Genomic DNA, 54,388 nt, shown 5'->3' on the forward strand with positions numbered 1-54,388 from the left:
GATGACGAGGGAGGTGAAGAAGAGCTTGTTCATGGTCGTCGTCTCCGTGTGGGGCTGCCGTGAGCGGGAGCCGTGGTGGAGAGACTGGGACTGCGGCGTCTACGCCGCTTTGCCGGGTGGAAACGACTGTTATGGCTTTGTCGGCGCCGTGTAACACTATGTAACAACGCCTGTGCTGCCCTTGCGCAGTGCGTGCCATCGGCCACAATGCGGCCATGAGCGCGCAAGCAGCCACGATTCTCATGGTGGAGGACGATCTCGAGATCAGCCGCCTCGTCGCCGATTTCATGCGGCGCGAGGGCTTCGAGGTCGCCTGCGTCGCGGACGGCAAGGCGATGGATGCGATGCTCCAGCGCCTGCGGCCCGATCTCGTGATCCTCGATCTGATGCTGCCGGGCGAGGATGGGCTGTCGATCTGTCGCCGCTTGCGCGCCGACGACTCCCTGCCGATCCTGATGCTTACCGCCAAGAGCGATGAGATCGATCGCGTGGTCGGCCTCGAGATGGGGGCTGACGATTATCTCGCAAAACCGTTCGGGCCCCGCGAACTGCTGGCCCGCGTTCGCGCCATCCTGCGCCGTGCCAACGGCACGCCGGCAAAGCCGCTGGTCCGGCGCTTCGCCTTCGATCGCTTTGTCATCGACCTCGATGCGCGCAGCGTCGAGACGATCGAGGCCGAGACACCGGAGCTGCAATTGACCAGTGCCGAGTTCGACCTGCTCGGCTGCTTCGTGCAGCGGCCGCGCCGCGTGCTGACGCGCGACCAGATCCTCGATTGGACGCGTGGTCGCTCGGCCGAGCCGTTCGACCGCACGGTGGACATGCTGATCTCGCGGCTGCGCCGCAAGCTCGACGGTGCCAGCCCGGGCTCCAATCTGATCACGACGGTGCGCAATGGCGGTTATCTGTTCACCGCGACCGTCAAGCAGGTGTCGTGATGCTGCGCGTGACGCTCGCCGCCCGGCTGGCGCTGATCGGACTGGCCGGATTTGCAGTGGGGATCACCGTCGTCCTGGCGGTCTTCTACCGCACCACGGTGCACGAGAACGAGCTGACGCGGCCCTCGCCTGCGCGGCTCGAGGCCCTGGCAACGCTGCTCGAGCGCACGAGAGGTGACTCGCGGCAGGCTGTGCTCGACGCGGTGTCGTCGCCGCAATTCATGGCTCGGATCGTGCCCGGAGCCGCGCCGGCCAGCGGCGAGACGCCGCCGCAGCAGGCGCAGTTGCGCGAGATCTATGCGGCCGGCCTTGCCGGCCGCCCCGTGGAGATCGTGCCGCCGCCGGATCATCGCGCCAGCCGGCTGTTTCCTCGTATCGCGCGCCTGATGGCCAACGCTGCCGAATTCCGCATCGGTCTGCGCGGCGGCGAACTGTTGGTCATCGACGCCTATACCCGTCTGCCGGTGACCCCGTTCGGCCTGCCCGTCGGCTTCGGTGCCGGCTTGTTCGGTTCGATCGTGGCGCTGCTGGCGCTGCTCGTCATGCAGCGCGAGACGCGGCCATTGGCACAGCTCGCCGCCGCGGTCGATCGCGTCGACCTGTCGGCCGATCCGCCGAAACTGCCGGACGCCCGCCGCAGCGCGCCGGAAATCCGCGCCGTTATCGCCGCCTTCAACCGCCTGCAGGAGCGGCTTGCCGAGATGCTGCGCGCACGCATGACGCTGGTCGGCGGCATCGCCCATGACGTCAGGACCTTTGCGACCCGGCTGCGGCTGCGGGTCGAGCACATCCCCGACGATGCCGAACGGCAGCGGGCGGTGGCCGATATCGACGACATGATCCGGCTGCTCGACGACGCGCTGCTGTCGGCACGGGCGGGCGCCGGCGGCCTGTCGCAGGAAATGGTCGAACTGACCGTGCTGATTGCCGTCGAGGTGCACGACCGCCACGCTCAGGGCAAGCCGGTCGATCTGATCACGGATGAGCGTGCGCGCAACGTGGTCGTGCTCGGCGACCGGCTGGCGCTACGGCGGATCCTCGCCAACATCATCGACAACGCACTCGCCTATGGCCACGCCGCGCATGTGCGCGCATCGCTGAAGGATGGCGCGGTGATCGTGGCGATCGACGATGATGGGCCGGGCATTCCCGCCGACCAGCGGCAGGCCGTGCTGGAGCCATTCCATCGCCTGGAGCAATCGCGCAATCGCGCCACCGGCGGCGCCGGTCTCGGCCTTGCCGTGGTGCGCAGCCTGGTCGAGGCCCATGGTGGAACGATCGACATCGCCGCCGCTCCCGGCGGAGGCACGCGGGTCAATGTCGTGCTGCCGGTGTTTCGGCCGGCGTGAAGCGTCAGGCCGCGACCACGGCCGGGATCGGCAGCGCGGTGACCGACTTGATCTTCTCCATCGCGAAGCGCGAGGTGACGTTCTTCAGCGGCACGGCGGCAATCAGCTTCTTGTAGAACACGTCGTAGGCCTGCATGTCGGCGACGACGACACGCAGCATGTAATCGACATCGCCGGCCATGCGGTAGAATTCCATCACCTCGGGCATGGCGCTGACCGCCTCGGCGAATTTCTTCAGCCAGGCGTCGGAGTGGTCGGAACTCTCCACCGAGACGAATACGGAGATGCCGAGCCCGATCTTGTTCTGATCGACCAGCGCCACCCGCTTCAGGATCACGCCGTCAGCCTCCAGGCGCTGGATGCGCTTCCAGCAAGGGGTCGAGGACAGCCCGACGCGGTCGCCGATTTCGGCGACGGAGAGGGAGGCGTCCTCCTGCAGTACCATCAGGATCTTGCGGTCGATGGCGTCGAGGCGGCGGCTGGTCTCGGGGATCTGGACTGCGGCGTCGGTCATTTAAAGAACTTTGTTCCATTTCATGGGCTGATTTCCCTGATATAGAGAAAATCATTCTATAGCAAGACCATAATCTCAGCGTCCCCTCGGAATGGCTCTAACGCCTGTTCTGCAAAAACGCTTCAACTTCAATACGTTGCGGCGCGGCCAAGCCGCCGCCATGGCGGGTGCATTTCAAAGCCGCGGCCGCGGCGGCGAATCGCAGCGCCTCGCGTAGGCCTCCGCCTTCGGCGAGCCGAAGCGTGAAGGCGCCATGGAAGACGTCGCCGGCGCCCAGCGTATCCGCAGCCTCGACCGGAAAGGCCGGCGTCTCCTCCAGCCGGCCCGCCTCGTTCAACCATATCGTGCCCTCAGGGCCGCGCGTGGCGGCGAGGAAAGCCGGCGTGAGTTTGGCGAGCCGCCTCAAGGCCTCGCCGTCCTCAGTGATGCCAGCGGTCTCCTGCACCTGCTCGCTGGCAAACAGCAGATGCGAGGCTGAAGTGAGCAGGTCGTCGGTCAGCGCCATCGCGCGATCGACGCCGACGATGACAGGAATGCCGCGCCGGCGCGCCTCGGTGCAAAGATCGATGCAAAAGGCGCCGCAGCGGCTCTCGACGAGGACAGCCTGGCAATCGGCGAGCAGCTCATCTGCATCTGATAGCTTCACGCTCCACAGCGCAGGATCGCGATAAATGGTCAGCGTTCGTTCGCCCGTGGCGTCGATGATGATCGCTGAGACGGGGGTGGCCGCGCCCGGTATGCGCACGATGTGCGACGTCTCGATGCCCTCGGCAGCCATCCGTTCGAGGATGAAGCCGCTCGATGTCTCCAGTACATCGCCCAACGGCCCCGCAAATGCGACGCGGCCGCCGAGTCGTGCCATCGCGATCGCGGCATTGAGCGCGTTGCCGCCGCAGATCTCGGCGAGATGCGTGGCGTTGGCCTTGCTGCCGCGCTCCGGCACGGTCTCCACCCGGAAGGTGAGGTCGCGCACGGGGATGCCGATGCACAGGATGCGCGGCGCGATCGCAGGGTGCGCCATCGGCCGCCTCAGCTCTTGTCGTGCACCCAGCGGCCAAGCAGGTGATGGGCGATCGCAAACGGATGAGGTCCGGCTAACCCGTCCGGATGGGTCCGTTTCAGCATCAACGCCGCCTCATCGCGCGTGAACCAGCGTGCGTCCTCCAGCTCGGAATGGTCGACCACGATGTCCTCGTTCAGCGCCCGCGCGCTGCAGCCGATCATCAGCGACGACGGATAGGGCCAGGGCTGCGTCATGTAGTACCGCACGTCAGTGCAGCGAATGCCCGATTCCTCCAGGATTTCGCGGCGTACCGCGTCCTCGATGGTCTCGGCGGCCTCGACGAAGCCGGCCAGGCACGAAAACATGCCCGGCGGAAATTGCTTCTGTCGGCCGAGCAGGCATTTTTCGCCCGATGCCACCAGCATGATCACGACGGGATCGGTGCGCGGAAAGTGCTCGGCCTTGCAGGCCGGGCAGTCGCGCTTCCAGCCGCCTTCCTTCATCGCGCTGCGGGTGCCGCAATTGGCACAATAGCCGTGGCGCTGGTGCCAGCCGACCATCGACTTCGCCATCGCGATTGCCGAGAGCTCCTCGGGCGGAATCGCGCCCTGCATTGCCATGCCGCGCAGTTCGGTGACGGTGTAGTCCTCGCGTCCAACAAGCTTTTCGGCCGCAGCCTGTGCGAGACCCATGCCGAAGATCGCCGCGCCGTCGCGCAGGCCCAGAAAGATGGTTCCGGGATTGGCGCCGCATTTCAGCGCTTCGTCGATCGAGAGCAGGGCGCGCACCTTGTCGCCGTCGCGCTTCACCAGCAGGGAATCGCGGTAGACCACATAGGCGCGCGACGACGATTTCTGCTCCATCGCGAACAGTTTTTCGTCGTCACGGCGCAGATGCGCGGCGCGGTCGAGGATGTTGGTGACGAAGGCCGGTTGTCCCAGTGGAAACGAGTCGAATGCTGACATTTCTTGTTCTTTCAACCCAACCAGATCTTTCGGCGAAGCGCGCTGATGAAATTCTGAACCTCGGCTGCGTCATGCGCCAAGGGCGGCATGACGCCCCAGACCGGCCGCGGCCAGGCGGCGTCACTGGTACGGCGTGCGATGATGTGAACGTGAAGCTGCGGCACGAGATTGCCGAGCGCTGCGACATTGAGCTTGTCGCATTTGGTGATCTCCTTCAGCGCGCGTGAGACGCGGGAGATCTCGGTCATCAATTGCGCCTGCTGCACCTCGTCGAGATCGATGATCTCGACCGCATCAGGGCGCCGCGGCACCAGCAGCAGCCAAGGATAATGCGCATCCTTGATGACCAGCACCTTCGACAGGGGCAGATCGCCGATATCGATGGTGTCCTCTTTCAGGCGGGAGTGCAGCGACCAGGCGGGTTCGGGCATGGAGGTTTCCGGATGGCCCGGCGGGGCGGGCGTGATTGGCGCCGACCATACGATAGGGAGTCCCTGAGGGGAAGGATGGCGCCCCCGCTGTCATCGCATACGCGGTCGTCGTCCCGGACAAGCGCGCCCCAAGCGCGCGCCGATCCGGGACCCATAGCCACAGGGAGTAGTTATGGCGTGAGCTGCCAACTCCGAATCTTCGCCAAACTCAATCCTGTGGCTATGGGTCCCGGGTCTGCGCTGTCGCTTGCCCGGGACGACAGCTGAGTTTGTCGCACCGGCCGGTGACTACGCCTCCGCCAGCACCCGCGCATTGGCGCGGATCGAGGCTTCGCTGACGCGGATTCCGAGGCCCGGACCATCGGGCACGACAACGTGACCCGCACGATTCGCCACGCGCTCTTCCAGCACGTCCTCGGTCAGCACGTGGTGCGGCATGTAGAATTCACAGCCGAGCGAGATGCCGGGCGTCGCCGCGATCAGCTGCGTTCCCGCGGCTAGCCCAATGCCGCCCTCCCACAGCGTGCCGCCATAGCCGGGCAGGCCGGCGATGTCGGCGATCGCCATGATCGCCTGCGCCTCGAACAGGCCGCCGGCCTTCATCAGCTTGATCGAAACCGCGTCCGCCGCCTCGCGACGCACCACCTCCATCATGTCGCGGCGGTCGAAGCAGCTTTCGTCGGCAAGCACAGGCGTTTCCAGCGCCGCGGTGAGCTGCGCCATCACGTCGAGGAACTTGCGGGGCACCGGCTGCTCGATGAAGGTCGGCGCAAATTCTTCGACATCGCGCAGGATCTTGATCGCGCCGAACGGCGCCAGCGCCTGGTTGTAGTCGACGCGCAGATCGACCTTGTCGCTGAACTCCTTCCGGATCGCTTCGAGATGATCGAGATCCTCGCGATGCGGCTTCACGCCGGTCTTGACCTTGTAGATGGCGTTGCCTTCCGGAACCATCTTTCGCATGCGCTCGAGATCGGCGGCGAAATCGGGATCGGCAATCGAGAAGGAAAGGGGGATGGTGTCGCGCACGCGGCCACCGAGCAGGTCGGCGACCGAGAGCCCTGATGCTTTGCCGACGATGTCGAGCAGCGCCATCTCGATCGCGACTTTTGCTTCGGCGTGCCCGACCAGCGCGCGCTCGAGCTCCGCCATCAGCGCGCGGATACGGCGCACGGATTTGCCGAGCAGGATCGGCCTTAAGTAAATATCGAGCGCGGCGAACGCGGCCTCAGGCGTGCCCGTGAACACCTCCCACGGCGCCGCCTCGCCCCAGCCGACGATGCCGTCACTCGAGGTGAGTTCGAGCAGCACGCGCTTCACCGTGCCCTTGACGTTGCCGACGCCCTGCAGGCGCGCCATCTTGATCGGGCTCTCGATCAGGAACAGCCTGATGCGTGCGATGGTTGCTTCGCTCATGTCAGGCCTCCATTGACGTGCCAGACCTGGCCGGTGACGTAGGATGCTTTGGGAGATGCCAGGAAGGCAATGATCTCGGCAACTTCCTCCGGCCGTCCGCGGCGGCGCATCGGGATCAGCGCTTCGGTTGCGGCGATTTGCTCGGGAGACAGCCGGCTCTCGCTCGGCTTGTCCTTGACGATGAGGCCCGGTGCCACCGCGTTGACGGTGATGCCGTCCGTCGCGAGCTCGACTGCGGTGAGCCGCACCAGCGTTTCGAGCGCGGAGCGGCTTGCGGCCGTGGCTGCGAACGGTGCGAATTCGGGCCGGATTGCGTGCGCCACGAAAGAAGACACCGCGACGATCCGCGCATCCTGTCCGGCCCGCAGCAGCGGCAGCGCGGCCGCGACCATCCGCGTGAACGCGAGCGCCGATTCGTCCATCGCCTGCCGGAACTGATCCGCCGGCGTGCCGATCGCGCTGCCGCGGCGGGCGTGGCCGCCGACGAGAACCAGTCCATCGAGTCGACCGAAGGCCGATTGCACGGCGGCGATCGCGTCGGCGACGGCCGCTTCCTCAGCGAGGTCGCCGCGGCATTGCCCGACATAGGCGCCGCGTTCCTCCGCTTCCTCCATTGCCTCATCGAGGCCCACCCAGTTCGACCGCGTGTGCAGCAGGAGACCTACGCCAGGTGCCGCTAGTCGTCTCGCTGTGGCGCGACCGATGCCGCTGGCGGCGCCCGTCACGAGATAGACGCGATCGATAGGAGTTTGTCCTGCTTCGGGAAGAAGTACCTGGCTCATCACGATGCCGGTGTGGCCGGCGGCAGCGCGCCGGTGCGGTGGAAATGGCTGAGGAAGGCGCGCGTCGCGGCTTCCCCGGGATTGTCGATCACCTGCCGCGCCGGACCTTCCTCGACGACGACGCCGTCGCGCATGAAGATCAGGCGGTCGGCGACCTCGCGGGCAAAGGCGATCTCATGGGTGACGATCACCATGGTCATGCCTTCGGACGCCAGGCGTTGCATGACGTTGAGCACTTCACCGACGAGCTCGGGATCGAGCGCAGAGGTCGCCTCGTCGAACAGCATCACGTCAGGCTCCATCGCGAGCGCACGCGCGATCGCGACGCGCTGCTTCTGGCCGCCGGAGAGCGTTGCCGGATATTGATCGGCCTTTTCGGCGAGCCCGACCTTGGCGAGCTGCGCGCGCGCGAGCTTTTCGGCGTCCGCCTTGGTCATGCGCCGCACGGTGACCGGCCCCTCCATGACGTTCTGCAGCGTCGTCATGTGCGGGAACAGATTGAAGTGCTGGAACACCATTCCGGTGGTGGCGCGGAACTTTGCGAGTGTCTTCACATCAGGCAGTTTTGAGCCCTCGTCGAACGCAAAGCGCGTGTCGCCGACGCGCACGCTACCACCGTCGGGTACGACCAGGAGGTTGATGCAGCGAAGCAGCGTCGACTTGCCCGAGCCCGACGGGCCGATCAGTGCCACGACGCCGCCCTTGGCGACGTCGAGATTGATGTTCTTGAGGACCTCGTTGCTGCCAAAGCTCTTGCGCAGGCTGCGGATCTCGATTTTTGACGTCTCGCTCATTCGCTCACCGCCAGTCGCTTCTCGCCGCGCCGGACGAGGATGGTGAGCGGAATCAGGATCGCCGCATAGGCGACCGCAACCGCGGTGTAGGTCTCCAGCGGCCGGTAGCTGTCATGCGCCGCGACCTGGCTTTGATAGACGAGATCAGGCACCGCCAGCACCGAGACCAGCGAGGTGTTCTTGAACTGGATGATCGACTGGTTCATCAGCGCCGGGATCATGCGCTTGATCGCCTGCGGCAGCACGATGCGCCGCATGCTCTGGCCTGGTGTCATGCCGAGCGCGGCGCCGGCTTCGGACTGACCCTTGTCGATCGAGATGATGCCGCCGCGGATGATCTCCGAATAGAACGAGCCGCCATAGAGCGAGAGCGCCAGCGCGGACGCCGTGATCGGCGTCATCTCGACGCCGGCGAGGATCGGCAGCGCATAATAGAACCAGATCAGCTGCACCAGGATCGGCGTGCAGCGGAATGCCTCGATGAAGGTGAGGGCGAGGAGCCGCACCGGCTTGAAGCGCGACAGGCTGCCGAACGCCCCGAACAGGCCGAACACGAGGCCGAGCGCCACGATCACGACGGTGAAGCCGACGGTGACGCCGAGCCCGTTGAGAAAGAGCCAGCGATAGCTCCAGAGGATGCCGAAGTCCCACTGATACATGCGTGTTCTACTCGTACCCCACGTCGAAACTTGTCATCATGCCCGGGCTTGTCCCCTGCATCCACGTTCTTGGAGCCGCGGGTCAGGCGTGGATGGCCGGGGCAAGCCCGGCCATGACGTTGCGGATGCTGAGGTGCTCACCACACCTTACAACGAAACGCCCGGCGGAATGTCCGCCTCCGTCACGCCCACCAGCTCCATGTTGGTGATGATGGCGTTGCGGATGAAGCCGAGGCCCTTGTTGAAGTCGATCCAGGTGTTGACGTAGTCGCGAAAGGTCTTGTCGGTCTCGCGGCGGAAGCCGGCATTCGAGGTCGTCGCGAAAATCGGCGTCGGCAGCACGAACTGGCCGAGCGAGGGGTTCTTCTTCAGCACGGTCAGCGACAGCATGGTGATCAGGCACTGCGCGTCGACGCGGCCGGTCTGGAGCGCGGCGGTGGCATCATCAGCGGTCTTCAGCCGGGTGATCTGCGCCTTCGGCGTCAGGCGGCTGACGACCTGGTCGTGCGAGGAGCCCTGGTCGACCGCAATCTTGATGTCGGGCGAGTTCAGCTCGGCCCAGCTCTTCGGCTTGAAGTCCTTCTTGCAGAGGATGCCGAAGGCGTTGTTGAAGACCGGCACCGAGAAGTCGATCACCAGCGCGCGCTTCGGGGTCGGATTCAGGCCGAAGAAGATGTCGATCTTGTTGGATTGCAGGTCGAGCACCGAATTGCCCCAGGTGGTTTCGGTGATCTCCAGCTCGGCCTCCATGTCGTCGGCGAGGCCTTTCGCAATGTCGATGTAAAAGCCCTTCCATTGGCCGCTGGCGAGATCCTTCATGTAATAGGGCGCGCCGCCGCCGACCGCGCCGATCCGCATCTTCTTGGTGCGGCGGATGCGGGCAAAGGTCGATTCGTTGGGATCGGCAGCCTGGGCCACGGCCGGGGAGGCCAGCGCGCCCGCGGCGGCTGCGCTGATGGCGCCAAGCCCGACAATCGATGCAACATCACGACGTGTAACCATTGGGATCAATCGCTTTTCTGGTTGGAAGGGTTCCGGCAGCGTTCTTATCAAGGCAGCCCGGACGACGAAAGCACAGCCTATCGGCTGGGCAGGCCCGGAATTGCCCGGATGCTGGGCAAGATCAAGCTCTTCAAGCCGATACCCGCTTGCTTTCCGCTCCCTTTGGCCCCAAATAGGGACCGGGAGATTGGCGGTGGACGAGCCACTCGCCAACCGGGTCAGGTCCGGAAGGAAGCAGCCCTAACGAGGTCCGGATCGGGTCGCTCGTCAGTCTCCTACCTGTTTTTTCGAGCGAATTGCGCCGGCGGGCTTCCCGCCAGCGCGCTCCTGTCCGCAAAAGCCAGCCGAGAGACATTCCATTGCGGATTGACCGATGACCGACGCTGGCGCCCCTCAAAATCCTGACAGCGCCGGCCCGGCCGGCAACGCGCCCTACCGGGTGCTGGCGCGCAAATACCGCCCCTCGAGCTTCGACGATCTGATCGGCCAGGAGGCCGTGGTCCGCACCGTCTCCAATGCGTTCGAGACCGGGCGTATTCCGCAGGCCTGGATCCTCACCGGCGTCCGTGGTGTCGGCAAGACCACCACTGCGCGCATCCTCGCCCGGGCGCTCAACTACGAGATGCCGGACGGCTCGGTGAAAGGCCCGACCATCCACATGCCGACCTTGGGCGTGCATTGCCAGGCGATCATGGAAAGCCGGCACATGGACGTGCTGGAGATGGACGCGGCCTCGCATACCGGCGTCGACGACGTCCGCCAGATCAACGACAGCGTGCGCTATGCGCCGGCCAGCGCTCGCTACAAGGTCTACATCATCGACGAAGTCCACATGCTGTCGACGGCGGCGTTCAACGCCTTCCTGAAGACGCTGGAGGAGCCGCCGGAGCACGCCAAGTTCGTGTTCGCGACGACCGAGATCCGCAAGGTTCCGGTCACGGTGTTGTCGCGCTGCCAGCGATTTGACCTGCGCCGCGTCGAGGCCGACGTCCTGATGAAGCACCTCGCCAATATCGCGGCCAAGGAGAGCGTCGAGATCGAGCCCGAGGCGCTCGGCATTATCGCCCGCGCCGCGGAAGGCTCGGTGCGCGATTCGCTGTCGCTGCTGGACCAGGCGATCGCGCATGCGGCGGGCCAGGTGAAGGCGGATGCGGTCAGGCAGATGCTCGGCCTTGCTGACCGGACCCGCGTCATTGATCTGTTCGATTCGCTGGCGCGCGGTGACATTGCAGCGGCCTTCAAGGAGTTCCGCGACCAGTACGATGTCGGAGCCGATCCCATCGTCGTGCTCTCGGACCTTGCGGAGTTCGTCAATTTCGTCACCCGCGTGAAGATCGTACCGGCGACCGCCGACAATGTCGCCTATGGCGAGACCGAGCGCGTCCGCGCGAAGGAGTTCGCCTCGAAGATCTCGATGCGCGTGCTGTCGCGGATGTGGCAGATGCTGCTCAAGGGCATCACCGAGGTGCAGGCGGCGACGCGGCCCGCGGCAGCTGCCGAGATGGTGCTGGTGCGCATCGCCTATGTCGCCGATTTGCCGACGCCGGACGAAGCCATCCGGATGCTGGAGCAGAACGGCGGCGGCTCGCCGGTCGTGAGTAGCGGAAGTAGCGCCCGCAGCAGCGCGCCGGCTGCGCCGACGGCGTCCGCGGTGCCGGTCGCGTCAGCCGCGCCCGTTCGCATGCCGACCTCATCGCCCTCAGCGTTTGGCGGCGGTGCCCGGCCGCAGATGGCGGCGCCCGCGCCGGATCCGCAAGGGGCTGCGCCCCAGCTGCGCGTCACCAGCTTCACCCAGCTCGTTGCGCTCGCCGGGCAGAAGCGCGACCTCATGACCAAGAGCGCGCTCGAAGGCGACATGCGGCTCGTCCGTTTCGAGGAGGGCCGGCTCGAAATCGCGCTCGAGCCGAACGCCGCCAAGACCATGATCACCGAGCTCGCGAAAAAATTCGAGCTGTGGACCGGCCGGCGCTGGACCGTGATCGTTTCCAACGAGCAGGGCCAGCCGACGCTGCGCTCGATGAATCAGGCCGCCAAGCAGGAACATGCGCGCACGGCGGAAGCTGATCCGCGCGTGCAGGAGGTGCTGGCGCGCTTCCCCGGTGCGAAGGTCGTCGAGGTCCGCAAGCTTGCCCCCGAGACGCCGGAATCCGATATTAACGCCGACTATGGCTCTGATGATCCGATCGACGGTTCCGAAGCCGACGACGATCTCTGAGCCACTCTTTCCAAGGACGAACACCCATGGCTGATTTTCTCGGCATGATGAAGCAGGCAGCGCAGCTGCAATCCAAGATGCAGGAGATGCAGGAGCAGCTCGGCAATGTGGAGGTCGAGGGCATCTCCGGCGGCGGTCTCGTCGCCGTGCGCATGACCGCGAAGATGGACGTCAAGGGCGTCAAGATCGATCCCTCGCTGATGAAGGCCGAAGAGCGCGAGGTGCTGGAAGACCTGCTCGTCACCGCGCTCAGTGATGCCCGCCGCAAGGCGGAGGCCGCAATGCAGGAGAAGATGCAGTCGCTGACCGGCGGACTCGGCCTGCCGCCGGGGCTGTTCGGCCAGTAAGATGGGCGCGGTTGCAGGTCCCGAAATCGAGCGGCTGGTCCAGCTTCTCGCACGGCTGCCGGGTTTGGGCCCGCGCTCCGCGCGGCGCGCGGCGCTGCATCTGATCAAGAAGCGCGAAGCGCTGATGATGCCGCTGTCGTCGGCCTTGCAGGTCGCGCTGGACAAGGTCCAGGTCTGCAAGACCTGCGGCAATATCGACACGCAAAATCCCTGCACCGTCTGCACCGATCCGAAGCGCGACCCCGCGATCATCGTCGTCGTCGCCGACGTCGCCGATCTCTGGGCGCTGGAGCGGGCCAACGCGACGCAAGGCCGCTATCACGTGCTCGGCGCGACATTGTCGCCGCTCGACGGCGTCGGTCCGCAGGACCTCACCATCGACGCACTGGTCGCCCGTGCCCATGCACCCGAGGTGCACGAGATCATCCTGGCGCTGAATGCCACAGTCGACGGCCAGACCACGGCGCATTACATCACCGACCTGCTTCAGGACGCCAACGTCAAGGTCACCCGGCTCGCGCACGGTGTGCCTGTCGGCGGTGAGCTTGATTATCTCGACGAGGGCACGCTATCGGCCGCGATGCGGCAGCGGACCCTGTTCTAGAGCGTTTTCGAGCGAAGTGGATACCGGTTCGCGTGAAGAAAACGCGTCAAAACAAGAACTTCCATCCAGACTTCACGGAACGGACGACATGACGAAACTTTTCGCCACACGCTTCGCTTTGGTCGCGACGATGCTGCTGCTGGTGACGCCGGCCATCGCCGCGCAGCAGGACGACGAGGCGCCGCCGCCCGCGAAGCCCGGCAAGCCGATCAGCGCCGGCGAGGTGCTCTCGGGCGAGCTGAACGCCATGAAGATCCGCGACGTCAAGAACGCCGGCAAGCGTGTTGCGATGTACCAGATCACCTCCGAGCCGCGCCGCCTGCCGGCGCCGAACGGGCTGTGCGATCTCGAGACCGGACCCGAGACCTTCCAGCTCGTCACCTCCAGCGACGCGCAGGCCTCGCAGCTGAAATCGTTCGTCGGCAAGGAGATCTCGGTGAAGGTGGACGAGATCGCCTGCGCCAGCGATCCCGGCCAGATGAGCGAGGCCGTGGTAACGAAGTGGAGCTTGGTGAAGAAGTAAGGGGCGGCAGGCGAGGTGCCGTAGGGAAAGCGAAGCGTGCCCACGCACTGTTGACGACCGGGAGAAATGGTGGGCACGGCGCGTCGCGCCTTTGCCCACCCTACGGCATTGCGGCTGCGGCGCGTGCTCGCCCTAAACTCGCACCGGCCCCAGCGCCTCGAAATGTCCGCGCTTCTGCAGCCAGGTCAGCAGCACCAGGCTCGGGATCGCCACCAGCACGCAGATCACGAAGAACAGCGGCCAGCCGGTCGCGTGTGCGACATAGCCTGCGCCGGCCGAAAGATAGGTCCGCCCCACCGCGGCGAGCGCGGTCAGCAGCGCGTATTGCGTCGCGGTGTGCAGCGGGTTCTGGCACAGCGCGGAGAGATAGGCGACGAAGATCACAGTGCCGATGGCGCTGGTAAAATTCTCGGCGCAGATCGCGAGCGCCAGCGCCCATTGATTGGTGCCGACCACAGCGAGCCAGGAGAAGGTGAGATTCGCCAGCGCCTGCGCCATGCCGCCGATCCAGAGCGATGCCGCCAGCGAATAACGCCGCGCGACAAAGCCGCCGGCAAAGCCGCCGATCAGCGTCGCAGCGAGGCCAACGCCCTTCACGATCGCCGCATAGTCATTACGGGTGAAGCCGAGGTCGATCACGAACGGTGCCGTCATCGTGCCGGAGAACGCGTCGGTGAACTTGAACAGCACGACGAAGGCAAGCGCGGCAATCGCGTCCTTGCGCGACAGGAATTCCGAGAAGGCGCCGATCGTCGCCTGCAGCACGCGCGTGAACGCGGTCTCGTCGTGCGTCGCTGCTTCCGCCCGTACGGACTGCTCGGGCTCGGTCGCGACCAGTGCCGTAATGGTCCCGATCAGGACCATCGCCGCCATCACCACATAGCCCCACATCCAGGCCGACGGGCGGGCAATGCCGCTGCTCTCGAAGCCGGAGACGATGAACAGCGCGCCCGCGGTCGAAACCAGCATGCCGATGCGATAGGCCGCGACATAGGAGGCCATGCCAGCCGCCTGCTCGCTTTCCGGCAGGCTCTCGACGCGGAAGGCGTCGACCACGATGTCCTGCGTCGACGACGTCATGGCGACGAGGAGAGCGGCAAGAGCCACGAAGAAGATCGAGCGTCCCGGATCGGTAACCGCGAGCAGCAGGATGGCAACGATCAGCAGCAGTTGCGAGAACAACAGCCAGCCACGGCGGCGGCCGAAGGCACGGGTGAACGCCGGCACGTGCAGTGCGTCGACGAGCGGCGCCCAGAGGAATTTCAGCGTGTAGGGCGTACCGACCAGCGCGAACTTTCCAATGGTCTCGAGATCAACGCCGGCCTCCCGCAGCCACACCAGCAGCGTCGAGCCCGACAGCGCCAGAGGCAGCCCGGAGGAGAAGCCGAGGAACAGCACGATCAGCACCCGCGGCTGCAGGTAGACAGCGAGACTGTCACGCCAGGAGGTCGAAGGGGCCTCGGGGGCGCCGGAAGAAGTCGCGTCGGGTGCGGTCATGGGGAGGTGTTAGCAGATTCTGGCCGTGATGCCTCGGCCACAAATACCGTCATGCCCGGGCTTGTCCCGGGCATCCACGTTCCTCGTGCCGTTGAAAAGACCGTGGATGGCCGGGACAAGCCCGGCCATGACGGCTGAGAACTACTCCCCCGCCTGGAGCTTCCGCGGAAACAGCTCGCCCGCACCCGTCGCCACCAGCCGCGGGCCCTCGGGCGCATCGGTCTTGCTGAAATCGAGCTCCTCGATCCGGCCCGCCCGCTTCTCGATCTTGTCGGCGGAGATCAGGATCTGGCGGACGTCCTCGTTGGCGTCGGCGAAGTGCTTCTGCAATTTCAGCACGCGGTCGCGCAGACGGCCGAGATCGTCGCCAAGCTTGATCACTTCGGTCTGGATCTGGTCGGCGGCATCGCGCATGCGCGCGTCCTTCATGATCTGCTGCATCACCTGGATCGCCAGCATCAGAAGCGAGGGTGATACCAGCACGACGCGGGCCCGATAGGCCTTCTGGATCACGTCGTCGAAACCGTCATGGATCTCGGCGTAGACCGATTCCGATGGCACGAACATCAGCGCCATCTCCTGGGTCTCGCCGGTGACGAGGTATTTTTCCGCGATGTCGCTGACATGCTTCATCACGTCGCCGCGTAGCCGCTGCGTGGCGAGGCGCTTCTCTTCGTCGGTGCGGGCATCGTGCAGCGCGGTCATCGCCTCCAGCGGGAATTTCGCGTCGATGCAGAGCGGGCGCTGGTCGGGCAGGAACACCACGCAATCGGGCCGCTTGCCGGTCGAAAGCGTGAACTGGAATTCGTAGGACCCCTTCGGCAGGCCGTCCTGGACGATCGCCTCCATCCGCGCTTGTCCAAACGCGCCGCGCGACTGCTTGTTGGCGAGCACGTCGCGCAAGGTCGTCACCTGCGTGGTGAGGTCAGTCAGGTTCTTGTGCGCGCTGTCGATGATGCCGAGCCGCTCGTGCAGCGCGCGCAGGCTCTCCATGGTGTTGCGGGTCGAATGTTCCATGGACTGGCCGACCCGGTGGGTCACCGAATCCAGCCGCTCGTTCACCGCCCGCGCCATCTCGGCCTGGCGCCCGGCGAGCGTCTGGGTCATGGCGTCGACCCGGCCGGAGGCCTCGCTCTGCGCGTGCAGCACCTGGGCGAGGCGCTCTTCCAGCTCGTCGGCCCGGATCGCGCTCGCCATCGCGAGTTCCGCGCCCCGCCGCCCGGACCTGGCGATCACCACGGCAATCACCACCAGCAGGATGAGTACGAGGGCGCCGAAGCCGATCAGCACATCGATTCCGCGCACCGGCCAGTCGCCCAGCATGAAAATGATCTCGTTCATGGCTGCCCTTCTAGCCGATTCGCAGCCCAGAGCGAACGAAGAGAGAACGGTGGGGCTAACGGCCCCCTCATTTTTATGGTTAACGAAAGCTGAAGTTTTATGGTTAGCGAACCGTTAACGTGTTCCCGGCCGCATTGACCGCTTGTCGCGCGCGGCTTAAATCGCCCGCCATGGCCCTCAGAGAAATCATCATCCTGCCCGACAAGCAGCTGCGCCTCGTCTCCAAGCCGATCGAGAAGGTCACGTCGGAGATCCGCAAGCTTGCCGACGACATGTTCGAAACCATGTACGACGCGCCCGGCATTGGCCTCGCTGCGATCCAGATCGCGCAGCCGCTGCGGCTGATCACCATGGACCTCGCCAAGCCCAACCAGGACGGCGAGACCAAGCCGGAGCCGCGTGTTTTCATCAACCCCGAGATCCTCAGCTCGTCCGAAGAGCTTTCGGTCTACGAGGAAGGTTGCCTCTCGATCCCCGAATATTACGAGGAGGTCGAGCGCCCGGCGAAGGTGCGGGTGCGCTTCACCGATCTCGACGGCAAGGTGCACGAGGAGGACGCCGAAGGCCTCTACGCCACCTGCATCCAGCACGAGATCGACCATCTCAACGGCGTGCTGTTCGTCGACTATCTCTCAAAGCTCAAGCGCGACCGCGTCATCAAGAAGTTCGAGAAAGCCGCCAAGCGCGCGGGGGAGTAGAGCCCGGCTCTCACACGTCGTCATGGCCGGGCTTGACCCGGCCATCCACGCCTTGCTTGCTTTGTCACCAAGACCGTGGATGCCCGGGACAAGCCCGGGCATGACGGAGAACCAGAACTCTCACCGAACGCAGCCACATGCCCCTCCGCCTGATCTTCATGGGCACGCCCGATTTCTCCGTGCCGACGCTGCTCGAGCTCGTCGCGCATGGCCACGAGATCGTGGCCGTCTACACCCGCGCGCCGAAGCCGGGCGGCCGGCGCGGGCTGCAGATGCAGCCGACCCCGGTCGAGGAAGCTGCGCGAAAACTCGGCGTGCCTGTGCTGACGCCGAAGACGCTGAAGACGCAGGAAGCGCTTGCCGAATTCGGTGCCTTTGAGGCCGATGCCGCAGTCGTCGTCGCCTATGGCATGATCCTGCCGCAGGCGATCCTCGATGCGCCGAAGCTCGGCTGCTACAACCTTCACGCTTCGCTGCTGCCGCGCTGGCGCGGTGCCGCGCCGATCAACCGCGCGATCATGGCCGGCGATGCCGAGAGCGGCGTCATGGTGATGAAGATGGATGTCGGCCTGGATACCGGCGACGTCGCCATGGCCGAGCGTCTTGCCATCACGGACAACATGACCGCGGCCGATCTGCACGATCGCCTCTCCCGTCTCGGTGCCGACCTGATGGTGCGCGCGATGGCGGCGCTCGACCGCGGCGGGCTGCAGCTGAAGAAGCAGAGCGAGGACGGCGTCACCTACGCTGCCAAGATCGACAAGGCCGAGGCGCGGATCGACTGGAGCAAGCCTGCGCACGCGGTGCTGCGCCATATCCACGGTCTTTCGCCGTTTCCCGGTGCCTGGACCGAACTCTCAGGCGTCAACGAAAATGCGCGCGTCAAAATCCTGCGCTGTGAGCTTGCGAAGGGATCGGGAGAGCCGGGCACGGTGCTGGATCATCAGCTCACTATCGCGTGCGGCGAGGGCGCCATACGCATTCTCGAGCTTCAGCGCGAAGGCAAGGCGCGGATGCCGGCCACTGACTTCCTGCGCGGCGTGAAGGTTGAGCCGCCGATGCGGCTGGTCTGATGCCCCGCTACAAGCTCACCATCGAATATGACGGCGCGCCGTTCTTCGGCTGGCAGATCCAGGACACGCTGCCGTCGGTGCAGGGCGCGTTGGAAGCAGCCGTGAAGGCGATGACCGGTGCCGATTTGCGCGTGCACGGCGCCGGCCGCACCGATGCCGGTGTGCATGCGCGCGGCCAGGTCGCGCATGTCGATGTCGAGAAGCAGTTTCCACCTGGACGCTTTCGCGATGGGTTGAACGCGCATCTGCGCCCGCATCCGATCGCGGTGCTCGAGGCCGAGATCGTGCCCGATACGTTCGAGGCGCGCTTCTCGGCGGTGAAACGCCACTACCGCTACCGCGTCATCAACACCCGCGCCAATCTCGCGCTCGACGTCGGCCACGCCTGGCGCGTGCCGCGCCGGCTCGATGCCGACGCCATGCATGCCGCCGCTCAGCGCCTGCTCGGCAAGCATGATTTCACGACCTTTCGCGACACCGAGTGCCAGGCCAAGTCGCCGGAGAAGACGCTCGATCAGCTCGACGTCACGCGCGACGGCCGCGAGATCATCATCGTCACCTCGGCGCGCTCGTTCCTGCACAGCCAGGTGCGCTCGATGGTGGGATCGCTGGTCTGGGTCGGCGAGGGACGCTGGACCGCGGACGATCTCTCCGCAGCGCTCGCCGCCCGCAACCGCGCCGCCTGCGGCATCGTCGCGCCGCCGGAAGGGCTGTATCTGATAAAGGTGGATTATTGAGGTACGTGTGCGCGTCGAAAGCGCGCTCTCGCCACACACTTGGTGTCATGCCCCGGCTTGACCGGGGCATCCAGTACGCCGCGGCCTCTCGGTTCTATCACAATCGTTTCGGAGTACTGGATCGCCCGGTCAAGCCGGGCGATGACAGCGGAATGCTTGGCGAAGACTGCGCCCTACCCAAAATACCGCGTCAGTATCCCGCGATACACCTTGGTCAGCTTCTCCAGATCCGTCACCGGCACGCGCTCGTTGATCTGGTGCATGGTCTGGCCGACCAGGCCGAATTCGATCACTGGGCAATAGCTCGAGATGAAACGGGCATCCGAGGTGCCGCCTGAGGTCGACAGCTCAGGCTTGCGGCCCGTCACCTCTTCGATCGCCGACACCGCAAGGTCAGTGAACGGGCCCGGCTTGGTCACGAATACGTTGGAGTTCGATGGCTCCCAGACGATGCGGGCCTTGATGCGGTTGCCGCAGGCTTTGGCGAGGCGCGCCTCGACCAGCTCGCGCAAGGATGCTTGCGTATGGTTGTCGTTGTAGCGGATGTTGAATCTGGCGCGGGCCTCGCCGGGGATGACGTTGAACGCCTTGTTGCCGACGTCGACCGAGACGAATTCCAGATTGGAGGCCTGGAACTGCGCGCTGCCGTTGTCGAGCGGCTCGTCCGAGATCGCCACGATCAACCGCGAAATATCCGGCACGGGGTTGGCCGCGCGGTGCGGATAGGCCACATGGCCTTGCACGCCGTCGACGACGAGCGTGCCCGATTGCGAGCCGCGGCGGCCGACCTTGATGGTGTCGCCGAGGGTCTCGACATTGGAGGGCTCGCCGAGAACGCAATGGTCGAACTGCTCGCCGCGCTCCGCGGCCCATTTCAACAGCTTGATGGTGCCGTTGATCGAGACGTCTTCCTCGTCACCGGTGATCAGGAACGAGATCGAGCCGGTCCCGTCCGCGCGCGGTTTGCCGCCGTTGGCGGCGAGATGCTCCAGCACGGCGGCGACCGAGCAGGCGATGCCGCCCTTCATGTCGACCGCGCCGCGGCCGTGCAGGAAGCCGTCCTTGACCTCGCCCGAGAACGCGCCGACGCTCCAGGCGCTCTCGTCGCCGGGCGGCACCACGTCGGTGTGGCCGGCAAAGGTGATGTGCGGGCCGTCGGTGCCGATCCGCGCATAGAGATTGTCGACGTCGGCGGTGCCGTCCTCGCTGAAGGTCACGCGGTGGCAAGTGAAGCCGGCCGCGCTCAGCGCCTTCTCGAGCACGCCGAGCGCACCGGCGTCTTCAGGGGTTACTGACGGGCAGCGGATGAGGTCGCGGGCAATGGAGAGAGCATCGGTCATGAGCCCCGCTTAACATGCATGCCGCCGGGTGGGCTAGCGCTGGGCGGCACGAATTCGAGCTCGCGGCTCTAGTCCCAACTTTTCGCAGGAGGCGTGGCCGATGCCGAACTGTCCTCGATCTCGAGGAGCGGATCAGGACCGAACCGGTTGTGGCCCGAGGTGCCGGGCCGGCAGAACATTTCGACGAGGCCCCATAGCCACAGGAGCGCGGCGGTCAGGGTGAAGGGAAGCATCCAGGAGGAGTTAGGCAGCAGGTCCGAGAACTGGCTGAACAGGCCGGGCATGAAGAAGAACGGAACGATCCACCAGCCGCTCCTGTCGCGATCATGCAATCGTTTGATCGCCGTCGCGAGATAGATCCAGAAGAACAACGCCATGCCCGACGCTTTGAGGATCGAGGTCGCCAGATCGGCGGCCAGCGAGTGGGAGGCGCGGGGATCGACCAGTTTGAAGAGGTCGTCGAGACCGAAGTCGAAATCGAGCTCGATGCCGAGCTTTAAGGTGGACCTCGTCCCTCCGAGAATTCCGATGATCTGACCGGCGATCTCCAGCAAGCCCGCCAGCAGCGCGACGATCAACAGCGCCTGCCACAGCAAAGCGCGGTTGATGCGGCCGTCGAAACGGAAGAGATACCAGGTCCAGTCCATGCGAAAGGCTCCGGGCGGGAGGCGCCGCCCGAAGATTGGTCGCGATGGAGGGAGGGTGGGTTCGATCGGGCTATCCGACCGACCCGTCATCCTGAGGCGCGCGCTCGGCGGCGCGTCTGCGCCGTCGAGCAAGCCTCGAAGGATGAGCGGCCGAGATGCAGCCGCAGCCGGGCCGTCGCCCTTCGAGGGCCGCCGAAGAGGCGGCCACCTCAGGGTGACGGTGAGGACGTCTGGTTCGTGGTCTTAATCCCGCAGCAGCTCGTTGATGCTGGTCTTCGACCGCGTGCGCTCGTCGACGCGCTTGACGATCACGGCGCAGGCGGTGCTCGGGCCGATCTGGCCGTTCTTCATCGGCTTGCCGGGCAGCGCGCCGGGCACCACCACCGAATATTCCGGCACCTCGCCCATGAAGATTTCGCCGGTCTCGCGGTCGACGATCTTGGTCGAGGCGCCCAGGAACACGCCCATCGCCAGCACCGCGCCCTTGCGCACGATGACACCTTCGGCGACCTCGGAACGTGCGCCGATGAAGCAATCGTCCTCGATGATCACGGGCTCGGCCTGCAGCGGCTCGAGCACGCCGCCGATGCCGGCGCCGCCGGAGATGTGGACGCGCTTGCCAATCTGCGCGCAGGAGCCGACGGTGGCCCAGGTGTCGACCATGGTGCTTTCATCGACATAGGCGCCGAGATTGACGAAGGACGGCATCAGCACGACGTTCTTGGCGATGAAGGCCGAGCGGCGCACCACGGCGCCCGGCACGGCGCGGAAGCCGGCGTCGCGAAAACGGTTCGGGCCCCAGCCTTCGAATTTCGAGGGCACCTTGTCCCACCAGTTGGCCTGGCCAGGTCCGCCGGGAATGACGTCCATGTCGTTGAGGCGGAAGGAGAGCAGCACGGCCTTCTTCAGCCACTGATTGACCTTCCACTTGCCGTCAGCGCCGCGCTCGGCAACGCGCGCCTCGCCCTTGTCCAGAATCTCCAGCGACTGGTTCACGGCGTCGCGGACCTCGCCCTTGGTCGAGGTCGAGATGCCGTCACGCGCCTCGAAAGCGCTGTTGATGGTGGATTCCAGGGCGGACAGGGACATCGGGATTTCCTCTTCGGATCAGGGAATTTTGCTGGATTGGGGCGCTTTTTCGGGATTTGGGCTAGGGGAGTCAAGCTTGGTTCGCTGTCATCACCCGCGAAAGCGGGTGATCCAGTACGCCGCGGCGGTCGTGATAAATCGAGATGGCGGTGATTACTGGATACCCCGCCTTCGCGGGGTATGACGGCTATCTAGGGTGCGACAACCCGGCCAAAAACCCCGCCAGATCGTCCGTGACGTGATCGACGTGAGCGGCGTCGCGCCCTTCCAGTTCCCAGTCCTCGCGCACCACTTCCCTTGTGCCATCGGGCACCACCAGCACCGTAGTCATGCCGAGCTCGTGCGGAACGGTGAGGTTGCGCGCGAGGTCTTCGAACATGGCGGCGCGGGTGGGATCGACCGAATGGTCCGAGAGGAATTTGCGATAGGTCTGCGGCGCCGGCTTCGGCTCGAATTCGGCGGCGATGATGTCGAATACGCCGTCGAAATGCGTGGCCAGGCCAAGCCGCGCCAGTACCGCATCGACATGGTCGACCGAGCCGTTGGTCAGGATCAGCTTGCGTCCCGGCAGCTTTGTGATGGCAGCGCCGAGCGCCGGGTTCGGCTCGAGCGGCGAATGATCGATCTTGTGCACGTAAGCGAGATAGTCGTCGGCGTGCACGCCATGCAGGGTCATCATACCGCGCATGGTGGTGCCGAAGCGCCGGTAATAATCCTTCTGGATGTTGCGTGCTTCTGCGGGCGTCACGTTCAGCCAGTTGCACACGAACTCGCCGATCCTGGCGTCGACCTGCTGCCACAGGTTGACGTGATGCGGATAGAGCGTGTTGTCGAGATCGAACACCCAGGTGTCGACGTGGGCGAAGGCGCGGGGTTGGGTCATTTCAATACTCTATCTTCTACACGCAAACGTCGCCCATTCTCCGCTGTCGTCCCGGACAAGCGAAGCGCAGATCTGGGACCCATAACCCCAGGGAGGGGTTTTGCGAAGACGCGTAGTTGGCATCGCGCGCCATAACTCGGTCCTGTGGTAATGGGTCCCCACCTTCGCGGGGACGACACCGGTGTTTGTGGGCGCCACCATCACGGCAACGCAAACCGCAGTGTCTTGCCACCGCTCGACATGTCCACCGCGCCAAATCCCGTCGCAGCAAATCCGCGGGCACCGCAATCGGTCTGCTCATTGGTCTCGAACTTGGTTTCGCGCGTGCAGAGCTGCTTATCGCCGCCCCAGTTCAGCGGCTTGTCCTTCAGCTTGATGGCGCGGTTGTCGCTATCGACGGCTTCCGCGAAGCTGAAGATCTGCTTTGGCTGGCCGGTCACATCGGGATGCAGGCAGGTCTTGGGATCGATGCGATACCAGCCGCGGCTGGTCACCGATTTGCCGTCGTCGGTCGCGACCGCCGCCATCACCTTGTGCGGCGTGTCGTTGCACCAGGTGAGCCCGGTCGTGGACGGCGTCTGCGCCGCTTCGACCATGGTCTTGAAAAAAGTCGGCGAGTTGGCCGCGTCGGAGGAAAGCCCCCGGCTCTTCAGGAAAGCAGCGAGGGCGGCTTGCGTCTTCGGTCCGTCGACGCCATCGATCGCGCCGACGTCGTAGCCTGCAATCACCAGCAGCCGCTGGATGCCGGCGAGCCGCGCCTGCTCGTCGTCATATTCGGAATCCTCGGCGAGATAGGCGACGAGATTGCCGTCGTCGCCTTGCGTCGGCATGATCTGGGTAAAGGGAGCCTGCGTCTGGCCGCTGCGGCACTGCCGCGCGGCCGCGATGACGAAATTGTCCCGTGCCACGCACAGCATATCGTTGCCGTTCTGCGGGATCGGCGAGGAGCCGTAGACGCCGAGCGCACGGGCGTTGAGCAGGATTCGGTCGGCGGTGAGCGTGCCCTGCACCACCACGCGGCAGCTGGCCGGATCGATCCTGAACCAGCCGCGCGTCGCGGTCGCCGCCTTGTCATCGATGCCGATCGCGGCCTCGACGACATAGGACATGCGGTTGCAGATCTTCAGATCAGCGAAGGCCGGCGCGGAGGAGAAGAAGAACGAGACGACCGCGGCCGGTAGCGTCATCAGGAAGCGGGTGAGGGGAGAGCGGTGATGTCCCCGAGCCCTCAATTCGTCATGCCCGGCCTTGTGCCGGGCATCCACGTTCTTGGTGTTGGACAAAAGGCCATGGATGGCCGGGACAAGCCCGGCCATGACGGCTTTCTTTGTCCGCTCCTGCCTCACTTGTGGATCAGCGTTCCCGTGCCCTGGTTGGTGAAGAGCTCGAGCAGCACCGCGTGCTGCATCTTGCCGTCGATGATGACGACACCCTCGACGCCCTGCTCCAGCGCGTAGATGCAGGTCTCGACCTTCGGGATCATGCCGCCGGAAATGGTGCCGTCGGCGATCAGTTTGCGGGCGTCCTTCACCGACAGCTGCGGGATCAGCTTCTTCGACTTGTCGAGCACGCCAGGCACGTCGGTGAGCAGCAGCAGGCGTTTTGCCTTCAGCGCGCCAGCGACAGCGCCCGCAAAAGTGTCGGCATTGATGTTCAGCGTCTGGCCCTCTTTCGAGGTCGCGAGCGGCGCCAGCACCGGGATCAGCTCATAGCCGATCAGCTGGTTGAGCAGCGTCAGATCGACCTTCTCGGGGTCGCCGACGAAGCCGAGATCGATTGCCTTCTCGATGTTCGAGTCCGGATCGATGATGGTGCGCGTCGTCTTCGACGCCTTCACCATATTGCCATCCTTGCCGGAGAGCCCCACGGCCTTGCCGCCGGCCTCGTTGATGTAGCCGACGATCTGCTTGTTGACGGAGCCGGCGAGCACCATCTCGACGATTTCGATGGTCGCGGCATCGGTGATGCGCAGGCCGGCTGCGAATTCCGAGACGATGCCGAGGCGCTTGAGCATGGTCGCGATCTGCGGCCCGCCGCCATGCACCACGACAGGATTGATCGCGGTCTGCTCGAGCAGCACGATGTCGCGGGCAAAATTCTTCGCCGTCTCCTCATCGCCCATGGCATGGCCGCCATATTTGATGACGATGGTTTCTTCGTCGTACTGCTGCATGTGCGGCAGCGCTTCGGACAGGATGCGGGCCTGGTCGAGCGGGGAGATTTCGGTCATGAGGCGGATCTCGCTGGCGGGACTAACGCGGGTTCGCGTTCTATCCGATTGGCGGGCGAGGCGCAAAGTGGTGTTCGCTCTTACCCTCCCCTGGAGGGGGAGGGTCGGTCGCGCGAAGCGCGAGCGGGGTGGGGTGATCTCTCCACTCGGGCACCGCTTCTGCGGAACGACTGTCACCCCACCCCGCTACGCATTTCGCTTCGCTGCATGCGTAGCGACCCTCCCCCTCCAGGGGAGGGTAAGATGGAGCGTCACGTCTTCGCCACCATCGCCGCCAGCGTCAGCGCCAGCCAGCCCAAGATCATCACCGTTCCGCCTGATGGTGCCGCCATCGGAAACAGTGAATGCCCCGCATATTGCCGCAAGCTGAGGTCGCCCGCGAACAGCGCAGCGCCGATCACGAAGCCGAACGCGGCGATCAGGCCTATTCCGCCGTGCAGAAGGCCGCGCGCGAGCAAGGCTGCCACCGCCAATATGGCAGTTGCATGAAACAGCAGCATGGCGCTTGCGGAGGCAAGCCGGCTGGCGTCGGTGCCGTGGGCTGCGGCCGCGGCCAGCGCGACGCCGGCGGCGCCCATCAAGCCAGCGAGTGCAATCAGCAGGCGCGTCATTGCGCGCTCCGCTCTTCCAGCAGCTTGGCCATGGCGGCGCGCAGCTCGACCATGCCGGTCGACGAGCGCGACGAGGTCGCGATCACGTTCGGGAATGCGGCCGGATGCTTGGCGAGCGCGGCTTCCGTCTCGGTGATGCGCGATTGCAGCTCGGAAGCCTTCACCTGGTCGGCCTTGGTCAGCACGATCTGGTAGCTGACGGCCGAGCGGTCGAGCGTCTTCAGCACTTCGAGATCGACATCCTTGAGGCCATGGCGTGCATCGATCAGCACGTAGACGCGCGCGAGCGAGGCGCGTCCCAGCAGGAATGTGTGGATCAGCTCGGTCCAGGACGCGACCTGGCTCTTCGGCGCCTTGGCATAGCCATAGCCGGGCATGTCGACGAGGCGGAGGTCGGTCTTTCCGGGGACCTCGAAGAAGATCAGCTCCTGGGTGCGGCCCGGCGTGTGCGAGGTGCGCGCCAGCGCATTACGGCCCGTCAGCGCATTGATCAGACTCGACTTGCCGACGTTGGAGCGGCCGGCAAAGGCGATCTCCGGTCCCGCCATCGGCGGCAGCGTCTGGATCGAGGGCGAGGCCCAGATGAACTGCCAGTCGCGGGCGAACAGCTTGCGCCCGGCTTCGATCAGCTTCGCATCTTTGTCGTCGGTCTTGTCGTTCATCCGACCGGTCTATCCTCTCGTTATGGCCGGGCAAAAGCGCGAAGCGCGTCTTCCCATTGAAATGTCCCGGCCATCCACGCCTGTCCGCAAGGCGCCCTCCTAAACGTGGATGCCCGGGACGAGCCCGGGCATGACGACGTAGAGGCAGTTGCGCTCGCAATGACGGCTACGTCGCCTTCCTTGCGAACGTTGACTTGAGATTGTCGAACAGCTCCACCTTCACGCCGTTGCGGCGCATGATGAAGCTCTGCTGGATCACGGAGAGCGTGTTGTTCCAGGCCCAGTAGATCACGAGGCCCGCCGGGAAGCCCGCCAGCATGAAGGTGAAGATCAGCGGCATCCAGTTGAAGATGATCTGCTGCGTCGGATCCGGCGGTGTCGGATTCAGCTTCATCTGGAACCACATCGTGATGCCCATGATGATCGGCCAGATGCCGAGCGCCAGATAGTGGCCGAACACCGGGACCGTGGTCGGATCGAACGGAATCAGGCCGAACAGCGTGAACAGATTGGTCGGATCGGGCGCCGAGAGGTCCTTGATCCAGCCGATGAATGGCGCGTGCCGCATCTCGATGGTGACGAACAGCACCTTGTAGAGCGAGAAGAACACCGGGATCTGGATCACCACGGGAAGACAGCCGGCAACCGGATTGATCTTCTCCTTGCGGTAGATCTCCATCATCTCCTGCTGCTGCTTCACCTTGTCGTCGGGGTAGCGCTCCTTCAGCGCCTGCAGCTGCGGCTGGATCGACTTCATCTTCGCCATCGAGGCGTAGGACTTGTTGGCCAGCGGGAAGAACAACAGCTTCACGATCACCGTCACGAGCAGGATCGAGACGCCGAAATTGCCGAAGAAGCGGTAGAAGAAGTCGAGGCCGAGGAACATCGGCTTGGTGATGAAGTAGAACCAGCCCCAATCGATCAAGAGATCGAAATGGTTGAGGCCGAGCTCCTTGTTGTAGCCGCCGAGCCCGGCGAACGGGAACACGCCGACGACGCTGGCTTCCTTGGCGCCGGCGAACAGCCGCGCATTCGCGGTTGCGCTGCCGCCGATCGCGACGGTGACGGGGTCGAGCAGATAGTCGGTCTGGTAGGTGTGGACATTGCCGGCGAGGTTCGAGGAGAACTTCGCCTGAAGCTGCGCACCGGTGTCGGGCAGCAGCGCCGAAGCCCAGTACTTGTCGGTCATGCCGAGCCAGCCATTGGTGGCCTTGAAGTCGACCTGCTTGGCTTCGTCGATCTTCTTGTAGGCGTATTCCTGCAAGCCGCGCTCGCCGAGATAGCCGATCAGGCCCTCATGCAGGATGTAATAGCCGGAGACGTGCGGCGTGCCGTGGCGGGAGATCAGCGCGTAGGGGTAGAGCGTAACAGGCGCGTTGCCGACATTGCTCACATCGTCCTTGACGGTGAAGAGATAGTGATCGTCGACTGAAATTGTGCGGCGGAAGCTGAGGCCCTCGCCGTTGTCCCATTTGAGCACCACCGGGGTCGTCGGCGTCAGGCTGCCGCTGCCGTCCTGCTGCCAGACGGTTTGGGCGTCAGGCATCTTCGACGTCACGCCCGTCGCCGCCACCCAGCCGAACTCGGCGTAATAGGGTTCTGCCGTGCCCGAGGGCGAATAGAGGATGATCGGCGGCGATTTAGGGTCGACCGTCTCGCGGAATTGCAGCAGCGCGAGGTCGTCGATGCGGCCGCCCTTCAGCGCGATGCTGCCGGCGAGGCGCGGGGTGTCGATCTTCACGCGCGGGCTCGCGGCGATCGCGGCATCGCGGCTGACGGTCGGCTGGACCTGCTGGTTCGCGCCCGGTGCGGTGGTGGGCGTCGTCGTCCCGGCCTGCGGCGTAGCGCCCGGCGTTGCCGAGGCCGTCGGTTGCGGATTGGCCTTTTGCAGCTCGGCCTGCGCCTGCTGCTGGGCGCGCTGCTTCTCCATCGCCGGTACATTGTAGAAGTACTGCCAGGCGATCAGCACCAGGCCGGACAGAATGACGGCGAGGATGGTATTGCGATTGTCGGTCATCACTATGGTCTCGTCATCAATCCGGTTTGCGGCTGGCGGCGGGGCCGGGCCTTGGATTTGGCCCGCGTCCCTTGTCAGATCCTTTGGCCGTATGCCGCACGGGCTTCGTGAACGCTATGCGCAGATCGTCGAGCATGGTCGTGAAGTCGCGCGAGAGCGCGTCCCTGCGGCCGACCAGCACATAATCATGATGGGGTTGCATCGACACCGTATCGAGCCGCTTCACCAATTCGCGAAGCCGGCGCCGGATGCGATTGCGTTCGGGGGCGTTGCCGTTCTTTTTGGTAACGGTGAAGCCGATCCTGACAGGACCAAGGTCGTCGCGACGACGGCTTTGCAGGACGAACGCGGGACTGTTCACCCGCGCGCCATTGGCAACGGCGAGGAAATCCGCTCGCTGCCTCAGCCGATCCATGATGAAATCCCGGAAAAGGGGGTCCGGCTCAGGCGCTCAGACGCTTGCGGCCGCGGGCGCGGCGGGCGGCGAGAACCTTGCGGCCGCCGGCAGTGGCGAGACGGGCACGGAAACCGTGACGGCGCTTGCGCACCAGTTTGCTGGGTTGATAAGTCCGCTTCACGGGTTTTTCTCCGCTGACCGGGCAATTTGCCTGTAGAATTGATGGTAAAGTCCCGAAGTTGCGGCTCAAAACGGGCCGTTTCCGGCCCCAGAAGAGCCGCTCCCGGTGTCGCACCGGGTCATCGCGGACAATTTGCGCGGCTTATAAGGGAGCCTCTTGTTTTCGTCAACGCCGCAGGACCGCGCAGTTCCGCTGAATATCGCTGCTTCTTTGGGGTTTTTAACCCTTGAGGTGGCGGATGGCGATATCAGCGCCTACATCCCACCTCGGCAGATTAGCGATCCGTAATTTGACCACCCCCAGGGGCGGGTCGCATCCTCCATCAGCCAAGCGTTATCAGAAGGCCAGCAGGGGCGAACCTCGTGGCAACGACCGACCTCCAGCAGCCGACCCAGACTTCGGATCAGGGCCTGAGTCAGGACCTGGATCAAGCGCTGGATCGCGATTTGGATCAGCCGGACCAGCCGGCGGCCCGGACGCGCGGGCCGGGCGGGCTTGGGCTATCAGGCAAGCTTTTGCTGCTGACCGTCCCCCTGGTGATGATCGCAGCCGTCCTGCTCTACGTCCCCGCGATCGCCAACTTCTGGGTCAACCGGCTCAACGACCGCGTCGCCGCCGCAAATACGGCAGCCCTGGTGCTCGATGCGGCGCCGCTCGGCATGGTGCCGGATTCGCTGTCGCGCCAGATCCTGAAAAGCATCAATGCGCGCGCGGTCGCGATCAAGATGGGCCAGCAGCGCCGCCTGCTCGCCAGCGACAATCTGCCCGCGACGATCGAGCACGACATCGACCTGCGCGACATGACGGTGTGGCAGGCCATCACCGGCTCATTCCAGATGATGCTGGAGACCGGCAACCAGCCGATCCGCATCGTCGGCCCCGGCGTCGGCAATGCCCAGTTCATCGAGATCGTGACCGACGATCTGCCGCTGCGGCAGTCGATGTACCGCTTCTCGCGCAATGTCGTGGTGGTCGCGCTGATCATCGGCATTTTGACCGCCGGTCTCGTCTATCTTGCGCTCCATTATCTGTTCGTGCGGCCGATGCGGCGGCTGACCGCGAGCCTGGTCGGCTTCCACGAGAACCCTGAAAGCTCGGCGCGGATCATCGTGCCGAGCCAGCGTAGCGACGAAATCGGCGTTGCCGAGCGCGAATTGTCCGACATGCAGCGCGACCTGATGTCGATGCTGCATCAAAAGAGCCGGCTTGCCGCGCTGGGCCTCGCCGTCTCGAAGATCAATCACGATCTGCGCAATTTGCTGGCCTCGGCCCAGCTGCTGTCGGATCAGCTCGCCAGCGTGCCCGATCCCAGGGTGCAGCGCTTTGCACCGAAGCTCGTGCGTTCGCTCGAGCGCGCCATCGCCTTCTGCCAGTCGACGCTGTCCTACGGCCGCGCCCAGGAGGCCGCGCCCGATCGCCGCATGATGCTGATCGAGCCTGTCGTGCTCGAGGTGCGGGAGACTGCGGGTCTTGCCAATGATGCCACGATCGCCTGGGTTGCCGCGATCGAGCGCGGTCTTTCGGTCGATGCCGATCCCGACCAGCTGTTCCGCGTGCTGCTCAACCTCGTGCGCAACGCCGCCCAGGCGCTGGAAAGCCATGCCTCCGGCGATGGCGGCCCGCAGCAGATCCGGATCACCGGTAAACGCGAAGGCGCGGTCGCGATCCTGGAGGTCTCGGATACCGGCCCCGGCGTGCCCCAGAAGACGCGGGAGCACCTGTTCGAGGCGTTCCAGACCTCCGGCCGCCCCGGCGGCAGCGGGCTCGGCCTTGCCATCGCAGCCGAGCTGGTGCGCGCCCATGGCGGCGACATCCACCTGGTCGAAGGCACCATCGGCGCCACCTTCCGGATCGTCATTCCCGACCGCCCCGTGGAACTCCTCTCCATCCGCAACGAGCGACAGCGGGCCTAGTCGGCCAAAGGCCGATATTTCCGGTGCCCTTGCCTACCCACCATTCGTCATTCCGGGGCGCGCGTAGCGCGAGCCCGGAATTCCATAACCACCAGCTGGGGTTATGGATTCCGGGCCTGTCCCTTCGGCCATCCCGGAATGACGGAAAACCGTCATCCCTCTGCAAAATCTCCCCATCCCGGACCTTGCCAACGCCGCCAAGAGCGGATAGTCAGAGCGCTCTTTCGCACCCCCTCCGGCGCTGTCCGGAAGGCTGCGTGCGGGCCTCGCCCGCACTATCAGCGAAAAACGCGCCCGTAGCTCAGCTGGATAGAGCATCAGACTACGAATCTGAGGGTCGGACGTTCGAATCGTTCCGGGCGCGCCATTTCGGTACACGCGATTGACGCCGAAACTTGCCGTTCTTCCGATGTAAGGTGTCGACTTGCATCCGGTGATCGCGCCTCACGCTCTCATTGCATTGCGATGACGAGCGAAGTGCTGTCATCGCCGCACCTTCACCGAAGCACGCCCCGTCAGTGGCTTTGCAGGATGGTCCAGCAGCGGTCAAAGCGGTCGGTGGCGAGGTCCTGCTTGCGGGCACATAGGTAGAGTCGTCCTGCGTCACCCCACTCCATGCCCGCTTCGACGTCGCTGTCGATCTGCAGCACGAGTTGCCAGTTGTCGGCGAACTCAGGCCCATCCCCGGCGTGCCCCGCGCACGCCGCTTCGACGGGCTCCTGGATGGACAAGGCGACGCCACCCACCTGGTGAATCCCAGCATTGCCATCAGGGCCAAAGACTTCCGGATACCGAGCGTAAAGGGCGTCCCAGAACTGCTGATAGGCGTCACGTTGCGCGACCGACCAGCCAGGCCAGTCGAACCGCGCGATCGACGAGACCGGCGGAGGCAAGAGCCATGCTGTCGGGCGCAAGCTACGCGGTTTGAAGGCGTAGCCTCTTGGCATCAATTCCCTTGCTGCCGGCTCATCGAATTCCTTCGGAAAGGGCTTCCGCTGCAGCTGCTCGCCCGGTCGCCGCGTGAAGATAGTCCGCGCCCGCGCCTGATCCTCCTCTTCTCCCCACGGCCAATCGAAAGGATCGCAGAAGAACAGCAGCCGCCCAGCGGAGGGGAAGCCGTCCAGGGCGCAGACAGAATGAAGCTCCGCAAAGTCGATTTGGGCGACGAAGCTCAGCGGCCATTCGCGATTGCGGATTTCGCTTTCGACTTGGCCGGAATGCTCCAGCCGTGCCGCCCGATGGCGGCGTCCGCTGATAATTCGACCCGGCATCGAGCCAGCCTCGCGCTTGGGCGTGAAGGCCGGTCGGAAAGGCCAATCCACATCTGGCGGCATGTCGGGCTGGCCGCCGAGCCGGCTCGCACCTGTTGGTGCCCCTTCCTCGATGGGTCCGGGAACGAGGACAATGCACCGCCTCGCCATTTGAGCGAGTCTTGGAGCCCATTCGTTCAAACCCGCATGGCGCAGCGCAGCTTCCAGCTCGGCTTCGTTGGCCCAGACCGGCAACTCCGCTGCGGCGGCATGCTGCTTGGTCCCCGCCATGTCCTTTGCATGCCTCCGAACCATCAGTGGTTCGAAGATCCGCGTCGCTTGCGACACAAGCCCCAGCAGAATGGCGGAAAAGACCAAGACGCTGCCCAAGGCTCCGATGTCCCCAACGATCCACTCCAAGGCGAAGACGGCTGCGACCGCGGCGGCCATGCAGCCGACGACGTAGATCATCAGGAGCGCGATAAAGAAGGACAAGCGCACGGCTCGCGACCTCCGAAGGGAAAGAGCGCTTCGCCTCGCTGCACAGGGATTGTGGTATTTTCAAAGCTGATGCAATCCGCGGATGGCGCGGAAAGGTTCATCTTGAGCCGGGTGCCGCGTGCACACGGCACCACAGGCGGTGTCATTGCGACCAGGCGATGCCGCGCTTTGCGGCTCAGGGGATCAATGCTTGCGGGGCCGCGGAAGCGGGCGTGATCCGGCCATCGATTGCCGACATCCGCGAGGCATCGAGTTGCGTGATCCGGTTCTGGAGCCGTGCGGCTTCTCCAGACAGCCAGTGAAACTCGGCGCACATATCCACCAACTCGGCTTGCTCCGACTTGTTGATGGTGTGCTTTGCGCGATGCTCGCACTCGTCGGCCTTCATCCGGAACAACTCGATCGCCCTGATCATTGCTCTCTCCCGCCCGTCGAATTCAAAAGCTTCGTTCATGGGCACCGACATGCAATTCGGTGATGCTCCCGGCCGGAAAAACACGGGACGTGCCGGTTAACGAATGCGTAAGGCTCTCCGGTGGCCACATCGCCAGAATGACGGTTGCGAGCCGCGCATTCTTTGTCGGAGATCAAGTGCACGGGCGAAAGGCACCATAGTTTGTGTCCAGACAAAGACCAGTCTGGCGTCACGGCTTAGGGTGTTTCCGGTCGAACGGCGATGTCGTCCATGACGACGCCTGCGGAGGCATCGCGCCGGTGACGCCGGTCGCAGCTCGTTGCCGCCAAGACGGAGATCGTCATGTTGGAGAAATTCGGAAGCATCGCCGTGATTCTCGCGGCCGCCCTGGCGTTCGTCGGATCCTCCCCGACGCTTGCCGACCACACCGACGTCGTCGTCAGCCAGGCCTGGAGCCGCGCCACGCCGAAGGGCGCGAAAGTCGCGGGTGGCTACCTCACCATCGAAAATCGCGGCACCGTGCCGGACCGTCTTCTTTCGGCCTCCAGCCCGGCCGCCGCCTCGGTCGAGATCCATCAGATCACGATGCAGGACGGCGTCATGATGATGCGCCCGCTCGAGCAGGGTCTGACGATTCCGCCGGACCAGATCGTCACGCTGGCGCCGGGCGGCACCACATCATGTTCATCGGACTGACCGCGCCCTTCGAGGAGGGGCAGCGCATCCCGGTCTCTCTCAACTTCCAGCGTTCAGGAACGATCGAGGCGACATTCGAGGTCGGCAGCATCAGTGCCAAGGGTCCCAGGCTCCAGATCGCCGCGACGGAGGCCGCACAGCCGGCGTTGCCCCCGGCGCCGAAGACGAATGCTGCTGCGGCTCCTCAATCGGCCAACGAGCCGTTCTTCACACACATCTGCGGCACGCGCGTGATGGCCGATGTCACCGTCACGCCCGGCCGCAGCGGACCCGTCGAAGTTCTTGTCCAGCTTTACGATGGCGACGAACAGCCGCTGAATGTCGATGCGCTGTCGGTGACGCTGGCCAATCCCGACAGGAACATCGCACCGGTGACGGCATCAGCGACGCGGATCGCGGCCGACAAATGGCGCGTCAGCATGATCACCGCAGTGAGCGGCAAGTGGTCGCTGGCGCTCGGCATCGACATGAAGAAGGACGACCGCATCGATATCGCCGCGCCGATCCTCATCGAGTAATACAGATTGTCGGAAACGATTTGATGCCCGGCTAGCTGGCGCTTTGGCCGCTTTCGAACCACCGATCGATCTGAACGCTCCAGGTTTCGATCATCTGGCTGAATGCATCGTCAGTCAGATTGGCGAGGTCGATCTTCCTAGACGACTTCGACCGTTGCCGCGTCGAATTGGGTGCCGGCGTCGCGGTGGCGCGCGAGCACCTCGCCTGATAGCTCCGAGACCTCGTTCTGCGCGGTACTGTCCAGCATCGCGCGGACGCGCTGGCTTGAAGCCTTCAGCAGCGCCGGATCGAGCTTGCCGGAATCCACGCCGTTGAGGATCGACCGGGCGAGGAAGCGGGCGCGCTCGGTGTCGGTCAGATGCGAGCAGATCATCAGCATGTCGTTGCCGGCCGCCATGAAGCGCGCACCGGAGTCCGGCGCGTCGAGCCGGCCCGCCATCGCGCGCATGCCGACGTCGTCGGACACGATCACGCCGTCGAACTTCATCGCTTCGCGCAGCAGCCCTTGCGTGATCGTGCGCGACAGCGTGACGGGATCGTTGGGATCGAGCTTCCGGTACAGGATGTGCGAGGTCATCATCATCCCGATGCCGCCGGCGATCGCGGCGGCAAACGGCTTGAGCTCGCGCGCCTTGATCTGCTCGAGGTCGAGATCGAGCACCGGCAGTTCGTGATGCGAATCCACCTGGGTGTCGCCATGCCCCGGGAAATGCTTGCCGCAGGCCCGCACGCCCTGGCGCTCCATCGCCCTGGCGAAGGGCAGCATCGATTTGATGACATCATCGGCGGTGCGGCCGAAGGCGCGCTCGCCGATGACGGGATTGGCGGGATTGCTGTGAATGTCCAGCACCGGCGCAAAATTCAGGTTGCAGCCGAGCGAGGCGAGCTCGACGCCCATGGCCTCGCCGACTTGTTCCGCGGTCGAAGCCCATCGCGCCGCGTAGGAAAAACGCGTGATCGGCGCCGGCGTGCGGCAGACGCGCCCGCCTTCGTGATCGATGGCGATGAATTGCTTGTCGCGCTGCGAGGCATCGCGGATCGCGGCGATCAGGTCCCGATGGATCGACAGCCAGTCCCGATAGGGCAGGTCGTGACGGAAATTGCTCTTGTAGAGGATGACGCCGGCAGGCCTGAGATCGCGCAGCAAGGCACGGTCGCGATCGTCGAGAACGCTGGTCGGCTTCAGGCCAATGAAGAAATGGTCGCCAACCGTTGCAAGAAGGGAATCGCTCATCTGCCGGAACCGCCACAGATTGTCAGGGTTGATTGAGATGGAGCCGGACGCAACGCGAACTCTCGGCTCCTGCGCGAGCCAGCGCGGCTCGCATTGTGGCAATATATTTCAAATTTCCTTAACAAAATCAATATTCAAATCGCTGGTCGACGCCTGGCGCCGACCAGCCGTAATGGTGATCGCCTTCGCCTACGCTGCAGCCAGCTGTGGCTGCACCGGCCGCCGGCCGATCATCAGCGACAACACGGCCGCCACGATCCCGGTTGCGCCGGCGATCATGAAGGCCTGCAGGTAATCGCCCTGCGACGAGCGCATGAAGCCGGCGAAGAACGCGGCGCACGCTGCGCCGAGTTGATGGCCCGCAACCACCCAGCCGAAGATCAGCGGCGCGTTCTTGTCGCCGAAGGCTTCGTTGGCGATGCGCACGGTCGGCGGCACGGTGGCGATCCAGTCGAGGCCGTAGAACACCGCGAAGACCGACAGGCTGACGAAAGAGAAGTCGGAGTAGGGCAGGTAGATCAGCGACAGCCCGCGCAGGCCGTAATAGAAGAACAAGAGCTTGCGCGGATCGAAACGGTCGGTGAGCCAGCCCGACAGCGTGGTGCCGAACAGGTCGAAGAACCCCATCAGCGCCAAGAGGCTGGCCGCCTGCACCTCGAAGATGCCGTGGTCGCCGCAGAACGCGATCAGATGCGTGCCGACGAGGCCGTTGGTGGTGAAGCCGCAGATGAAGAAGGTCGCGAACAGGAACCAGAAGGTCTGCGTCTTCGCTGCGCGGATGAGGTTGTCGATCGCCGCAACGAACGGATTGCCCTGCGCGGGCGCGGCGGGCTGACCCTCATGCGTGCTGCCATAGGAGCGCAGGCCGATCGCTGAGGGGCGCTCTGGCACCAGAAAATACACCAGCGGGATCAGCGCCGCGCAGCAGGCGGCGACCGTCAGCACCACCGGCTTCCAGCCACCCCATTCGACCAGCGATGCGAGGCCCGGCATGAAGATCAGCGTGCCGGTCGCGGTGCTCGCGGTCAAAAGTCCCATGACGAGGCCGCGATTGGTGGTGAACCAGCGATTGACGATGGTGGCGCCAAGCACGTTGGCGACTGCGCCCGAGCCGATGCCTGAGAGCAGTCCCCAGCTCATGAACAATTGCCATGGCGCGGTCATGAAATAGCTCATGGCCGTCGAGACCGACATCAGCATGAGCGCGCCGAGCACCGTGCGGCGGATGCCGAAGCGCTGCATCACGGCCGCGGCGAAGGGACCCGCGAGGCCGTAGAGGAAAATGCCGATGGCCGCCGACGACGAGATCACGCCGACGTCCCAGCCGAACGCTTTCTGCAGCGGCAGCATCAAGACGCCCGGCGTCGCGCGCAGACCCGCGGAGGACAGCAGCGCCAGGAAAATCACGGCAACGACGACGAAGGCGTAGTTCTGGCCGAACGGCCGCCGAGAGGCGGTGGAGGATTGAACGGAGGCAGGTTGAACGGAGGATGGGGGCATGTTACTTACCGGTACGTATTGGGGTGCGGTATTAGTACGTACCGGTCAGTAACATTGTCAAGCCTGTCCTGGAGGCATCGGAGCCAGATGACGAAAAAAGCCGAAAAACCCGCAGACGCGCCGCTCCGGGCCGCCGACCGCATCCGCGCCTCCGCCAGCGAGCTGTTCTACCGCGAGGGCATTCGCGCCGTCGGGGTCGACGAGGTGGTCGATCGCGCCGGGGTGACAAAACCGAGCCTCTATCGCAGCTTCGCCTCAAAGGACGATCTCGCCGCCGCCTATTTGCGCGACTACGATCTGAGCTTCTGGGAAAATTTCGAGCGCCCCGGCGGCAAGAGCTACGGCAATGCGCGCGACCATGTGCTCGCCTATATCGGCCAGCTGGCGCCGCGCGCAGTGGCCAAGGGCTATCGCGGCTGCGGCCTCAGCAATGCCGCGGTGGAATATCCCGCGCGCGACAATCCCGCGCGCCAAGTCGCCGAAGCGCACAAGAAAGTGTTCCGCAAGCGCTTGCGCGAACTTGCGACCCAGATGGGCGCGCGTCAGCCGAATGTGCTCGGCGATGCGCTTCTGCTGCTGATCGAAGGCATCTACGTCACCGGCCAGCAGTCCGAAGACGGCCCCGCGCAGTCGGCGCTCGCGGCGGCGAAGCTGCTGATCGATGCGAGCGTGAAGGCGGGGTAGGGGATCGCGGCCAGCGATCAGGCCCCATCGGCGCGGGTGTCAACTGCGCTTGATGGACTGGATCAGGTCCCAGCGGTTGCCGTAGAGGTCCTCGAAAACCGCCACGACGCCGTAGGCCTCATGTCGTGGCGTCTCGACGAAGTGCACGCCGGCCGCGATCATGCGCGCATGATCGCGCTCGAAGTCATCCGTTTCCAGGAACAGGAACACGCGCCCTCCGGTCTGCTCGCCAATGCGCGCCGTCTGCTTCGGGCCGTCCGCGCGCGCCAGCAGCAATCCAGAGCCTGTATGGCCGCGCGGCCGCACAACCACCCAGCGTTTCCCGCCACCGAGCGGCGTGTCCTCGCAAAGCTCGAAATTCAGAGCGCGCGCGAAGAAGCCGATGGCTTCGTCATAATCCGCGACCAGGAGACTGACGAGGGATAGTTGCTGATTCATCGTGCAATCCGGCTGGTGGGGCAGGCTCGCCGCCGGGAGGACAAGCATAGCATGACATGGGCCTGGCTGTGCGATCGCCGGACGTCGCGGAGCTCCATTTGCAGGAACTTCCACTTTTTCCCGACGTTAGACCGGCGGCGCGCCCATGCGGCCGGCTCGTGTGATGAAGAACTTTTCCAACGCAGCGTTTTCCCCCGAGGTGATCGAGCTCATGACCACCGCCCTGGACGCTGCGGTCGCGACCTTGCCTGAGCCTGTGCATTCCGCGCACGTCTCAGCGCTCGCCGAATCCATCCTGCGCACGGCTGGTGCGGGCGAGCGTGAAGTGGCGACCTTGCAGAGGATTGCCTTGCTGGAGCTGCAACTGGCGCCACGCAACTGATGAGGCCGACATGAAGATGATAGCCGCAATTGTCATCGTGCTCGCCGCCTCGCCGGTTCCTGCCCAGGCTGCCAACTGGACCACCTATCGCATTCCCGAATCCGGAACGTCGGTCGATATTCCCACTTCAATCTTTACCGAAGAGGCCGGAAAGCCCGACGGATACGGCCAGAAATTTCGGACGTCAGACGGCGTCGCCGATCTCACCGTGCAGACGGTTCCCCGGCAACAGGGAATCTCGCCCGCCGCGTTTCTCGCCGCCAAGCAGCCGCCGTCGGGGATCGTCTACAAGCGGATCGCATCAGACTTCTTCGTCGTCTCCAGCGTCAAGCGCGACAAGATCTGGTATGACCGCTGCAACTTCACGAGCCGTTACGTGCATTGCGTTCTGATCAATTATCCCGCGGACGAGAAGCGGCAATGGGACGGCGTCGTCACGCGCATCAGCCACAGCCTGAGTGGCGGCTGAACCGGGGTGCGAGAAAAAGAGCTGCCCGACCGGATCGGGCAGCAGGTCGTGAGGACCAAACTCTTTGCGCGGCCCTACCGAGCCGTCGTTGATGTGGTTGACATGCTCGGCTTCGAACCAGGCACGTGCGACATGGTCTTCGTTGTCGAGCCTACTTCTTCGCCGGCCTTCACCTGCGTGCGAGTGTGCGAACGGCTGAACGTGCCGCCCTCATGCGCTTGCGCGCGGGCGTTGGAATTCAGCACCGGGCCATTGCCCTTGTTCATGCTGACGCCGGTCCGGGCCTTGCCGCTCGCGGCGGCGGCGCTTCCACCAGCCGCGATCGACGAGCCCGTGCTGCCAGTTCCCGAGGTCGACGTGCCGCCGGTGCCGACGGTGGAGGCGGAGGTGCCGCCCGCGGCGGCCGAGCCGCCCGATCCGCCGGTGATACTGGTCTGCGCAAGCAGCGGTGAAGTGGCGGCAAGCAGCAGCGCGACCGCCGAGGCCGTAATGAGCGTTCTCATGTTGCATTCCTCTGTTCAGGGTGACGAGGTCGAGATCGTGCAGCCGTTGACGGTGATGGTGCTGGCGCTCGTGGAGCCAGGGCCGCCCGCCGTCGATGACGAGCTCGAGACGTTGCCGCCGCCGGCCTGGACATGCACCGACGATCCGCCGGCCGTGCTCGAGCTCGACAGCGAACCGCTTGATGCCGTCGAGCCGGTCGTGCCCGAGCTCGACGAGCCGAGCGCGGTGATGCTGCCGTCGGCATGTTTTTCGACCGTGACCTTGCAGGTTTCGCCGGAGGCCGTCTTGCCGGTTTTTTCCGTGGTTTCAGCGAGAGCACTGCTGCTCGCCAATGCCAATGCCGCAATCGCAATGATCGATTTGTTCATGGCAGTTCTCCTCCAACACGGACGAAGGAGCGGCATCGCTGCCGCTCCGTGAATCAAGGAATCAATCCTTGTCCTTCTTCATCTCGTCCTTGTGGTGGCCCTTGCCTTTTTCGAGGCCCATCTCGCTGGCGTGGCTACCGGACTTGCCGGCGTCGTCCATGTCGGAGGATTTCGACGAGCCGGACCGACCGACAGTCGAGCCGCCGGCCGCGGAGCCGCCGGTGCCGACGCTGGACGAGCTCTTGCCGCTGCCCGCGGACGAACCGCCGGTGCCGAGCGTGGAGGCCGAGCCGCTGCCCGAGCCGCTGCCGGCCGCGGAGCCGCCGGTGCCCACAGTCGAGCTGCTGGTGCCGCCGCCCGCCGACGAGCCGCCGGTGCCGAGCGTCGACGCCGAACCCGAGCCGCTGCCACCTGCCGACGAGCCGCCGGTCCCGACGGTCGAGCTGCTGGTGCCGCCGCCGGCGGACGAGCCGCCGGTGCCGACGGTCGAGCTCGATTGTGCGACAGCGAGCGCCGTGCCAGCCAGCAGAGCGGCCGCAGCCGCGGAAAGCTTCAATATCCTCATTGTCCTCTCCTCCAGTTCCCAAAATCGCCAAATCAGGCTCGGGATAAATTAGCAATCGCGCAAACGTTCCTGTGCGGTTCGAGGATCACAGCGGATCTCTCGCGCTACATCATCGCGTCTATTCATCAGCTGTTCATATGTGGCGCGCGCGTTTTGTGCCGATGCGCATCGGTGCCGACGTTCAATTGCCGGCAATCACAAAGATCGCTCAGGAGGAGAGGCGATCAGCTCACATCGTGCACGTAGCGCATGCCGATCGCGAGCCGGTTCCAGAGATTGATCATGCCGACGAGGATGGTGAGATCGGTGATCTCCTTGTCGGTAAAGTGTGCTTCCAATTCGTCGTAGTCGGTATCCGGCGCGCGCGTCGCGGCGACGTTGGTGAGCGCCTCGGTCCAGGCCAGTGCGGCGCGTTCGGCCTGCGAATAGAGCGGCGATTCACGCCAGGCATCGAGAAGGTAGAGGCGCTGCTCGCTCTCGCCGTGCTTGCGCGCATCCTTAGCGTGCACATCGAGACAATAGGCGCAGCCATTGATCTGGGAGGCGCGCATCTTCACGAGCTCGATCATACCTCTCGGCAGCCCGGATTTGAGGATGTAGGCCTCGACCGCGCGCAGCGCCGCATAGCCCTCGGGCGCGACTTGCGCGGGTAACAATCGGTCGGCATGCATGTCTCTGTTCTCTTGATCGCTGAGTTAGCGCCAGCCCAGCGCCGGCGCGACGTGCGTCAGGATCGCCTCGATCGCATGCGCGCAATAGGCGACGCCGAGCTGGTTCGGAATCGTCAGCAACAGCGTGTCGGCCTCGGCGATCGCCTCGTCCTGCCTGAGCTGTTCGATCAGCACGTCGGGCTCGGCGGCATAGGAGCGCCCGAAGATCGCCCGCGTCTGGGGATCGATGAAGCCGATCTGGTCCTGGCCTTCGCCGCCGCGGCCGAAATAGGCGCGGTCGCGATCGTCCATCAGCGCAAAGATGCTGCGACTGACCGACACGCGAGGCTCGCGGGTATGGCCGGCCTCCTTCCACGCCGCACGGTAGGCGCGAATTTGCGCGGCCTGCTGCACGTGAAAGGCCTCGCCGGTTTCGTCGTTCTTCAGTGTCGAGCTCTGCAAATTCATGCCGAGCTTGGCCGCCCACACCGCGGTGGCGTTCGAGCCGGCGCCCCACCAGATACGTTCGCGCAAACCTGTCGAATGCGGTTCGAGTCGCAGCATCCCCGGCGGGTTCGGAAACATCGGCTGCGGATTGGGCTCGGCAAAACCTTCGCCGCGCAGCAGATCGAGGAACACTTCCGCATGGCGGCGGCCCATATCGGCATCGCTCTGGCCCTCGGCCGGCCGATAGCCGAAATAACGCCAGCCATCGATCACCTGCTCGGGCGAGCCGCGGCTGATGCCGAGTTGCAGCCGTCCGCCGGCGATGAGATCGGCCGAGCCTGCGTCTTCCACCATGTAGAGCGGGTTCTCGTAGCGCATGTCGATCACGGCGGTGCCGATCTCGATCTTGCTGGTCTTTGCGCCGACCGCGGCGAGCAGCGGGAAGGGCGAGGCCAGCTGCCGCGCGAAATGATGCACGCGATAATAGGCGCCGTCGGCGCCGAGTTGCTCCGCCGCCACCGCCAGCTCGATCGATTGCAGCAGCGTGTCGCCGGCCGAGCGCGTCTGCGATTGCGGCGAGGGTGTCCAGTGTCCGAAGGACAGAAATCCGATCTTCTTCATGCGCCCCAAGGTAAGCGCGACCACGGGAATTTGCGATAGGCCGCCCGAGAAGAATGACCACTTGATCGGACCACGCGACCTCACATAGACTGCCCTCAGCGGGATCAAGCAGACTCCCGACGAGACTTCGGTCCAAGCTCTGCGCAGCACGCAACACGTGGAGCTTGCGCATGAATACCGAAAGACACCCCTCATCCCGACCCACCGTCGCCATCCTCTCCCGGGGAGATGCTGTCGCCCGTCGCGACGCCACCTCGAAACAAGGCCGCTTCGTCGATGTCTTCGAGGCGCTCGCCGCCGTCGGCATCGAAGCTCACCCGGCGATTTATGATGAGAGCTTCGCAGGAGCCGTCCGCGAGCAGCTGCTCGCCGTGGATGGCGTGCTGGTCTGGGTCAACCCGATTCAGGACGGCCGAAACCGTGCCGGTCTCGACGCCCTGCTTCGCGATGTCGCCGCGCAAGGCGTATGGGTCAGCGCCCATCCTGATGTCATCCTCAAGATGGGCACGAAGGAAGTTCTCTATCGGACCCGTGCGATGGGCTGGGGCTCGGACACGGCGCTGTATCAGACCCTTGATGCGATGCGGGCCGAGCTGCCGGCGCGCCTTGCCGCCGGACCGCGTGTGATCAAACGCAGCCGGGGCAATGGCGGTCAGGGCGTCTGGAAGGTCGAGCAGCTGCCGGCCTCGCCCCTGCTGAAAGTGCTGGACGCGACCAAGGAGGTATCAGAGCAATTGACACTGGACGATTTCGTGCGGCGCTGCGCGGAGTATTTCGAGAACGGCAATGTGATCGATCAGGCGTTCCAGCCGCGCCTCGGTGACGGCGTGATGCGCTGCTACATGGCGGGCGATCGCTGCGCCGGCTTCGGCCATCACAAGGTCAAGGCCCTCGTCGAGTCGCCGGAGGCGCGTTCGCAAGCCGGACCGCGGCTCTACACGTCGAACGCAGATCCGCGCTTCCAGCGGCTGCGCCGGTTGATGGAGGACGAGTGGACGCCACAGCTGATCTCGCTGCTGGACATCGCGCGCGGTGACTTGCCCGCGATCTGGGACGCCGACTTCATGCTCGGCCCGGTTCAGGCCGACGGCAGCGACAGCTACGTGCTCGGCGAGATCAATGTCAGCTCGGTGCATCCCTATCCGCAGGAAGCGCCGGCGGAGATCGCGAGGTGCGTCGCCGAACGGCTGCAGCGTTAGGCTTTGACGTATGCTGACGGTCAGTGGACTCAAGCGCTTGCACCTCTGCGTGTCGTTCGAGTTGAAGGGCGGCGAGTGCGTCGCCCTGCAGGGGCCTTCCGGAGCAGGAAAGACCTTGCTGCTCCGCTCCATCGCGGATCTCGATCCCAACGAAGGAGCGGTCAAGCTGGACGGACAGCTCCGGGAAACGATGCCCGCTCCGGCCTGGCGAAAGCAGGTGACCTACCTCGCTGCCGAGCCCGGCTGGTGGGCCGAGACGGTGCAGGACCACTTCACGAGCTGGGATGATGCTCTGCCGCTGCTCGAACGCTTGCGGCTGCCGGACACCTGCGGTCCGTGGCCGATCCAAAGACTCTCGACGGGCGAGAGACAGCGATTGGCGCTGGTGCGCGCGCTCGTGCTGCAATCGCGCGTGCTCCTGCTGGACGAGCCGACCTCGGCCCTCGACACGGCATCGGCCGCGGCCGTGGAATCCCTGATCGCCGACCGGGTCTCGGAGGGAACGAGCGTGATCTGGACCACGCATGACGATGCCCAGGCCCGGAGGGTCGGGTCGCGGGTTCTGCTGATGAACAGCGGCGGCGGGATCGAGGAATGTCTGACGTGACGTACATCCACCTGGCCTACGGCGACCTGATCCTGCCCGCGCTCCTCGTCGTGATGGACGGGGTTCTCTCGCTTGCCCTTCACCTCAAGCTCGAAAGGCAACTGGCCGTCGCCACTATCAGGATGGTGATCCAGCTCGTGCTGGTCGGATACGTCCTGACGTTCCTGTTTGCCGCTGTCTCGCCGCTCTGGACCGCGCTCGCCGCCTTCATCATGGTCCTGTTCGCATCGCGCGAGATCGTCGCGCGGCAGAAGCGGCGGCTTCCCGGCATGTGGAGCTACGGCCTGGGCGCCACATGCACGCTGCTCGCCGCCGGGACCGTCACGATGTTCGCGCTGCTGACGGAGCTGCGCCCGGATCCCTGGTATCACCCGCGCTATGCGCTGCCGCTGCTGGGCATGATCCTCGGCAACACCATGACGGGGATCAGCCTCGGACTGGACGTCCTGATCAACGGTCTCGTGCGCGAACGAAGTGCCATCGAAGCGTGCCTCGCACTCGGCGGCACCCGCTATCAGGCCGTGCTGCCGGTCGTACGCGACGCGCTGCGCAGCGGCTTCACGCCGATCATGAACAGCATGGCGGCGATCGGCCTTGTGTCCTTGCCGGGAATGATGACCGGCCAGATTCTCGCCGGGGTCGCGCCGGTCGACGCGGCAAAATATCAGCTGTTGATCATGTTCCTGATCGCGGGCGGAACGGGATTGGGAACGCTGGCCGCCGTGCTCGGCGGCGCACGGCTATTGACCGACCACCGCCACCGGCTGCGCCTCGATCGCATTTCAAGCGGGGCGGCGGCTTGAGCGTTGCCCGTTCCGGCGCTCTTCTCGACGTGGCCGACGCGAAGACAAAGCTCGAATTTTACGAGTTTGAGCAATCGAAATGTGACCGACACCAGGCCCGATCCCCGCCATTAAAGTCGCCTTAATCACCGCGCTGCAGTCTCCGGCAGCAGTCCTGAAATCAGACTATGGCTTATGATTTTATGAGCATGACATGGGTCGAGCGCCAGGTCCGCAACACGAGCTTGCGTCAGCTCGGCGCATGCCTTCTGCTGTTCCACTTTGCGGCTTTCCACACGCTGGACAACGCGCAGCGTCTCGGCAGCTACGCCAGAGGTGTCGCCGCGATGTCGCAAGACCAGCTGCGCGCGGTGACGAGTGTTTCGCAACTGTCGCACGACTGGGTCGCGCTGCAGGCCGACAAGGTCGTTTCGACCGGCGTCTACTCCCGCCAGAAATATGACCAGGCGATCTTCTCCGTTGCGCAGCTCGGGGACCGCTTGCTCTTGATCAAGGCGGATCCGACTCGCGTTCTCGACGCGAGCGCGCTGAGCGGCGGTCTGGTGGCCGCCGACATGCAGACAATCGACCTGATCAGCCGCCTCGCCACGCGAAGTGGCGATGCCGGTGCGGTGTTCCTCCCTGTCATGCTCGACACCGAGAAATACACCTCCCCCGCCATGGCCGCCGTGCTGTTCTTATTCGCGGTACCCCTGGTGCTCGTTGTCTTGATCGGCAGGCGGGCGCTGCCGCGATTGAGCGTGCCATCATCGCATCCCGATTTGCGTGCCGTCCGCGGCCAGTCCGCCGATGCGTTGGACATGCTCAGCGCGCGGCTGCAGCACGACGTCGTGACAGCCAGATCTGCCTTGAAGCTTCGCGGCCAGGTGCGGGTGACCGACACGCACGTGTTGCAAAGAGGCTGGTTCAGGTTCCGGCTGATGCCGCTGTCGGACATGCTCTATGCCTACAGCATGACGACGACGACACTGATGTTCGGCGTGATACCGACCCACCGCTCGCATTCGCTGATGTTTTACTTCTCCAACCAGAAGATGCGGGCGCCTGTCCGGAAGGCGCAGACTGCCGAGGTCATGCAGCACTTGGCGAGAGTGGCGCCGTGGGTGTTGCTCGGCCACGCACGTGAACTCGACAGAGCGTACAAGAAAGACAGGTCCAGGCTCATTGAGCTCGTCGCGGCGCGCCGCAGGCTGGTCGCAGCCGGCCAGTCATGAGCGAGGCTATATTCCGGGCGGCTGTTCGTTCCCTTGGCCGGCGAGCGATGACCGCTTTCTGGTGAGGAGCCGACTGGCGCCCCGGCCGATCTTCGGTTTTTGACCTATAGCCGACCCCGCGAGCGCTTTCCGCCAGGGGTCGCTCGCGACCCAAAGCGGGACACGTCCGAGTGGCGAGGCGGAAAATCTGCTGTCATTCACCACATTTAAACCTTAACATTCTACGAAGGGGACCCACCACAGGCGGCAGGACCATGCGAACAGCCTTCGTACAGAAGCCATCCGTGGCCTTCGGGCTATGAAGGTTTGGCAGACAGGCTGCATCGCGGCTGTCATCGCGTCCGTCGGACTTTGTCTGGCCGCCTCTAACAGGCCGGCCGCGACGGTGCCGGATGTCGTGCCGCAAGCGGCAGCGTCCATGGCGGCTCCCGCGGTCGTGGCGGCTCCTGCGGTCACGGTGACGCCTGCCTTGTACGCCGAGGCATCCGCCAGGCTTGCGACAGCGCTTCGGGCAGAAAGAGCCGAGCTTGGCGCGGTGACGTCAGCAGATTCCGCCCCGTTGAGCGCCGGACCCAAAATCGCCGATGAACCCGTGGCGCCGAAATTGGCGTCGTTGGAACCGGGTATCGTCCAGCCGCTGCCGGCAGAACGCGATGAGTCCAACGATGCGCCGAAAGCGGCGCCGGCGCAGGATTTCCGTTATCTGGTCTATTACGTCTGGTCCGAACTGCCGCCTGCCGAGAAACCGGCGGAGATCGTCTTGCGTGCGTTCAAGGACATTCCGCTCGGAACGCCGGCCGAAGAGATCAAGCGCGCTGCCGAGGCGTTTGGTCTCGATGTCAATTTCATGATGGCGGTTGCCAAGATCGAATCCGGTTTCAACCCCAATCAACGCACCGGATCGTATATCGGCCTGTTTCAGCTGAGCCAATACGAGTTCGGCAAGTTCGGCTTCGGGCAGATTCGCAATCCGCGGGACAACGCCGTTGCGGCCGCCTACAAGATCATTACCGAAGGCGTCCAGTTCGGGTGGATCACGCACCGGACGCCTGATATGAGCGACCTTTACCTGATCCATCAGCAGGGTTGGGAAGGCGCCGCCGAGCACATCAGCCAGCCCGCGCGCTCCGCCTGGAAATCCATGTGCGCCACCAGCGAAGGCAAGGAGAAGGGCGAGCGGTGGTGCAAACGCGCGATCTGGGGCAATGCACTGCCGGCGTTCAAGCGCACCTGGAAATCGGTGGACAACGTCACGTCAGAGGCGTTCGTCGCCATGTGGCGCAGCCGGGTCGCCGAATTCTACACGAAATATGTGGCGACCGCCGCTGCCGCGGCGAACCAGTAACTCGGTCGTCGCCAGGGCCCTGCCACGCTCCCCACCGCTGGTCAAAACGACGCTGTTGACCCGGAGCGGTCGCGGCGGAGCTTATGTTGATGAGGGACATCCGCCGCCATTCCCGGTGGTGCGAAAATCAGTCTTCGCGACTGGCCAGCCTGCGGTAAACCACAAGATCGTCAAAGGTGGGTGCTTCGCCGCGCCGGACCTTGGAATCGATGTCGGGTCCGAGGACGAGCGACGTGCCGAGCCCGGCATAGATGTATCGCGTGCCGAACGCCTTCTTCAGCGCTGCAAATGTCGGTTCGCCCGTGCAGTGTCCGGGCGCAATGTTCTCGACCTTGAATTTGTCTTTGAGCGCGGTCACGATCTTCTCAATGACGTCGTCCGCGGCAACAACAAGGTGGAAGCCCCCAGCAATGAGATGGATCCTAGGGTTGATCGCCGTTGCTGCCTCTACAATGCGTTCGATTCCCGGATGCGAACAGCCGACGACAAGAACAAGGCCATCCGGCGTATTCACTGCGAGCGAGAGTTCTTTGAGTTCCTTTGTGCCGGGAAGATCGGAAACGAGCGCGATCAAAGTGATACCGGGTGCGATCTCCGTCGTCTGATCGATCAGTTCGAACTTGGCATTGGGCCATGCGGCGCCGAACTCCATGATTTTCGGCGGTTTGCCGCCAAAATATCGCATCTCGTCAGGCAGGGAATCGTCCTTGCGATAGAAGGTGGATGGAAGCGACGAACCGTAGATCCCGAATCCTTCTTTGGGCGCGTAGATCTTGACGCTCGGATTCACACTCAGCACATAGCTCAGTCCAGCCATGTGATCGGAATGCCGATGGGAGAGAACCACAAAGTCAAGGGTGGTAAGATCGACTCCCTTTGCCTTGACATTCTTCCCGAAGATCTCCGCGTTGTCTCCGGTATCAAACAGAATGCGTTTTCCTGCGACCTCCACCAGCGCGGAGAAACCCCAGTCCTTTGTCATTTCAGGGTCGGCGCCAAACGCGTCATAGAGGATCGTAATCTTGCCGTTCGGCTCGGCCGCAATAGTCGCGCAAGGACTCGCTACTATGGCGCAGGTGACGGCGGCGGCGATGAAGCTCCATTTTCCGAATGTCATGGATGTGTCTCCTTTTCGGTTGGACTTCCGCTGAAACACTGAGTTGGCGCAGTCCGAATTGACGGCCGGTGCTGCGGTGGTGGGCCACCGGGACAGTCGTGGACTATCGTTTATGCTCGGATTCTGTCGTCGGATCCGCAAGAGGCATTTTTTGCACCCGGAGCTTGAACCTTTCGCCGCCTCAATAGCCGTTCGCCGAATTGTTCCGAAATCGAGCTTCGGAGCGCGCCACCTTGGTCCGCTTCTGGCCCATCGCTACCGCCGACTTGGTAGCCTCACACGCCCGGTCGCAGGGACAGACCGGAAGTCTCCAGCCGGCCGCTACGCCGACGCTCTCGACCCGAAGCCGACTTTGGTCAGCTTGTCCGCGCTTCCGCGGCCGCGGCTCAGGAGGGGCGTCCGGGTTGATTAACGCGCATCTCGGTCGCCCATTCCGTCAGGCACTGTTCGGCATACCGCAGGCCTTTATTGACCCGCTCGAAGCGGTCCCGTCCAGCATCGCTTTCGGGGCCTAGCGCCAAGGGCTTCAACGATGTATTGCCCAGCCGTCAGGACACCCTTGCTTACCTCGTCAAGTGCAAGGATGGGTTTCGCTGGCGCTCTATCCATCATGCGAGCTGACCTGGATCAAGCACGCTGCAAAGCGGCCGATTACCATTAGCTACGATGTGATGGCACGGCGACGGAGCGCGGCGAATGAGGCGTATTGCAATCATTCAGGGCCACCCGGATGCAAGTGGCAATCACCTGTTGAACGCGATGGCTGATGCCTATGCGGAAGCCGCAATGTCGTCAGGACATGAGGTCCGGCGCATCGAGGTCGCAAAGCTCGCTTTTTCGCTGTTGCGTACGCAGTCGGAGTTTGAAACCGGCGAGCTACCGCCGTCTCTTGTGCAGTCCCGGGAGGACATGCGCTGGGCGGAGCACTGGGTGTTTTTATTCCCGCTCTGGCATGGAACGATGCCGGCGCTGTTCAAAGGTTTTCTAGAGCAAATCTTCCGGCCAGGCTTCGCCATGGAATACAGGGAGAAACAATTCCCAAGGCGCCTGCTTGCCGGGCGTTCGGCCCGCATTGTCGTGACGATGGGTATGCCCGTGCTGCTCTATCGCTGGTACTTCGGGGCCTTTGGCGTGCGCTGTTTCGAGCGCAGCATGTTGAGCTTCGCTGGAATCAAGCCGATCCGCGAGAGTCTCTATGGACTGACATTTGCGGATGAGCATCAGCGCGCGCGCTGGATCGAAGACATGCGCGGATACGGCCGATACGGCAACTGAACGGCGGACACTTCTCGTTCTACCCACCGTAACACGATCGGGTTCGGCGCACGCTCTCGTCTTGATTTGCCTCAACCTCGCCTCGCTCACTTTTGTCATTGTCTCGATGCTGCGGGCGAACGTGAGGTTGACCATGGACGATATGTCAAGGCGCAAGATTCAGGCATTGCTCGATCAGCACCGCACCATGCGTATCGCGACGCTGCGTCCGGACGGCTGGCCCCAGGTGACGACCGTGGGCTACGCCAATGACGGCCTTGCGATCTATTTCCTGTGCGGGAAAGACAGCCAAAAAGCATCCAATCTTGCTCGCGACAATCGCGCCTCTCTCGCGATCGACGAGGACGCGGCGCAGGTCATGGAAATCACCGGGCTGTCCATGGCAGTGCGGGCTGAAGTCGTGAACGATCCGGTCGAAGGCGAAAAAGCGCTGAGCTTGCTGTTCCAGAGATATCCGGAACAGAAATCCATGCCGGGTCCGCTGCCGACGCCCGAAGATGTTCGCATCTTTCGGCTGACGCCAACCGTGATCTCCGTGCTCGACTACTCCAAGGGATTTGGCCATACCGATCTCGTCACCTGTTGAACGCAGCTTCCATCCGGCGGCATCCCTGTGCCGCCGCCGACGATTGGCCATGAACCTCGTCGGATGATTGCAGCTCAGGCCGCGTGTGGTCTCATCAGCGAAGTCGCGGATCTGCCGGCGGCAGTGTCGTCCCACCGGTCGGATGCCGCCTTCTTGTCCATGCTGGGTGGTTGACCGTACAAGCGGGTGTATTCGCGGCTGAACCGCGAGGCGCTTGCATACCCGACCTGGAAGGCAACCTGGCTCAAGGTCTCCCCCTTCAGGATCAGGCGGCGTGCCTCGATCAACCTGAGATGCTAACGTCAACCGGTTTCGGCATGCCCGATGCGCAAGGCTTTCTGCGATGTGTCGACAGGCACGGACAGACCGCGCCCGGAATGCGGCTGCTAAGCAACGCGGGGGGACCGGTGTTCTGCACAGCGGCGATCAGCGGTCGGTCACTGCGCCGCAGCAGCAGCCTTGTTCGACGTCGCAACAGCTGCCACCGCCTCAGCCAAAGCCTCAGCCGACGCCGCTGACCTCGCACCAGTCCGCTTGACGCTCAGGTGGAAACGGCCATTCGCGCGCTCACCTTGTCGATGATCGCCGGATCTCGCAGCACGGTCGGAGGCGCCATCAGATGATTGACCTCGGTCAGCAAACGATGCACGCCGGAATCCTCGATGGCGAGGCGCATCAGCGCGCCGCTGAACTGCATGCGCTTTGCGAAGTCCGCAGGGCGCGCGCCGCGGGTCTTGTCGTACATGAAGTCGCTCTCCGCCAACGACCATGGCGCGGCCAGAACACTCTGGATAGCTTCGAAGAATGCGCCCGCCAGACCCTCGAGAGGAGCGGCCGTGCCGACCCGCTCGTTCAGCAGCCGCCGGAGCACACCGACCTCCTGCGCGGCCACCGTCATCCCCTGTCCGTACGCCGGATTGAACCGGCAAATGACGTCGCCGATCGGAAGCAGCCCCTGTGGGAAGGCGGTCAGCGCCTCGAAGCGTCGACGCCGACTGCTGGGAAAGGCAAAGCGGTGAATGGCCCCGAGCGGGATCGCATCCTTGAGAGCGTCATAGATGGTCGAGGTGCGGAATGTCTTGGCAAAGGCGATGAACCCGGGCAGGTCTTCCGGCGGACCGTCGTTGTGCATTCCGTTCAAAGTCACCTGCCAGCTCCCGTTCTCGCACGGGAAAACGAAACCGCCACGACCACTTGCCGGAGCCGGGCGATGAATGACGCCGCGCCAGGAGCGCGACGCATTCTCTGAAAGCCGGAACAGGCCCGTTCCGTAGACGATGTCGACGCCGATATCCATTTCATCAGGACGGGGAATACCGCAGGCATCGAGCGACTCCAGCGTCATGTTGCCGCGCGAGGACGCATCGACGATGAGATCGGCGGTGATCTCCCTGGCAGTGCCGGCCTGCTCGTAAGTCAGCCCGGTGACGCGCTGACCGTCGGAGAGTTGAAGCTTCGTGACCCGGCACTGCGGTTGCAGATCGATGTTGACTTGCTTTGAAGTCAACGACCGCACGACGAACTCGAGCAGGGGCCTCGTCATGCACAAGGTATCGAATCCGAAATCCCGCTGTGGCCATGGATCGATCCCTGGCGTCTCGATCAGGATGTCGACTGCGGTCCTGGCCCGAACGGCGCCTGCAAGCTCGAGCTCACGCTCCAACTCGGGATACAAGCTGAGGAGCTCCAGGAGCCCCGCCTTGAGAAGAACATGGGCCTGCCGGCAATGCGGCGTCCCCACGCGCGGTTCGGCGCGATCGGCAAACGCATCGCGTTCCAGTACGGTGACTTTTACGAAATGGGATGACAGCAGTTTTGCCGTCGCGAGGCCGCCGATGCCTGCTCCAATGACAATGGCATGCGTGCCCAACAATTTGGACATTGCAATCTCCACTAAAAATAAGCACGGCGCCCGCGCTTTCGTGCGGAGCCGGACAATGATCGACAATATGCTCTCAGGTTGATGCACCTTCCCGACAATGTCAATCGGAGCGAGCCGCCGGGAGACGATCTCATCGCAAGGACGCCCAATCAGGCGTATCCGTTCGGAAAGCGCGCCGGCTATCCCAGGGTATGTCGAGCCGATAAGGTGCGTCTCCAGGCCTCGCGCGCCGTCCGGCCGTCATTTCCAAGGAAGGATGTGTTCGATGACGATTGTTCTTGTTCACGGAAACCCCGAGACCGCGGCCATATGGGATGATCTGGTGCCACATCTTCGTAGCGGCGAGGTCGTTCGCTTGTCGCCGCCCGGGTTCGGCTCCCCAATACCTGCGGAGTTCGCGTGCACCACCGATGCTTATCGGGACTGGCTCGCCGGGGAATTGACCAGACTTCCGCAACCCATCGATCTGATAGGCCACGATTGGGGCGGCGGCCACGTCTTGCGAATCGCGATGGAGCGCTCGGACCTGATCCGGTCGTGGAGCAGCGACATTCTGGGATGCTTCGATCCTGATTATGTCTGGCATGACCTCGCGCAGGTCTGGCAGACGGAGCAGGTGGGTGAGCAGGCACTTGCGGAAATGGCGAATGTGCCTGCGCAGGCGCGTATCGAGCGCTTCGTCAGCCTCGGCATGACGCCGGCGATCGCAGCTCGGGTGGTCGCGGGGCGAAATGAGGGTCTGGGCCGGGCCATCCTGACCCTGTACCGATCAGCTGCTCAGCCCGTCATGCGCGACCTTGGACGTGGATTGCACAATGCCGCTGCGAAGCCGGGCCTAGCCGTCATTGCAACGGAGGATGGATATTGTGGCGGCGAGACGCTGGCGCGCCGTTCCGCCGAACGCGCCGGCGCAAAGGTCGCGATTCTGAACGCTGGCCACTGGTGGATGTGCCAGCAACCGAAACAGGCAGCAGACGCGATTAATGCGTTCGTGACGAGCTTGAGCTGACGGCCATTCTCGTTGGGGCAGTCATCCTCGAACGGACCAAAGGCGCCGCTTGATCCCGCATGCCGCGACGATGACATCATGCACCTGTTTTGCCCGACGAGTCAAATCGATTTGCGGTTTTCAGAAATTTCTGACAACAAGCCCAATCGCGATAATTGCTTGCCCGCGCTGCAGGCCGTTGATTTCGCTAGGCCCGGCTACTGTGCATGGGGTTGTTTCGCGCTTTGCGGGGTAGCCATGATGGCTTCAGGCGAGATCCGACTTTCGCCCGCTACTTCATCACCCGCAGACCCTTGGTCGTGAACTTCTGCGTCCTGCCGCCTGATCGAACGGGGCGCCTGGTGCCGGCGGCCTTGCCGGTGCCGGGCGGCTGGTGCGCCGGCACCAGCTGGTGAGGCTGCGAGCCGATCAGGTCGCGGCGGCCCATCTCGATCAGGGCTTCGCGCAGCACCGGCCAGTTGTCGGGGTCGTGATAGCGCAGGAACGCCTTGTGCAGGCGGCGCTGGCGCAGGCCCTTGATCGCTTCGACCTTGTCACTGCCGCCGTGGCGCACGCCGCGCAGCGGATTGACGCCGGTGTGGTACATCGCGGTGGCGGTCGCCATCGGCGAGGGCAGGAAGGTCTGCACTTGATCCGCGCGATAGCGGTTCTTCTTCAGCCACAGCGCGAGGTTCATCATGTCCTCGTCGGTCGTGCCCGGATGCGCCGCAATGAAATAGGGGATCAGATAATATTTCTTGCCGGCGCGTTCGGCCGCTTCGTCGAACATCCGCTTGAACTTGTTGTAGGCGCCGATGCCCGGTTTCATCATCTTGTCGAGCGGGCCGCGCTCGGTATGTTCAGGGGCGATCTTCAGATAGCCGCCAACGTGGTGGGTGACGAGCTCCTTGATGTATTCGGGGCTCTCGACCGCGAGGTCGTAGCGCACGCCCGAGGCGACCATCACCTTCTTGATGCCCTTGGTCTCGCGCACCTTGCGATAGAGCCGGATGAGATCGTCATGCGAGGTGTTGAGGTTCGGGCAGATCTCCGGGAAGACGCAGGACGGCCGCCGGCACGCGGCCTCGACCTTCGGATCCTTGCACGCCATCCGGTACATGTTGGCGGTGGGGCCGCCGATGTCGGAGATTACGCCGGTGAAGCCCGGCGTCTTGTCGCGGATCTTCTCGATCTCGCGCAGGATCGATCCCTCGGAGCGGTTCTGGATGATGCGGCCCTCGTGCTCGGTGATCGAGCAGAAGGTGCAGCCG

Annotated in this window: 60 protein-coding genes, 1 tRNA gene and 1 other RNA gene (2 of these 62 only partly in view); 26 read left to right on the plus strand and 36 right to left on the minus strand. The window is 64.3% G+C overall.

The genetic code is table 11. The annotated features are described in order from the left end of the window. On the minus strand, window positions 1-33 hold the beginning of the coding sequence (locus XH89_RS03945) for a hypothetical protein (protein ID WP_194465824.1). Its footprint begins 189 nt before the window's first position; the window shows 33 of its 222 coding nt (coding positions 1-33); the start codon lies at window positions 31-33; its stop codon lies beyond the left edge, outside the window. Window positions 34-215: 182 nt separating this feature from the next. Here XH89_RS03945 and XH89_RS03950 point away from each other — a divergent pair, with 182 nt between their 5' ends. Together XH89_RS03950 and XH89_RS03955 are read left to right on the plus strand one after the other, a co-directional pair. Then, a complete protein-coding gene (locus XH89_RS03950; RefSeq protein ID WP_194465825.1) occupies window positions 216-938 on the plus strand; it encodes a response regulator in 723 nt (240 codons plus the stop codon). Beyond that, the gene (locus XH89_RS03955; protein WP_194465826.1) at window positions 938-2,287 is read left to right on the plus strand and encodes a cell wall metabolism sensor histidine kinase WalK; all 1,350 of its coding nucleotides are present in this window, start codon (window positions 938-940) and stop codon (window positions 2,285-2,287) included. The genes XH89_RS03950 and XH89_RS03955 overlap by 1 nt, the downstream gene beginning before the upstream one ends. A 4-nt stretch (window positions 2,288-2,291) precedes the next feature. On the opposite strand, the gene XH89_RS03960 is transcribed toward XH89_RS03955, so the two are convergent. From XH89_RS03960 to XH89_RS04000, 9 genes are all read right to left on the minus strand, one after another. Next, window positions 2,292-2,801, minus strand: a complete 510-nt coding sequence (locus XH89_RS03960; protein WP_194465827.1) for an Lrp/AsnC family transcriptional regulator — start codon at window positions 2,799-2,801, stop codon at window positions 2,292-2,294. Between the two features lie 97 nt (window positions 2,802-2,898). After that, window positions 2,899-3,822, minus strand: coding sequence for a sugar kinase (locus XH89_RS03965; RefSeq protein WP_194465828.1), 924 nt, complete (start codon window positions 3,820-3,822; stop codon window positions 2,899-2,901). A gap of 8 nt (window positions 3,823-3,830) precedes the next feature. Continuing rightward, window positions 3,831-4,769 (minus strand): NAD(+) diphosphatase, encoded by a 939-nt coding sequence (gene nudC / locus XH89_RS03970; RefSeq protein WP_194465829.1) that lies wholly within the window; start codon window positions 4,767-4,769, stop codon window positions 3,831-3,833. Between the two features lie 11 nt (window positions 4,770-4,780). After that, on the minus strand, window positions 4,781-5,200 hold the full coding sequence (locus XH89_RS03975; protein WP_194465830.1) for an HIT domain-containing protein: 420 nt from the start codon (window positions 5,198-5,200) through the stop codon (window positions 4,781-4,783). 288 nt (window positions 5,201-5,488) lie between these two features. Further along, window positions 5,489-6,616 (minus strand): muconate cycloisomerase family protein, encoded by a 1,128-nt coding sequence (locus XH89_RS03980; RefSeq protein WP_194465831.1) that lies wholly within the window; start codon window positions 6,614-6,616, stop codon window positions 5,489-5,491. Continuing rightward, complete coding sequence (locus tag XH89_RS03985) at window positions 6,613-7,398, minus strand: SDR family NAD(P)-dependent oxidoreductase (protein WP_194465832.1); 786 nt, start codon at window positions 7,396-7,398, stop codon at window positions 6,613-6,615. Before XH89_RS03985 ends, XH89_RS03980 begins: the two co-directional genes overlap by 4 nt. Continuing rightward, window positions 7,398-8,192: an amino acid ABC transporter ATP-binding protein gene (locus XH89_RS03990; protein WP_194465833.1), complete on the minus strand. Its 795-nt coding sequence runs from the start codon at window positions 8,190-8,192 to the stop codon at window positions 7,398-7,400. Before XH89_RS03990 ends, XH89_RS03985 begins: the two co-directional genes overlap by 1 nt. Then, on the minus strand, window positions 8,189-8,851 hold the full coding sequence (locus XH89_RS03995) for an amino acid ABC transporter permease (protein WP_194465834.1): 663 nt from the start codon (window positions 8,849-8,851) through the stop codon (window positions 8,189-8,191). Before XH89_RS03995 ends, XH89_RS03990 begins: the two co-directional genes overlap by 4 nt. Before the next feature lie 147 nt (window positions 8,852-8,998). Further along, window positions 8,999-9,853 (minus strand): transporter substrate-binding domain-containing protein, encoded by an 855-nt coding sequence (locus tag XH89_RS04000; protein WP_194465835.1) that lies wholly within the window; start codon window positions 9,851-9,853, stop codon window positions 8,999-9,001. 182 nt (window positions 9,854-10,035) lie between these two features. Here XH89_RS04000 and ffs point away from each other — a divergent pair. The 5 genes from ffs to XH89_RS04025 all read left to right on the plus strand — a co-directional run bounded on the left by ffs (window position 10,036) and on the right by XH89_RS04025 (window position 13,542). Further along, an RNA gene (ffs, locus tag XH89_RS04005) (signal recognition particle sRNA small type) lies at window positions 10,036-10,132 on the plus strand. 94 nt (window positions 10,133-10,226) lie between these two features. Next, window positions 10,227-12,068 (plus strand): DNA polymerase III subunit gamma/tau, encoded by a 1,842-nt coding sequence (locus XH89_RS04010; protein ID WP_194465836.1) that lies wholly within the window; start codon window positions 10,227-10,229, stop codon window positions 12,066-12,068. A 26-nt stretch (window positions 12,069-12,094) separates the two neighbouring features. Further along, window positions 12,095-12,415: a YbaB/EbfC family nucleoid-associated protein gene (locus tag XH89_RS04015; RefSeq protein WP_194465837.1), complete on the plus strand. Its 321-nt coding sequence runs from the start codon at window positions 12,095-12,097 to the stop codon at window positions 12,413-12,415. A 1-nt stretch (window position 12,416) separates the two neighbouring features. Continuing rightward, window positions 12,417-13,019, plus strand: coding sequence for a recombination mediator RecR (gene recR / locus XH89_RS04020; RefSeq protein ID WP_018643446.1), 603 nt, complete (start codon window positions 12,417-12,419; stop codon window positions 13,017-13,019). A gap of 88 nt (window positions 13,020-13,107) precedes the next feature. After that, a complete protein-coding gene (locus tag XH89_RS04025; protein WP_194465838.1) occupies window positions 13,108-13,542 on the plus strand; it encodes a hypothetical protein in 435 nt (144 codons plus the stop codon). 132 nt (window positions 13,543-13,674) lie between these two features. Here XH89_RS04025 and XH89_RS04030 read toward each other — a convergent pair whose 3' ends face one another. Next, on the minus strand, window positions 13,675-15,039 hold the full coding sequence (locus tag XH89_RS04030) for an MFS transporter (RefSeq protein ID WP_194465839.1): 1,365 nt from the start codon (window positions 15,037-15,039) through the stop codon (window positions 13,675-13,677). Between the two features lie 141 nt (window positions 15,040-15,180). Next, on the minus strand, window positions 15,181-16,380 hold the full coding sequence (locus XH89_RS04035; protein WP_194465840.1) for a DNA recombination protein RmuC: 1,200 nt from the start codon (window positions 16,378-16,380) through the stop codon (window positions 15,181-15,183). A 170-nt stretch (window positions 16,381-16,550) separates the two neighbouring features. Between XH89_RS04035 and def the strand changes: the two genes are divergently transcribed. The 3 genes from def to truA all read left to right on the plus strand — a co-directional run bounded on the left by def (window position 16,551) and on the right by truA (window position 18,888). After that, on the plus strand, window positions 16,551-17,078 hold the full coding sequence (gene def, locus XH89_RS04040; RefSeq protein ID WP_194465841.1) for a peptide deformylase: 528 nt from the start codon (window positions 16,551-16,553) through the stop codon (window positions 17,076-17,078). A gap of 137 nt (window positions 17,079-17,215) precedes the next feature. Beyond that, complete coding sequence (gene fmt, locus XH89_RS04045; protein ID WP_194465842.1) at window positions 17,216-18,151, plus strand: methionyl-tRNA formyltransferase; 936 nt, start codon at window positions 17,216-17,218, stop codon at window positions 18,149-18,151. Beyond that, on the plus strand, window positions 18,151-18,888 hold the full coding sequence (truA, locus tag XH89_RS04050; RefSeq protein ID WP_194465843.1) for a tRNA pseudouridine(38-40) synthase TruA: 738 nt from the start codon (window positions 18,151-18,153) through the stop codon (window positions 18,886-18,888). Before fmt ends, truA begins: the two co-directional genes overlap by 1 nt. Window positions 18,889-19,061: 173 nt before the next feature. On the opposite strand, the gene dapE is transcribed toward truA, so the two are convergent. From dapE to rpmH, 11 genes are all read right to left on the minus strand, one after another. Further along, window positions 19,062-20,228: a succinyl-diaminopimelate desuccinylase gene (gene dapE / locus XH89_RS04055; protein ID WP_194465844.1), complete on the minus strand. Its 1,167-nt coding sequence runs from the start codon at window positions 20,226-20,228 to the stop codon at window positions 19,062-19,064. 68 nt (window positions 20,229-20,296) lie between these two features. Further along, window positions 20,297-20,875, minus strand: coding sequence for a DUF805 domain-containing protein (locus tag XH89_RS04060; protein ID WP_246767732.1), 579 nt, complete (start codon window positions 20,873-20,875; stop codon window positions 20,297-20,299). Between the two features lie 243 nt (window positions 20,876-21,118). Next, window positions 21,119-21,964 carry a 2,3,4,5-tetrahydropyridine-2,6-dicarboxylate N-succinyltransferase gene (gene dapD / locus XH89_RS04065; protein WP_194465845.1) on the minus strand — a complete coding sequence of 282 codons (846 nt, stop codon included), beginning with the start codon at window positions 21,962-21,964 and terminating at the stop codon, window positions 21,119-21,121. 187 nt (window positions 21,965-22,151) lie between these two features. Further along, window positions 22,152-22,847, minus strand: a complete 696-nt coding sequence (locus XH89_RS04070; RefSeq protein WP_194465846.1) for a pyrimidine 5'-nucleotidase — start codon at window positions 22,845-22,847, stop codon at window positions 22,152-22,154. 200 nt (window positions 22,848-23,047) lie between these two features. After that, a complete protein-coding gene (locus XH89_RS04075; protein WP_194468363.1) occupies window positions 23,048-24,034 on the minus strand; it encodes a DUF1036 domain-containing protein in 987 nt (328 codons plus the stop codon). A 155-nt stretch (window positions 24,035-24,189) separates the two neighbouring features. After that, on the minus strand, window positions 24,190-25,077 hold the full coding sequence (gene argB / locus XH89_RS04080; protein ID WP_194465847.1) for an acetylglutamate kinase: 888 nt from the start codon (window positions 25,075-25,077) through the stop codon (window positions 24,190-24,192). Window positions 25,078-25,328: 251 nt separating this feature from the next. Continuing rightward, entirely contained in the window at window positions 25,329-25,688 is a 360-nt protein-coding gene (locus tag XH89_RS04085) for a DUF423 domain-containing protein (RefSeq protein WP_194465848.1), read from the minus strand. After that, on the minus strand, window positions 25,685-26,350 hold the full coding sequence (gene yihA, locus XH89_RS04090) for a ribosome biogenesis GTP-binding protein YihA/YsxC (RefSeq protein ID WP_194465849.1): 666 nt from the start codon (window positions 26,348-26,350) through the stop codon (window positions 25,685-25,687). Before yihA ends, XH89_RS04085 begins: the two co-directional genes overlap by 4 nt. Before the next feature lie 166 nt (window positions 26,351-26,516). Continuing rightward, entirely contained in the window at window positions 26,517-28,367 is a 1,851-nt protein-coding gene (gene yidC, locus XH89_RS04095) for a membrane protein insertase YidC (RefSeq protein WP_194465850.1), read from the minus strand. 16 nt (window positions 28,368-28,383) lie between these two features. Continuing rightward, complete coding sequence (gene rnpA / locus XH89_RS04100; RefSeq protein ID WP_194465851.1) at window positions 28,384-28,782, minus strand: ribonuclease P protein component; 399 nt, start codon at window positions 28,780-28,782, stop codon at window positions 28,384-28,386. A 28-nt stretch (window positions 28,783-28,810) separates the two neighbouring features. Then, entirely contained in the window at window positions 28,811-28,945 is a 135-nt protein-coding gene (gene rpmH, locus XH89_RS04105; protein WP_008542748.1) for a 50S ribosomal protein L34, read from the minus strand. Between the two features lie 446 nt (window positions 28,946-29,391). Here rpmH and XH89_RS04110 point away from each other — a divergent pair, with 446 nt between their 5' ends. Together XH89_RS04110 and XH89_RS04115 are read left to right on the plus strand one after the other, a co-directional pair. Next, a complete protein-coding gene (locus XH89_RS04110; RefSeq protein ID WP_194468364.1) occupies window positions 29,392-30,858 on the plus strand; it encodes a sensor histidine kinase in 1,467 nt (488 codons plus the stop codon). 290 nt (window positions 30,859-31,148) lie between these two features. Further along, window positions 31,149-31,225, plus strand: a tRNA-Arg gene (locus XH89_RS04115). 148 nt (window positions 31,226-31,373) lie between these two features. On the opposite strand, the gene XH89_RS04120 is transcribed toward XH89_RS04115, so the two are convergent. Next, on the minus strand, window positions 31,374-32,603 hold the full coding sequence (locus XH89_RS04120) for a YwqG family protein (protein ID WP_194465852.1): 1,230 nt from the start codon (window positions 32,601-32,603) through the stop codon (window positions 31,374-31,376). Between the two features lie 181 nt (window positions 32,604-32,784). After that, window positions 32,785-33,024 carry a hypothetical protein gene (locus tag XH89_RS04125; protein WP_194465853.1) on the minus strand — a complete coding sequence of 80 codons (240 nt, stop codon included), beginning with the start codon at window positions 33,022-33,024 and terminating at the stop codon, window positions 32,785-32,787. A 342-nt stretch (window positions 33,025-33,366) separates the two neighbouring features. Between XH89_RS04125 and XH89_RS41170 the strand changes: the two genes are divergently transcribed. Further along, window positions 33,367-33,720 carry a copper chaperone PCu(A)C gene (locus XH89_RS41170; protein WP_246767733.1) on the plus strand — a complete coding sequence of 118 codons (354 nt, stop codon included), beginning with the start codon at window positions 33,367-33,369 and terminating at the stop codon, window positions 33,718-33,720. Continuing rightward, entirely contained in the window at window positions 33,705-34,238 is a 534-nt protein-coding gene (locus XH89_RS41175) for a hypothetical protein (RefSeq protein WP_246767734.1), read from the plus strand. The genes XH89_RS41170 and XH89_RS41175 overlap by 16 nt, the downstream gene beginning before the upstream one ends. Before the next feature lie 137 nt (window positions 34,239-34,375). Here XH89_RS41175 and XH89_RS04135 read toward each other — a convergent pair whose 3' ends face one another. Both XH89_RS04135 and XH89_RS04140 read right to left on the minus strand, forming a co-directional pair. Beyond that, entirely contained in the window at window positions 34,376-35,473 is a 1,098-nt protein-coding gene (locus tag XH89_RS04135; RefSeq protein ID WP_194465854.1) for a glycoside hydrolase family 3 protein, read from the minus strand. Window positions 35,474-35,662: 189 nt separating this feature from the next. After that, window positions 35,663-36,973: an MFS transporter gene (locus tag XH89_RS04140; RefSeq protein WP_194465855.1), complete on the minus strand. Its 1,311-nt coding sequence runs from the start codon at window positions 36,971-36,973 to the stop codon at window positions 35,663-35,665. Window positions 36,974-37,060: 87 nt separating this feature from the next. Between XH89_RS04140 and XH89_RS04145 the strand changes: the two genes are divergently transcribed. Continuing rightward, on the plus strand, window positions 37,061-37,657 hold the full coding sequence (locus XH89_RS04145; RefSeq protein ID WP_194465856.1) for a TetR/AcrR family transcriptional regulator: 597 nt from the start codon (window positions 37,061-37,063) through the stop codon (window positions 37,655-37,657). 39 nt (window positions 37,658-37,696) lie between these two features. On the opposite strand, the gene XH89_RS04150 is transcribed toward XH89_RS04145, so the two are convergent. Beyond that, window positions 37,697-38,095, minus strand: a complete 399-nt coding sequence (locus XH89_RS04150; protein ID WP_194465857.1) for a VOC family protein — start codon at window positions 38,093-38,095, stop codon at window positions 37,697-37,699. Window positions 38,096-38,258: 163 nt separating this feature from the next. Between XH89_RS04150 and XH89_RS04155 the strand changes: the two genes are divergently transcribed. Continuing rightward, window positions 38,259-38,477 carry a hypothetical protein gene (locus tag XH89_RS04155; protein WP_194465858.1) on the plus strand — a complete coding sequence of 73 codons (219 nt, stop codon included), beginning with the start codon at window positions 38,259-38,261 and terminating at the stop codon, window positions 38,475-38,477. Between the two features lie 10 nt (window positions 38,478-38,487). Next, window positions 38,488-38,946, plus strand: a complete 459-nt coding sequence (locus XH89_RS04160) for a hypothetical protein (RefSeq protein WP_194465859.1) — start codon at window positions 38,488-38,490, stop codon at window positions 38,944-38,946. A 74-nt stretch (window positions 38,947-39,020) separates the two neighbouring features. Here XH89_RS04160 and XH89_RS41180 read toward each other — a convergent pair whose 3' ends face one another. Then, complete coding sequence (locus tag XH89_RS41180; protein WP_246767735.1) at window positions 39,021-39,449, minus strand: hypothetical protein; 429 nt, start codon at window positions 39,447-39,449, stop codon at window positions 39,021-39,023. On the opposite strand from XH89_RS41180, the gene XH89_RS41185 reads away from it, so the two are divergent. Next, window positions 39,448-39,870, plus strand: coding sequence for a hypothetical protein (locus XH89_RS41185; RefSeq protein WP_246767736.1), 423 nt, complete (start codon window positions 39,448-39,450; stop codon window positions 39,868-39,870). The genes XH89_RS41180 and XH89_RS41185 overlap by 2 nt on opposite strands. 9 nt (window positions 39,871-39,879) lie before the next feature. Here XH89_RS41185 and XH89_RS04170 read toward each other — a convergent pair whose 3' ends face one another. The 3 genes from XH89_RS04170 to XH89_RS04180 form a co-directional block, all read right to left on the minus strand. Further along, window positions 39,880-40,383, minus strand: a complete 504-nt coding sequence (locus tag XH89_RS04170) for a hypothetical protein (protein ID WP_194465861.1) — start codon at window positions 40,381-40,383, stop codon at window positions 39,880-39,882. A 224-nt stretch (window positions 40,384-40,607) separates the two neighbouring features. Further along, window positions 40,608-41,054, minus strand: a complete 447-nt coding sequence (locus XH89_RS04175) for a carboxymuconolactone decarboxylase family protein (protein WP_194465862.1) — start codon at window positions 41,052-41,054, stop codon at window positions 40,608-40,610. A gap of 24 nt (window positions 41,055-41,078) precedes the next feature. Next, entirely contained in the window at window positions 41,079-42,101 is a 1,023-nt protein-coding gene (locus XH89_RS04180) for an LLM class flavin-dependent oxidoreductase (protein WP_194468365.1), read from the minus strand. A gap of 170 nt (window positions 42,102-42,271) precedes the next feature. Here XH89_RS04180 and XH89_RS04185 point away from each other — a divergent pair, with 170 nt between their 5' ends. From XH89_RS04185 to XH89_RS04205, 5 genes are all read left to right on the plus strand, one after another. Continuing rightward, window positions 42,272-43,300, plus strand: a complete 1,029-nt coding sequence (locus XH89_RS04185; RefSeq protein ID WP_194465863.1) for a Cj0069 family protein — start codon at window positions 42,272-42,274, stop codon at window positions 43,298-43,300. Between the two features lie 10 nt (window positions 43,301-43,310). Next, window positions 43,311-43,907 (plus strand): ATP-binding cassette domain-containing protein, encoded by a 597-nt coding sequence (locus XH89_RS04190; protein WP_194465864.1) that lies wholly within the window; start codon window positions 43,311-43,313, stop codon window positions 43,905-43,907. Next, complete coding sequence (gene fetB, locus XH89_RS04195; RefSeq protein WP_194468366.1) at window positions 43,904-44,710, plus strand: iron export ABC transporter permease subunit FetB; 807 nt, start codon at window positions 43,904-43,906, stop codon at window positions 44,708-44,710. The genes XH89_RS04190 and fetB overlap by 4 nt, the downstream gene beginning before the upstream one ends. Before the next feature lie 182 nt (window positions 44,711-44,892). Beyond that, on the plus strand, window positions 44,893-45,924 hold the full coding sequence (locus XH89_RS04200; RefSeq protein ID WP_194465865.1) for a DUF6709 family protein: 1,032 nt from the start codon (window positions 44,893-44,895) through the stop codon (window positions 45,922-45,924). Between the two features lie 604 nt (window positions 45,925-46,528). Next, window positions 46,529-47,269 carry a transglycosylase SLT domain-containing protein gene (locus XH89_RS04205; RefSeq protein ID WP_246767737.1) on the plus strand — a complete coding sequence of 247 codons (741 nt, stop codon included), beginning with the start codon at window positions 46,529-46,531 and terminating at the stop codon, window positions 47,267-47,269. Window positions 47,270-47,396: 127 nt separating this feature from the next. Here XH89_RS04205 and XH89_RS04210 read toward each other — a convergent pair whose 3' ends face one another. Then, entirely contained in the window at window positions 47,397-48,386 is a 990-nt protein-coding gene (locus tag XH89_RS04210; RefSeq protein ID WP_194465867.1) for an MBL fold metallo-hydrolase, read from the minus strand. Window positions 48,387-49,082: 696 nt separating this feature from the next. On the opposite strand from XH89_RS04210, the gene XH89_RS04215 reads away from it, so the two are divergent. Both XH89_RS04215 and XH89_RS04220 read left to right on the plus strand, forming a co-directional pair. After that, window positions 49,083-49,661, plus strand: a complete 579-nt coding sequence (locus XH89_RS04215) for an NAD(P)H-dependent oxidoreductase (protein WP_194465868.1) — start codon at window positions 49,083-49,085, stop codon at window positions 49,659-49,661. Between the two features lie 133 nt (window positions 49,662-49,794). After that, window positions 49,795-50,247, plus strand: a complete 453-nt coding sequence (locus XH89_RS04220) for a pyridoxamine 5'-phosphate oxidase family protein (RefSeq protein WP_194468367.1) — start codon at window positions 49,795-49,797, stop codon at window positions 50,245-50,247. Between the two features lie 74 nt (window positions 50,248-50,321). Here the strand turns inward: XH89_RS04220 and XH89_RS04225 are convergent, their stop codons facing one another. Together XH89_RS04225 and XH89_RS04230 are read right to left on the minus strand one after the other, a co-directional pair. Then, entirely contained in the window at window positions 50,322-50,534 is a 213-nt protein-coding gene (locus XH89_RS04225; protein ID WP_194465869.1) for a helix-turn-helix domain-containing protein, read from the minus strand. A gap of 254 nt (window positions 50,535-50,788) precedes the next feature. Beyond that, on the minus strand, window positions 50,789-52,195 hold the full coding sequence (locus XH89_RS04230) for an NAD(P)/FAD-dependent oxidoreductase (RefSeq protein WP_194465870.1): 1,407 nt from the start codon (window positions 52,193-52,195) through the stop codon (window positions 50,789-50,791). A 199-nt stretch (window positions 52,196-52,394) separates the two neighbouring features. Between XH89_RS04230 and XH89_RS04235 the strand changes: the two genes are divergently transcribed. After that, window positions 52,395-53,138, plus strand: a complete 744-nt coding sequence (locus XH89_RS04235; protein WP_194465871.1) for an alpha/beta fold hydrolase — start codon at window positions 52,395-52,397, stop codon at window positions 53,136-53,138. A 271-nt stretch (window positions 53,139-53,409) separates the two neighbouring features. On the opposite strand, the gene XH89_RS04240 is transcribed toward XH89_RS04235, so the two are convergent. Then, a protein-coding gene (locus tag XH89_RS04240) for a YgiQ family radical SAM protein (protein ID WP_194465872.1) crosses the window boundary here: on the minus strand, window positions 53,410-54,388 show its 3' end. It continues 1,043 nt past the right edge of the window; the window shows 979 of its 2,022 coding nt (coding positions 1,044-2,022); its start codon lies off the right edge, out of view — the gene reads right to left on this strand; the stop codon is at window positions 53,410-53,412.

Origin of the sequence: Bradyrhizobium sp. CCBAU 53340, assembly GCF_015291645.1 — a bacterium.
Classification (GTDB): domain Bacteria; phylum Pseudomonadota; class Alphaproteobacteria; order Rhizobiales; family Xanthobacteraceae; genus Bradyrhizobium.

Excerpts from the sequence above, each read along its gene's own strand:
- argB (WP_194465847.1), bottom strand. The coding sequence starts at position 25,077 with ATGACCGAAATCTCCCCGCTCGACCAGGCCCGCATCCTGTCCGAAGCG.
- XH89_RS04160 (WP_194465859.1), top strand. The coding sequence starts at position 38,488 with ATGAAGATGATAGCCGCAATTGTCATCGTGCTCGCCGCCTCGCCGGTT.
- truA (WP_194465843.1), top strand. The coding sequence starts at position 18,151 with ATGCCCCGCTACAAGCTCACCATCGAATATGACGGCGCGCCGTTCTTC.
- XH89_RS04015 (WP_194465837.1), top strand. The coding sequence starts at position 12,095 with ATGGCTGATTTTCTCGGCATGATGAAGCAGGCAGCGCAGCTGCAATCC.
- XH89_RS03990 (WP_194465833.1), bottom strand. The coding sequence starts at position 8,192 with ATGAGCGAGACGTCAAAAATCGAGATCCGCAGCCTGCGCAAGAGCTTT.
- XH89_RS03955 (WP_194465826.1), top strand. The coding sequence starts at position 938 with ATGCTGCGCGTGACGCTCGCCGCCCGGCTGGCGCTGATCGGACTGGCC.
- XH89_RS04135 (WP_194465854.1), bottom strand. The coding sequence starts at position 35,473 with ATGAGCGATTCCCTTCTTGCAACGGTTGGCGACCATTTCTTCATTGGC.
- nudC (WP_194465829.1), bottom strand. The coding sequence starts at position 4,769 with ATGTCAGCATTCGACTCGTTTCCACTGGGACAACCGGCCTTCGTCACC.
- XH89_RS04180 (WP_194468365.1), bottom strand. The coding sequence starts at position 42,101 with ATGAAGAAGATCGGATTTCTGTCCTTCGGACACTGGACACCCTCGCCG.
- XH89_RS04010 (WP_194465836.1), top strand. The coding sequence starts at position 10,227 with ATGACCGACGCTGGCGCCCCTCAAAATCCTGACAGCGCCGGCCCGGCC.
- XH89_RS03985 (WP_194465832.1), bottom strand. The coding sequence starts at position 7,398 with ATGAGCCAGGTACTTCTTCCCGAAGCAGGACAAACTCCTATCGATCGC.
- def (WP_194465841.1), top strand. The coding sequence starts at position 16,551 with ATGGCCCTCAGAGAAATCATCATCCTGCCCGACAAGCAGCTGCGCCTC.
- XH89_RS04000 (WP_194465835.1), bottom strand. The coding sequence starts at position 9,853 with ATGGTTACACGTCGTGATGTTGCATCGATTGTCGGGCTTGGCGCCATC.
- rnpA (WP_194465851.1), bottom strand. The coding sequence starts at position 28,782 with ATGGATCGGCTGAGGCAGCGAGCGGATTTCCTCGCCGTTGCCAATGGC.
- XH89_RS04125 (WP_194465853.1), bottom strand. The coding sequence starts at position 33,024 with ATGATCAGGGCGATCGAGTTGTTCCGGATGAAGGCCGACGAGTGCGAG.
- XH89_RS03960 (WP_194465827.1), bottom strand. The coding sequence starts at position 2,801 with ATGACCGACGCCGCAGTCCAGATCCCCGAGACCAGCCGCCGCCTCGAC.
- XH89_RS04150 (WP_194465857.1), bottom strand. The coding sequence starts at position 38,095 with ATGAATCAGCAACTATCCCTCGTCAGTCTCCTGGTCGCGGATTATGAC.
- XH89_RS41175 (WP_246767734.1), top strand. The coding sequence starts at position 33,705 with ATGTTCATCGGACTGACCGCGCCCTTCGAGGAGGGGCAGCGCATCCCG.
- XH89_RS03995 (WP_194465834.1), bottom strand. The coding sequence starts at position 8,851 with ATGTATCAGTGGGACTTCGGCATCCTCTGGAGCTATCGCTGGCTCTTT.
- XH89_RS41185 (WP_246767736.1), top strand. The coding sequence starts at position 39,448 with ATGTTGCATTCCTCTGTTCAGGGTGACGAGGTCGAGATCGTGCAGCCG.
- XH89_RS04175 (WP_194465862.1), bottom strand. The coding sequence starts at position 41,054 with ATGCATGCCGACCGATTGTTACCCGCGCAAGTCGCGCCCGAGGGCTAT.
- XH89_RS04145 (WP_194465856.1), top strand. The coding sequence starts at position 37,061 with ATGACGAAAAAAGCCGAAAAACCCGCAGACGCGCCGCTCCGGGCCGCC.
- XH89_RS03975 (WP_194465830.1), bottom strand. The coding sequence starts at position 5,200 with ATGCCCGAACCCGCCTGGTCGCTGCACTCCCGCCTGAAAGAGGACACC.
- yihA (WP_194465849.1), bottom strand. The coding sequence starts at position 26,350 with ATGAACGACAAGACCGACGACAAAGATGCGAAGCTGATCGAAGCCGGG.
- XH89_RS04185 (WP_194465863.1), top strand. The coding sequence starts at position 42,272 with ATGAATACCGAAAGACACCCCTCATCCCGACCCACCGTCGCCATCCTC.
- XH89_RS04025 (WP_194465838.1), top strand. The coding sequence starts at position 13,108 with ATGACGAAACTTTTCGCCACACGCTTCGCTTTGGTCGCGACGATGCTG.
- dapE (WP_194465844.1), bottom strand. The coding sequence starts at position 20,228 with ATGACCGATGCTCTCTCCATTGCCCGCGACCTCATCCGCTGCCCGTCA.
- XH89_RS04170 (WP_194465861.1), bottom strand. The coding sequence starts at position 40,383 with ATGAGGATATTGAAGCTTTCCGCGGCTGCGGCCGCTCTGCTGGCTGGC.
- yidC (WP_194465850.1), bottom strand. The coding sequence starts at position 28,367 with ATGACCGACAATCGCAATACCATCCTCGCCGTCATTCTGTCCGGCCTG.
- XH89_RS41180 (WP_246767735.1), bottom strand. The coding sequence starts at position 39,449 with ATGAGAACGCTCATTACGGCCTCGGCGGTCGCGCTGCTGCTTGCCGCC.
- XH89_RS04060 (WP_246767732.1), bottom strand. The coding sequence starts at position 20,875 with ATGGACTGGACCTGGTATCTCTTCCGTTTCGACGGCCGCATCAACCGC.
- XH89_RS03980 (WP_194465831.1), bottom strand. The coding sequence starts at position 6,616 with ATGAGCGAAGCAACCATCGCACGCATCAGGCTGTTCCTGATCGAGAGC.
- XH89_RS04070 (WP_194465846.1), bottom strand. The coding sequence starts at position 22,847 with ATGACCCAACCCCGCGCCTTCGCCCACGTCGACACCTGGGTGTTCGAT.
- recR (WP_018643446.1), top strand. The coding sequence starts at position 12,417 with ATGGGCGCGGTTGCAGGTCCCGAAATCGAGCGGCTGGTCCAGCTTCTC.
- XH89_RS04220 (WP_194468367.1), top strand. The coding sequence starts at position 49,795 with ATGGACGATATGTCAAGGCGCAAGATTCAGGCATTGCTCGATCAGCAC.
- XH89_RS41170 (WP_246767733.1), top strand. The coding sequence starts at position 33,367 with ATGTTGGAGAAATTCGGAAGCATCGCCGTGATTCTCGCGGCCGCCCTG.
- XH89_RS04035 (WP_194465840.1), bottom strand. The coding sequence starts at position 16,380 with ATGAACGAGATCATTTTCATGCTGGGCGACTGGCCGGTGCGCGGAATC.
- XH89_RS04075 (WP_194468363.1), bottom strand. The coding sequence starts at position 24,034 with ATGACGCTACCGGCCGCGGTCGTCTCGTTCTTCTTCTCCTCCGCGCCG.
- XH89_RS04140 (WP_194465855.1), bottom strand. The coding sequence starts at position 36,973 with ATGCCCCCATCCTCCGTTCAACCTGCCTCCGTTCAATCCTCCACCGCC.
- fmt (WP_194465842.1), top strand. The coding sequence starts at position 17,216 with ATGCCCCTCCGCCTGATCTTCATGGGCACGCCCGATTTCTCCGTGCCG.
- XH89_RS04235 (WP_194465871.1), top strand. The coding sequence starts at position 52,395 with ATGACGATTGTTCTTGTTCACGGAAACCCCGAGACCGCGGCCATATGG.
- XH89_RS04030 (WP_194465839.1), bottom strand. The coding sequence starts at position 15,039 with ATGACCGCACCCGACGCGACTTCTTCCGGCGCCCCCGAGGCCCCTTCG.
- XH89_RS04190 (WP_194465864.1), top strand. The coding sequence starts at position 43,311 with ATGCTGACGGTCAGTGGACTCAAGCGCTTGCACCTCTGCGTGTCGTTC.
- XH89_RS04200 (WP_194465865.1), top strand. The coding sequence starts at position 44,893 with ATGAGCATGACATGGGTCGAGCGCCAGGTCCGCAACACGAGCTTGCGT.
- XH89_RS04215 (WP_194465868.1), top strand. The coding sequence starts at position 49,083 with ATGAGGCGTATTGCAATCATTCAGGGCCACCCGGATGCAAGTGGCAAT.
- XH89_RS04210 (WP_194465867.1), bottom strand. The coding sequence starts at position 48,386 with ATGACATTCGGAAAATGGAGCTTCATCGCCGCCGCCGTCACCTGCGCC.
- XH89_RS04085 (WP_194465848.1), bottom strand. The coding sequence starts at position 25,688 with ATGACGCGCCTGCTGATTGCACTCGCTGGCTTGATGGGCGCCGCCGGC.
- XH89_RS03950 (WP_194465825.1), top strand. The coding sequence starts at position 216 with ATGAGCGCGCAAGCAGCCACGATTCTCATGGTGGAGGACGATCTCGAG.
- XH89_RS04155 (WP_194465858.1), top strand. The coding sequence starts at position 38,259 with ATGAAGAACTTTTCCAACGCAGCGTTTTCCCCCGAGGTGATCGAGCTC.
- dapD (WP_194465845.1), bottom strand. The coding sequence starts at position 21,964 with ATGTCCCTGTCCGCCCTGGAATCCACCATCAACAGCGCTTTCGAGGCG.
- XH89_RS03965 (WP_194465828.1), bottom strand. The coding sequence starts at position 3,822 with ATGGCGCACCCTGCGATCGCGCCGCGCATCCTGTGCATCGGCATCCCC.